The organism is Methylotuvimicrobium sp. KM1 (genome assembly GCF_044788715.1).
In the GTDB taxonomy this organism is placed as follows: Bacteria; Pseudomonadota; Gammaproteobacteria; order Methylococcales; family Methylomonadaceae; genus Methylotuvimicrobium.
On record NZ_CP173170.1, the window covers coordinates 2,594,495 to 2,652,165 of the forward strand.

At 45.8% G+C, this 57,671-nt stretch carries 47 protein-coding genes and 1 pseudogene (2 of these 48 running past the window's edge); 15 read left to right on the plus strand and 33 right to left on the minus strand.

What is annotated here, in order from left to right; genetic code table 11:
• Positions 1-83: the final stretch of a DUF2380 domain-containing protein gene (locus ACINK7_RS11105; RefSeq protein WP_404355119.1), read on the plus strand. It extends 877 nt beyond the left edge of the window; only the last 83 of its 960 coding nucleotides appear in the window; its start codon lies beyond the left edge, outside the window; the stop codon is at positions 81-83.
• Between the two features lie 11 nt (positions 84-94).
• A complete protein-coding gene (locus tag ACINK7_RS11110) occupies positions 95-757 on the plus strand; it encodes a nitroreductase (protein ID WP_404355123.1) in 663 nt (220 codons plus the stop codon).
• 845 nt (positions 758-1,602) lie between these two features.
• Here ACINK7_RS11110 and ACINK7_RS11115 read toward each other — a convergent pair.
• The 8 genes and pseudogenes from ACINK7_RS11115 to ACINK7_RS11150 all read right to left on the minus strand — a co-directional run bounded on the left by ACINK7_RS11115 (position 1,603) and on the right by ACINK7_RS11150 (position 10,237).
• Positions 1,603-3,099 (minus strand): SpoVR family protein, encoded by a 1,497-nt coding sequence (locus tag ACINK7_RS11115; RefSeq protein WP_404355125.1) that lies wholly within the window; start codon positions 3,097-3,099, stop codon positions 1,603-1,605.
• On the minus strand, positions 3,096-4,358 hold the full coding sequence (locus tag ACINK7_RS11120; protein ID WP_404355127.1) for a YeaH/YhbH family protein: 1,263 nt from the start codon (positions 4,356-4,358) through the stop codon (positions 3,096-3,098). The genes ACINK7_RS11115 and ACINK7_RS11120 overlap by 4 nt, the downstream gene beginning before the upstream one ends.
• Positions 4,359-4,375: 17 nt before the next feature.
• On the minus strand, positions 4,376-6,298 hold the full coding sequence (locus tag ACINK7_RS11125; protein ID WP_404361439.1) for a PrkA family serine protein kinase: 1,923 nt from the start codon (positions 6,296-6,298) through the stop codon (positions 4,376-4,378).
• A gap of 353 nt (positions 6,299-6,651) precedes the next feature.
• Positions 6,652-6,825 (minus strand): annotated as a pseudogene (locus ACINK7_RS11130) (pirin-like C-terminal cupin domain-containing protein); the annotation flags it as partial.
• 37 nt (positions 6,826-6,862) lie between these two features.
• Positions 6,863-8,203 carry a sigma 54-interacting transcriptional regulator gene (locus tag ACINK7_RS11135; protein ID WP_404355129.1) on the minus strand — a complete coding sequence of 447 codons (1,341 nt, stop codon included), beginning with the start codon at positions 8,201-8,203 and terminating at the stop codon, positions 6,863-6,865.
• Between the two features lie 124 nt (positions 8,204-8,327).
• Positions 8,328-9,281: a transglycosylase SLT domain-containing protein gene (locus ACINK7_RS11140; protein WP_404355131.1), complete on the minus strand. Its 954-nt coding sequence runs from the start codon at positions 9,279-9,281 to the stop codon at positions 8,328-8,330.
• Positions 9,282-9,441: 160 nt separating this feature from the next.
• The gene (locus ACINK7_RS11145) at positions 9,442-9,654 is read right to left on the minus strand and encodes a DUF2905 domain-containing protein (protein WP_404355133.1); all 213 of its coding nucleotides are present in this window, start codon (positions 9,652-9,654) and stop codon (positions 9,442-9,444) included.
• A 118-nt stretch (positions 9,655-9,772) separates the two neighbouring features.
• A complete protein-coding gene (locus tag ACINK7_RS11150; protein ID WP_404361440.1) occupies positions 9,773-10,237 on the minus strand; it encodes a Crp/Fnr family transcriptional regulator in 465 nt (154 codons plus the stop codon).
• A 466-nt stretch (positions 10,238-10,703) separates the two neighbouring features.
• On the opposite strand from ACINK7_RS11150, the gene ACINK7_RS11155 reads away from it, so the two are divergent.
• From ACINK7_RS11155 to ACINK7_RS11180, 6 genes are all read left to right on the plus strand, one after another.
• Entirely contained in the window at positions 10,704-14,153 is a 3,450-nt protein-coding gene (locus tag ACINK7_RS11155) for a hypothetical protein (protein WP_404355135.1), read from the plus strand.
• 409 nt (positions 14,154-14,562) lie between these two features.
• Complete coding sequence (locus ACINK7_RS11160; RefSeq protein ID WP_404355137.1) at positions 14,563-14,829, plus strand: hypothetical protein; 267 nt, start codon at positions 14,563-14,565, stop codon at positions 14,827-14,829.
• Positions 14,830-14,959: 130 nt separating this feature from the next.
• Positions 14,960-15,685 carry a UPF0149 family protein gene (locus ACINK7_RS11165; RefSeq protein WP_404355139.1) on the plus strand — a complete coding sequence of 242 codons (726 nt, stop codon included), beginning with the start codon at positions 14,960-14,962 and terminating at the stop codon, positions 15,683-15,685.
• 441 nt (positions 15,686-16,126) lie between these two features.
• A complete protein-coding gene (egtB, locus tag ACINK7_RS11170; RefSeq protein WP_404355140.1) occupies positions 16,127-17,404 on the plus strand; it encodes an ergothioneine biosynthesis protein EgtB in 1,278 nt (425 codons plus the stop codon).
• The gene (egtD, locus tag ACINK7_RS11175; protein ID WP_404355142.1) at positions 17,401-18,390 is read left to right on the plus strand and encodes an L-histidine N(alpha)-methyltransferase; all 990 of its coding nucleotides are present in this window, start codon (positions 17,401-17,403) and stop codon (positions 18,388-18,390) included. The genes egtB and egtD overlap by 4 nt, the downstream gene beginning before the upstream one ends.
• Before the next feature lie 11 nt (positions 18,391-18,401).
• The gene (locus ACINK7_RS11180; RefSeq protein ID WP_404355144.1) at positions 18,402-18,683 is read left to right on the plus strand and encodes a DUF427 domain-containing protein; all 282 of its coding nucleotides are present in this window, start codon (positions 18,402-18,404) and stop codon (positions 18,681-18,683) included.
• A 384-nt stretch (positions 18,684-19,067) separates the two neighbouring features.
• On the opposite strand, the gene ACINK7_RS11185 is transcribed toward ACINK7_RS11180, so the two are convergent.
• The 5 genes from ACINK7_RS11185 to ACINK7_RS11205 all read right to left on the minus strand — a co-directional run bounded on the left by ACINK7_RS11185 (position 19,068) and on the right by ACINK7_RS11205 (position 24,109).
• On the minus strand, positions 19,068-21,230 hold the full coding sequence (locus ACINK7_RS11185; protein ID WP_404355145.1) for a molybdopterin cofactor-binding domain-containing protein: 2,163 nt from the start codon (positions 21,228-21,230) through the stop codon (positions 19,068-19,070).
• A complete protein-coding gene (locus tag ACINK7_RS11190) occupies positions 21,227-21,691 on the minus strand; it encodes a (2Fe-2S)-binding protein (RefSeq protein ID WP_404355147.1) in 465 nt (154 codons plus the stop codon). The genes ACINK7_RS11185 and ACINK7_RS11190 overlap by 4 nt, the downstream gene beginning before the upstream one ends.
• 200 nt (positions 21,692-21,891) lie before the next feature.
• Positions 21,892-22,485 carry an NTP transferase domain-containing protein gene (locus ACINK7_RS11195; protein WP_404355149.1) on the minus strand — a complete coding sequence of 198 codons (594 nt, stop codon included), beginning with the start codon at positions 22,483-22,485 and terminating at the stop codon, positions 21,892-21,894.
• Positions 22,482-23,585 (minus strand): XdhC family protein, encoded by a 1,104-nt coding sequence (locus ACINK7_RS11200; protein ID WP_404355151.1) that lies wholly within the window; start codon positions 23,583-23,585, stop codon positions 22,482-22,484. The genes ACINK7_RS11195 and ACINK7_RS11200 overlap by 4 nt, the downstream gene beginning before the upstream one ends.
• Before the next feature lie 20 nt (positions 23,586-23,605).
• Positions 23,606-24,109 carry a transcriptional repressor gene (locus ACINK7_RS11205; RefSeq protein WP_404355153.1) on the minus strand — a complete coding sequence of 168 codons (504 nt, stop codon included), beginning with the start codon at positions 24,107-24,109 and terminating at the stop codon, positions 23,606-23,608.
• 412 nt (positions 24,110-24,521) lie between these two features.
• On the opposite strand from ACINK7_RS11205, the gene pap reads away from it, so the two are divergent.
• Positions 24,522-26,006, plus strand: coding sequence for a polyphosphate:AMP phosphotransferase (pap, locus tag ACINK7_RS11210; RefSeq protein ID WP_404355154.1), 1,485 nt, complete (start codon positions 24,522-24,524; stop codon positions 26,004-26,006).
• Here pap and ACINK7_RS11215 read toward each other — a convergent pair.
• Entirely contained in the window at positions 25,948-26,760 is an 813-nt protein-coding gene (locus ACINK7_RS11215; protein WP_404355156.1) for a lysophospholipid acyltransferase family protein, read from the minus strand. The genes pap and ACINK7_RS11215 overlap by 59 nt on opposite strands.
• Positions 26,732-27,523, minus strand: coding sequence for a GNAT family N-acetyltransferase (locus ACINK7_RS11220; protein ID WP_404355158.1), 792 nt, complete (start codon positions 27,521-27,523; stop codon positions 26,732-26,734). Before ACINK7_RS11220 ends, ACINK7_RS11215 begins: the two co-directional genes overlap by 29 nt.
• A gap of 632 nt (positions 27,524-28,155) precedes the next feature.
• Between ACINK7_RS11220 and ACINK7_RS11225 the strand changes: the two genes are divergently transcribed.
• The 3 genes from ACINK7_RS11225 (at position 28,156) to ACINK7_RS11235 (ending at position 33,045) form a co-directional block, all read left to right on the plus strand.
• Positions 28,156-30,126, plus strand: a complete 1,971-nt coding sequence (locus tag ACINK7_RS11225) for a diguanylate cyclase domain-containing protein (RefSeq protein WP_404355160.1) — start codon at positions 28,156-28,158, stop codon at positions 30,124-30,126.
• A gap of 38 nt (positions 30,127-30,164) precedes the next feature.
• Positions 30,165-30,926: a Mut7-C RNAse domain-containing protein gene (locus tag ACINK7_RS11230; protein ID WP_404355161.1), complete on the plus strand. Its 762-nt coding sequence runs from the start codon at positions 30,165-30,167 to the stop codon at positions 30,924-30,926.
• 550 nt (positions 30,927-31,476) lie between these two features.
• Complete coding sequence (locus tag ACINK7_RS11235) at positions 31,477-33,045, plus strand: sodium:solute symporter (RefSeq protein ID WP_404355163.1); 1,569 nt, start codon at positions 31,477-31,479, stop codon at positions 33,043-33,045.
• 96 nt (positions 33,046-33,141) lie between these two features.
• Here the strand turns inward: ACINK7_RS11235 and ACINK7_RS11240 are convergent, their stop codons facing one another.
• The 4 genes from ACINK7_RS11240 to ACINK7_RS11255 all read right to left on the minus strand — a co-directional run bounded on the left by ACINK7_RS11240 (position 33,142) and on the right by ACINK7_RS11255 (position 34,894).
• Entirely contained in the window at positions 33,142-33,801 is a 660-nt protein-coding gene (locus tag ACINK7_RS11240) for a DUF2459 domain-containing protein (RefSeq protein WP_404355165.1), read from the minus strand.
• 445 nt (positions 33,802-34,246) lie between these two features.
• Positions 34,247-34,624 (minus strand): transposase, encoded by a 378-nt coding sequence (locus ACINK7_RS11245; protein ID WP_404355167.1) that lies wholly within the window; start codon positions 34,622-34,624, stop codon positions 34,247-34,249.
• On the minus strand, positions 34,625-34,753 hold the full coding sequence (locus tag ACINK7_RS11250; RefSeq protein WP_404355169.1) for a hypothetical protein: 129 nt from the start codon (positions 34,751-34,753) through the stop codon (positions 34,625-34,627).
• A 6-nt stretch (positions 34,754-34,759) separates the two neighbouring features.
• Positions 34,760-34,894 carry a hypothetical protein gene (locus tag ACINK7_RS11255; RefSeq protein WP_404355171.1) on the minus strand — a complete coding sequence of 45 codons (135 nt, stop codon included), beginning with the start codon at positions 34,892-34,894 and terminating at the stop codon, positions 34,760-34,762.
• Positions 34,895-35,585: 691 nt separating this feature from the next.
• Between ACINK7_RS11255 and ACINK7_RS11260 the strand changes: the two genes are divergently transcribed.
• Positions 35,586-36,305 (plus strand): SIMPL domain-containing protein, encoded by a 720-nt coding sequence (locus ACINK7_RS11260; protein ID WP_404355173.1) that lies wholly within the window; start codon positions 35,586-35,588, stop codon positions 36,303-36,305.
• 309 nt (positions 36,306-36,614) lie between these two features.
• The gene (locus tag ACINK7_RS11265) at positions 36,615-37,328 is read left to right on the plus strand and encodes a DUF2490 domain-containing protein (RefSeq protein WP_404355174.1); all 714 of its coding nucleotides are present in this window, start codon (positions 36,615-36,617) and stop codon (positions 37,326-37,328) included.
• 315 nt (positions 37,329-37,643) lie between these two features.
• Here the strand turns inward: ACINK7_RS11265 and ACINK7_RS11270 are convergent, their stop codons facing one another.
• The 12 genes from ACINK7_RS11270 to ACINK7_RS11325 form a co-directional block, all read right to left on the minus strand.
• Complete coding sequence (locus ACINK7_RS11270) at positions 37,644-38,924, minus strand: L,D-transpeptidase family protein (protein ID WP_404355176.1); 1,281 nt, start codon at positions 38,922-38,924, stop codon at positions 37,644-37,646.
• 63 nt (positions 38,925-38,987) lie between these two features.
• Positions 38,988-39,836 (minus strand): serine hydrolase, encoded by an 849-nt coding sequence (locus ACINK7_RS11275; RefSeq protein WP_404355178.1) that lies wholly within the window; start codon positions 39,834-39,836, stop codon positions 38,988-38,990.
• A gap of 282 nt (positions 39,837-40,118) precedes the next feature.
• Entirely contained in the window at positions 40,119-41,141 is a 1,023-nt protein-coding gene (locus tag ACINK7_RS11280) for a hypothetical protein (protein ID WP_404355180.1), read from the minus strand.
• 3 nt (positions 41,142-41,144) lie between these two features.
• On the minus strand, positions 41,145-42,056 hold the full coding sequence (locus ACINK7_RS11285; protein WP_404355182.1) for a type III pantothenate kinase: 912 nt from the start codon (positions 42,054-42,056) through the stop codon (positions 41,145-41,147).
• A 4-nt stretch (positions 42,057-42,060) separates the two neighbouring features.
• Complete coding sequence (birA, locus tag ACINK7_RS11290; RefSeq protein ID WP_404355184.1) at positions 42,061-43,050, minus strand: bifunctional biotin--[acetyl-CoA-carboxylase] ligase/biotin operon repressor BirA; 990 nt, start codon at positions 43,048-43,050, stop codon at positions 42,061-42,063.
• A gap of 75 nt (positions 43,051-43,125) precedes the next feature.
• Positions 43,126-43,707 (minus strand): PilZ domain-containing protein, encoded by a 582-nt coding sequence (locus ACINK7_RS11295; RefSeq protein ID WP_404355186.1) that lies wholly within the window; start codon positions 43,705-43,707, stop codon positions 43,126-43,128.
• 59 nt (positions 43,708-43,766) lie between these two features.
• Positions 43,767-44,597 (minus strand): flagellar motor protein MotB, encoded by an 831-nt coding sequence (locus ACINK7_RS11300; RefSeq protein WP_404355188.1) that lies wholly within the window; start codon positions 44,595-44,597, stop codon positions 43,767-43,769.
• 7 nt (positions 44,598-44,604) lie between these two features.
• Positions 44,605-45,363 carry a MotA/TolQ/ExbB proton channel family protein gene (locus ACINK7_RS11305; RefSeq protein WP_125219425.1) on the minus strand — a complete coding sequence of 253 codons (759 nt, stop codon included), beginning with the start codon at positions 45,361-45,363 and terminating at the stop codon, positions 44,605-44,607.
• A gap of 150 nt (positions 45,364-45,513) precedes the next feature.
• Entirely contained in the window at positions 45,514-45,984 is a 471-nt protein-coding gene (gene ssb, locus ACINK7_RS11310; protein ID WP_404355190.1) for a single-stranded DNA-binding protein, read from the minus strand.
• Between the two features lie 381 nt (positions 45,985-46,365).
• Positions 46,366-47,745 carry an MFS transporter gene (locus tag ACINK7_RS11315; protein WP_404361441.1) on the minus strand — a complete coding sequence of 460 codons (1,380 nt, stop codon included), beginning with the start codon at positions 47,743-47,745 and terminating at the stop codon, positions 46,366-46,368.
• 625 nt (positions 47,746-48,370) lie between these two features.
• Positions 48,371-49,546, minus strand: coding sequence for a bifunctional 3-hexulose-6-phosphate synthase/6-phospho-3-hexuloisomerase (gene hxlAB / locus ACINK7_RS11320; protein WP_404355192.1), 1,176 nt, complete (start codon positions 49,544-49,546; stop codon positions 48,371-48,373).
• 797 nt (positions 49,547-50,343) lie between these two features.
• Positions 50,344-52,053, minus strand: coding sequence for a proline--tRNA ligase (locus ACINK7_RS11325; protein WP_404355194.1), 1,710 nt, complete (start codon positions 52,051-52,053; stop codon positions 50,344-50,346).
• Between the two features lie 143 nt (positions 52,054-52,196).
• On the opposite strand from ACINK7_RS11325, the gene ACINK7_RS11330 reads away from it, so the two are divergent.
• A complete protein-coding gene (locus tag ACINK7_RS11330; protein WP_404355196.1) occupies positions 52,197-55,391 on the plus strand; it encodes an EAL domain-containing protein in 3,195 nt (1,064 codons plus the stop codon).
• 110 nt (positions 55,392-55,501) lie between these two features.
• Here the strand turns inward: ACINK7_RS11330 and ACINK7_RS11335 are convergent, their stop codons facing one another.
• The gene (locus tag ACINK7_RS11335; RefSeq protein WP_404355198.1) at positions 55,502-56,296 is read right to left on the minus strand and encodes a c-type cytochrome; all 795 of its coding nucleotides are present in this window, start codon (positions 56,294-56,296) and stop codon (positions 55,502-55,504) included.
• Positions 56,289-57,671 carry the 3' portion of an ATP-binding protein gene (locus ACINK7_RS11340; RefSeq protein WP_404355200.1) on the minus strand. It continues 1,200 nt past the right edge of the window, so only the last 1,383 of its 2,583 coding nucleotides appear in the window; its start codon lies beyond the right edge, outside the window; its stop codon occupies positions 56,289-56,291. The genes ACINK7_RS11335 and ACINK7_RS11340 overlap by 8 nt, the downstream gene beginning before the upstream one ends.

The following is a 57,671-nucleotide window of genomic DNA, read 5'->3' on the forward strand; positions in this document are numbered from 1 at the left end:
GCACCAACTCGGGATCTTGCGTCCTTTTCATTGCATTCGAATCTCCCGTTGATGCCCACTTAGCCGAGGACTCTCAGAAGTGAAAAGGTAGCCTATGAAAGTCTCGGAAGCGTTAGCAAAGCGTAAATCCACTCGTGCTTTTCTAAACAAAACTGTCGATGTAGAGAAAATAAAACGTGTTCTAAATGCCGCCAAACAGGCTCCTTCCGGTGTAAATACCCAGCCTTGGCAAGTTGCCGTGGTTATGGGTGAAAAAAAGAAACTCTTGGAGCAACGTTTGGAAAATGCATATCGAAGCAGCATAAAGGGGCAAATGGATTATCAATATTATCCGTGTGAATGGCATGAGCCTTATAAGACAAGACGTAAAGCTTGCGGCCTCCAGCTTTATACTGCACTCGAAATCAATCGAGATGACAAAGAAAAACAGATAGAGCAATGGGTTGCAAATTACAGGGCATTTGATGCGCCTATCATGCTTCTTTTCTTTATGGATTCCGATATGGCAACAGGCTCATTTTTGGATTATGGCATGTTTTTGCAGTCAGTCATGCTGGCAGCCGTTGAAGAAGGGTTAGCAACTTGCCCGCAAGCGTCATTAGCCGAATACCCGAAGATCATCAAAGAAACATTGGGGTATCCTGACAAGGTTATTCTTATTTGCGGTATGGCAATGGGTTATGAAGATTCTCATGCCTCTGTTAATAACTATCGAACGTCGCGCGAGGAAGTTGACACGTTTTCCCGCTTCTTTTAAATATATTTGTGACCGGCAAAGTTGTAGCCATTCTCAGTTAATGTGGTTCTTGGTGGATGTTATCGGGCTGCTACATCTATAGAGCCAAGTAACCGTAAAGATTGACATTACTTTGACTTGATCGGGTGCGAGCAAAATTCCTTTTCCTTTAATGACGGCTTAAAAGCAACACCAGCGACTGGAATCGGACCAATATTGCTATTTTACTAATGGCGGGTATCAGGACGCTTAAATCCATAACCGTATGACAAAAATGGGTCGATAGCTACAACACTCCTCAAAAATTCTATGACCGCTTTTACCAAAATCAATTTATCCCATGATGGATTGACCTGCCTCTTTTAAAGATCCGTCGCCGTTTGACATACATATAAAGTGTTGTGGTTGTGAAACCATGATGGATGCGTTCCCGTTTGTCATTCAGAGCTTTCATTCGGATAACGGCGGAGTACATCACTCATCAGGTGGCGAAATGACTGGAAAAATTGCGCATCGTGCAGACCAAATCGCGCTCGAGAAGGCCCCACCATAATGTGTTGGAAGAGAGTAAGAATGCGTCGGCGGACGCCCTATGAAAAGCTCCAATCATTGCCCGAGGCTAATGGCTGTCTCAAGCCGTGAACCACTTTAGAAAAATTGGACGCATTTTCCTCCCAATTCAGAGATAATGATGCAGCCCAACACCTCAATAAGGCTAGGGTAGAACTCTTTCAATTAATCAACAAAGCGCCGCTTAAGCTATTTTCACAAACACCCTTCGCTCAGGCTCATGTCCGGATTGGAAAATACTCTGGCTTCGATGCACTCGTTATTTGCCGGTGAACGTAACGCAGTGCCGATGGAGGCTATAGTTTGCATTCCATTATCGTTTGTAGCGTACCGTCTTCATCCACTGTTTCAAGCCGCACATCGAAGCCCCAGAGTCTGGCGACATGCATTAAGACTTCGTCGGCACTTTGGGCTAAGAACCTTCGATGGTATTGAGTATGGCGTAGCGTCAGCGAACGGTCGCCTTTCCGGTCGACATGATAAACCTGAATATTCGGTTCATTACTGCCTAAATTGTACTGTTCCGACAAGGCTTGCCGGATATGCTGATAACCGTCTTCATCATGAATTGAGGTCACGGCGATCTCCCGCTCATTGGAATCATCCAAGATGGAAAACAGTTTAAGGTCGCGAATGACTTTAGGGGATAAAAACTGACTGATAAAGCTTTCGTCCTTGAAGTTTTGCATCGCGAAATGTAAGGTCTTGTTCCAATCGCTGCCGACTATTTCCGGAAACCAGCGTTCGTCTTCGGGCGTCGGCGTTTCGCAAATCCTGCGGATGTCGCTCATCATCGCGAAACCCAACGCATAGGGATTAATGCCCGAATAATAGGGGCTGTCGAAGGCCGGTTGGTAAACGACATTGGTATGCGATTGGAGAAATTCGATCATGAATCCATCGGTTACCAGGCCTTCCTGATACATCTGATGCAAGATCGTGTAATGCCAGAAAGTCGCCCAGCCTTCGTTCATTACTTGAGTCTGCCGTTGCGGATAAAAATATTGGGCTATCTTGCGCACGATGCGAATGATTTCGCGTTGCCAAGGCTCCAGGAAAGGCGCATTTTTTTCGATAAAATAAAGAATATTCTCTTGCGGCTCCTCGGGAAAGCGGACGACTTCGTCAGTGGCGTCATAGGCCGGCTCCTTGGTCGGTATGGTGCGCCATAACTCGTTGACTTGGGATTGCAGATAGGCTTCTCGATCCCGTTGCCGGGCTTGCTCTTGTTGTAGAGACAATCGGGAGGGGCGTTTATACCGGTCCACGCCGAAATTTCTCAAGGCATGGCAAGAGTCAAGAATGGCTTCGACCTGTTCCTCGCCGAAGCGCTCTTCGCACTCGGCAATATAGTTTTTAGCAAAGAGCAGATAATCGATAATCGAGTCCGCGCTGGTCCAGGTCGTGAATAAATAATTATTTTTGAAAAACGAATTGTGGCCGTAAGCGGCATGCGCGATGACCAGGGCCTGCATCGTCATGCTGTTTTCTTCCATTAAATAGGCGATGCAAGGATTGGAATTGATCACGATTTCATAAGCCAGACCCATTTGGCCTTTCTTATAACGTTTTTCATTCTTGACGAATTCCTTGCCGAACGACCAGTGACTATAGCCGATGGGCATGCCGACCGAGGCATAGGCGTCCATCATTTGTTCGGCAGTGATGATTTCCAACTGCACCGGATAGGTATCCAATCCGAAGTCGCCTGCGATACGCGCGATTTCCGTATGGTATTTTTTAATCAGCTCGAAGGTCCATTCCGATGTTTTCGATAAGGGTTTTCTAGTCATGCGTTTGATTTCTCGAAAAGTTTACGAAATACCGGATAGATATCGGCCACTGTAGCAATTCGTTGCATCGCAAAATTGCTCCAAGTGTCTTTCAGAGTCGAATATTCGTACCAGAGGTTTTGATGCCTGTCCTCGGTGATTTCGATATAGGCGTAATACTGCATATAGGGCATGATTTGTTCCGACAATATTTTTTTGCAGTCTATTGAATCGTTATCCCAATTGTCGCCGTCGGAGGCCTGCGCGGCATAAATATTCCATTCCGAAATCGGAAAGCGGTCCTCGATGATCTTTTTCATCAAGTTGAGAGCGCTCGAAACGACCGTACCGCCGGTTTCTCTCGAATAAAAAAAGGTTTCTTCATCGACTTCACTGGCTTCGGTGTGATGGGAGATGAATACGACTTGGGTTTTTTCATAGGTGCGCGTCAGGAAAAGGTACAGCAGCATGAAAAAACGTTTCGCCATGTCTTTTTCTTCAGGCCCCATCGAGCCCGAAACATCCATGATGCAAAACATCACTGCTTGGGTCGTCGGCTTGGGCTTGTCAATGCGGTTGTCGTAACGTAAATCGAAGGTGTCGATAAACGGGATGCGCTCGATTTTTTCCTTGAGGCGTTTAATTTCTTCACGCAATTCGATAACCACCGGATCGGTTTCGCTGTGGCGTTTAAGCAAGTCTTCCAGTTGCGCTTCGGCCTCGGCAATCCTGTTCCGATAAGGCGCGCGCAATGCGATGCGCCGCCCCATCGCGCCCCGAAGCGAACGAATGACATTGATATTGGTGGGTATACCGTCGCTGGTATGGCCCGCGCGTACTTTTTGAGTCTCCTCGAGAGTCGCTAGACGGGTTTTGACTAGGTTGGGCAATTCGAGATCTTCAAAAAAGAAGTGCAAAAATTCCTCGCGCGTCAACTCGAAGACGAACTCGTCCATGCCTTCGCCGGAGTCGGAGGCCTGATTACCTCGCCCGCCTCCGTCGCTTTCGGGCCGCTTTATTTTATCGCCTTGTCGAAACTCCTTGTTCCCCGGATGTATGGCTTCCCGATATCCGTCATTACTATGATGGAAAAACGGCTCCGAAATGTCTTTTGCCGGAATGGAAACCTTTTCGCCTTTATCCAAATCCTTCACGCTCCGTTCGTTTACCGCGTCGGTCACGGCCTTTTTAATTTGGCTGCGAAAACGGCGAATAAATTTCTGCCGATTGACGGCACTCTTATTCTTTCCGTTCAGACGTCTATCTACAATTTGAGTCACACATTTCTCCTCAAGCGTTAAGACGATTTACGCACCCTCAAGTACCATTCGCTGAGTAAGCGCACTTGTTTTTCCGTATAGCCTTTTTCAATCATCCGATCGATAAATTGTTCATGTTTTTTCTGGTCTTCGGGTGAAGCTTTGGCGTTGAAAGAAATCACCGGCAGCAGATCTTCGGTGGTCGAGAACATTTTCTTTTCGATCACAGTGCGCAGTTTCTCATAACTTGTCCAGGCCGGATATTTGCCGCCGTTTTTGGCGCGAGCTCGTAACACAAAGTTAACGATTTCGTTACGGAAATCTTTGGGATTGCTGATGCCGGCCGGCTTTTCGATTTTTTCCAGCTCATCGTTCAAGGAGCTCCGGTCGAACATTTCGCCGGTATCCGGATCGCGGTAATTAGTATCTTGTATCCAATAATCGGCATAAGTCACATAGCGGTCGAAGATATTTTGCCCGTATTCCGAATAAGATTGAAGATAAGCGGTTTGAATTTCCTTGCCGATAAAATCGATGTATTTTTGCGTCAAATGACCTTTCAGATAAGACAAGTACTTGTCTTCGACATCGGCCGGAAATTGCTCGCGTTCGATTTGCTGCTCAAGGACATACAAAAGATGAACCGGGTTGGCCGCAATTTCGGTATTGTCGAAGTTGAATACCTTAGACAGAATCTTAAAAGCGAACCGTGTGGAAAGACCGGTCATGCCTTCATCGACGCCGGCAAAATCGCGGTATTCTTGATAAGACTTCGCATGCGGATCGGTATCTTTGAGATTCTCGCCGTTATAAACTCGCATCTTGGAAAAGATATTGGAGTTTTCCGGCTCTTTCAAGCGGGATAACACTGCAAATTGTGCCATCATTTCCAAGGTGCCGGGTGCGCACGGCGCATCATGCAAGGAACTGTTTTCCAGCAGTTTATCGTAGATTTTGATTTCTTCCGAAACGCGCAAGCAATAAGGCACTTTGACAATATAAATCCGGTCGAGAAAGGCTTCATTGTTTTTATTGTTCCTGAACGCTTGCCACTCCGATTCGTTCGAGTGGGCCAGAATAATGCCCTGAAACGGTATCGCCGGAAACCCTTCCGTGCCTTTGTAATTACCTTCCTGCGTTGCGGTCAGCAGCGGGTGCAACACCTTGATCGGCGCCTTGAACATTTCCACGAATTCCAGCAAACCTTGGTTGGCACGGCACAAGCCCCCCGAGTAACTGTAGGCATCGGGATCGTCTTGAGAATACAGTTCCAGTTTACGGATGTCGACTTTGCCGACCAGCGATGAAATATCTTGATTGTTTTCATCGCCCGGCTCGGTTTTGGCGACGGCAATCTGTTTAAGAATAGAAGGACGGATCCGAACGACTCTAAATTGGCGTATATCACCGTTGAATTCATGAAGTCGTTTCGTCGCCCAAGGCGACATGATGGTATTGAGATAACGGCCGGGGATGCCGTAGTCTTTTTCAAGAATATCGCCGTCTTCATCGGCATTGAAAAGCCCCAATGGCGATTCGAATACCGGCGAACCTTTAATCGCATAAAACGGCGCTTTTTCCATCAATGCTTTTAGCCGTTCGGCCAGCGAAGATTTACCACCACCGACCGGACCGAGCAAATAAAGAATTTGTTTCTTTTCTTCCAGGCCCTGAGCCGCATGACGGAAGAATGCGACTATTTGCTCGATGACCTCTTCCATTCCGTAAAATTCGCGGAAGGCGGGATAAATTTTTATGACCTTATTGGAAAATATTCGGCTAAGTCTGGGATCATTATGCGTATCCAATAATTCAGGCTCGCCGATAGCAGCCAGCATCCGCTCGGCCGGGCTTGCATAGGTCAACGGGTCTTTTTTGCAAAGCTCCAAGTATTCCGGAAGAGTCAATTCTTCGTCCTTTAATTCCTCGTATTTTGCTGTATAACGCTCAAATATACTCATCACAACCCCACAATGATTGATTAGGTTAATTATCTACATTGGACCATGGATTCGCTTATTATTTCCAAAGCACACGAAGTAGATACGATCTTATGTTTTCATGTGTCTTTAGGTTTAAACAGTATTTTTTACTAGAAGTTTCGTTTGCTATGCCGTTGTCGCCTCATTATGCCAAATGTTTTTTGCATTGCTATCCTTACAACAATGACAATTCAATTGCCAGCGCCGGCTAAGTAAAATCAGAGGATTTTTTCTTTAGACAAGTTCTACGATAGGCAGGATTTACAGGGGTTGTGAATAAAGCCGAATGGGACAATTCGGCTCATATCGCCCCGCTCGTCGAATGATAGGGCTCAGCCGGATGCGGGAATCCTGCCGAATTTGCCCGCTCGGTAATCGGCCAAGGCCTGACGTATTTCGATCTCGCTGTTCATTACGAATGGCCCGTAGCCGACGACAGGCTCGTCGATCGGCTCTCCTGCCAGTAAAAGCGCCTTTGCGTCATCGTCGGTTTCGATGTAGAGGTAAGCGAGGGCAGATTTTGCTCCTCAGCAATTGCTGGTTTTAGAAGGCTTTTTTAGTTCTGATTCGGTGTTTTTCCATCTTTCGATAAAGCGTCATTCTCGAACATTGCAATTGTTCGGCGGCTTTGCTTTTATTCCAATTCGTAGCGTTTAAAGCGGCCAACAGGCTCTCGCGTTCGCGATCGCTTTGATCTGAAAATGCCTTAGCCATTTCGCGGCCACGAATCGGTTCCGGCAAATCGCTCCGGGAAATTCGTTCATAGGGAGAATCTATAAAAACGGTTTCCAAGACGTTTTTTAATTCGCGTATATTGCCCGGCCAATGGTAATCGAATAAAGCCTCTAAGGCTTCGATACTAAAGCCGACCAAACTTAATCCAAATTGCTGATTGAATTGTTTGAGATAAAAATTGAGTAGCTCCGGAATATCTTCTTTGCGCTCTCGTAACGGTGGCAAATGGACTCGGGCGATATTGAGACGAAAGTAAAGATCGTCCCTAAACTCTTTTGCCAGCATCATTTTTTCCAAATGCCGATTAGTCGCGGCGATTATTCGAATATCGAGAGCAACGCTTTGTTTAGCACCTAACGGATAAACCTCCTTGCTTTCCAGAACGCGGAGTATTTTGGCTTGCGCGTAAGGGCTCATATCCCCGATTTCGTCGAAAAAGACCGTGCCCCCATCCGCCATTTTCAATTTTCCTGCATAGGCGGTTTGCGCGCCGGTGAATGCCCCTTTTTCGTAACCGAATAATTCGCTTTCCAATAAACTATCGGGTAAGGCCGCGCAATTAATCGCGATAAAGGGTTTACGCGAGCGTTGACTATCACCGTGGATGAATTTTGCAACGAGCTCCTTTCCGGTTCCCGTCTCGCCGGTAATCAGCACATGACTATCGACATGAGCGACTTTTTGTAAATAGGTTTTTACCTTTTGCATCGAATGGCTACTTCCGATGAAAGGATGATGAAGGGCGGATTTTAAAGCCTCAGTGCTAGAAACCTTTGATGCCCGGGGGCTTAACAATTTAGTAACCGAATTAATCAAGTCTCGACCGGAAAATGGATATTCAAAATAATCCTTAATGCCCATGCGTAATGCCGAAATAGCAAGCCTTTCGGATCCTCGCGTCGTAACCAAGATAACCGGAAATCTCCGGTCTTTGTCATGAATGGATTCAACAATTGCAAGCGTATCGACACCGTCCTGACAAGGAGATTCGAGGATCAGCAATTGTGGCATCGTTGCTTGGAAGTATTTCAAAACTTCCTGACAAGTCATAGCTTCGACCAATTCGACTGTTTGATGATGTAAAACGGTCTGTATCGATTGCTTTAGCTCATGACTCTGAACAGCGAATAAAATAATTGGTTTATTCATCGAACTCCCCATTCTGATCGCAATTGATTTAAGAGCGGATGCACATCGAAGTCTTTTATAAAATCATCGCGAAATACTCGAACACTATTCGAAATAGTAGCTGAATTTACGAATATCGACAGACTCAAAAGTCGCTTGTTAGCCCTGGAATGCCGATGCGTTGAATTCGCACGGCATTGCTGCCTTCTTGATAAGCTGGAAGCGTGCCTTCCTGTCGCCAAAGTCTAAAAGCAAGCGCGTAAGATAATACTCGAATCGGATAATCCCTCGGCAAATGCTGAAGATACGGCTGAATTGTCGTAAAGTCGGTGACGCCGTATTTCTGCATGATAAAACGCAGACCGCCATTGGCCGGGCCTATGTTGTAGGCCAATAGCCCTAACAACAAATCGCCGTGCATTTCGTCCAAATAGTATTTAAAGGTTGCTGCCGCAAGGTAAGCATTATAACGATCGTCGATAATCGAGCGCTTTTGTCCGGAGAAATGTTTTTGCGCTTCGTTTTCGACGACTTTCGGCACCCGGGTAATTTGAAACAAACCACGACCGCCATCCGAACTATTCCGAGGGAGAAAAGATGATTCCGCCGCCGCAATGCCCAACAATAAATCGGGATCGATTTGGAAACGCCCCGCGGCATCCTCAACAAGGAGACTGTATTTTTCTCCTCGAGCCACCATTTGCCGCATAGCACCAACCCCTTGACGGCGATACGCGGCATAAACCTGATGCGCAAGCGTCACCCTTCGTACTTCTTGTTTTCCGCCGACCAGCATCCGGAAATGATTGAAAGCCAACGCAAATCGTTCATCCATGACCCATATGCCGGAACCGATCGCTAACATTACCGAAATCACGGGCATTAAAATCACGGTCCTGCCCTGTAAGCTGCGCCGAAGCTTCCACCAAAACAAGAACAAAAACGAAGCGAATAGAATTAAGACCAGTACCCCTATAGCAAATGGCAAGAGACTGGTAAGAAATCGAGTTCCACTGAAGCGTTCTGCCGAATAGCCTAGCAGCACGATAATCGCTGATACAAGCGTAATGCTTAAACCGGCCAATTCAATAGCCGCCAAGATTAATTTATGCTTGAAGCTATCCGGAAATGTAACGTTTTTTTTCTTAGCGGATCTAACGGAACGACGAACTTTTTGCTTGGGCTGTCGTCGCGTATTGTTTTTTGGCTTGTTACGCTTTGATTTTATAGTGGAAGTAGTCAACGATTAAAAAAACAAATCATTTTAACGATGAAAACAGATTGATTAGAAGGCTCAACACAAGGCTGACAACTATCATCGACGTGATGGGAATAAATATAGATCGCTTCTCATCAACGATTTTGATATCGCCCGGCAAATTACCGAACCAACTGATCAATCCGGGCGCGTAACTAATGAGCAAGCCTAATACCAATAAAAAACCACCTATCATTATCAATAATTTACCCATAACTTACCTCTACATGAGTCCTATCGAAATAATGTTGATTGTAACAAAAGAGATTAACTCGTAACCCGCATTTGGCGTCAAAGTTTTGTATCCTGACTTCTGACTTCTGAATTCAGGATTATAAATGCCGTTCGATATCATGGGCCCTTAACCCCCATGCCAAAAGGTTTTCAATGCGATGATTCGCACTTTTCATGCGTTCAGTCAAAATAACGAATAGCTTTTTATAAAACAAATAACCGAGATCAGGATGCTTTTCAAAATACTCATTTAATTTATCACCGACAATTTCCCAAGCACAACCTTCGGAAATCGCCGTAACGGTTGCGGTCCGCCTATGAATCTCATGAAGACAGCTTTCGCCGAAAATATCGCCTTCCTTAAGATCGCAAAATCCGGCCTGAAGCTGTTTTTTTTGCTCTAGGCCAACCAGTCCGGTTACCCGCAAGCTACCCTTTTCAATCACAAACAAGGTATTGCCGATATCGCTCTCTTTCACCAACACATCCTGTGCCTTGAATGCATGACGAAACCATGCTTCGCCTTCTTTAAATTCCGGGTCGGCTAATATTTCTTTTAACATTTGATTCACTGATGTACCTAAGAGTGTGTTGATTATCTGTTTATCATTATACCTAAAAAGAGCAGTTGAGAGCCTCAAACTACCGTTCGCCCTGAGCCCCCTTCGGCTGCGCTTAAGAGAGCTCTGTCGGGTGAAGGGTAGTTTGGGGCTTCACCAAGCCGGTGAAAGTGTTGTAGACCTTTAATGCTTCGACTTGGCTTAGGATTTGGTAATAAATGTTCTTGCTTAATTAATTTAGTCAAAATCGGCATCAATTCAATTCTTTTGTATTTTTCAATAATCGTATAACCTATTCTTCAAATACTCGAAACGGCCGAAACTTAATTTAGGAAACGATTGACCTCCGGTCTTATCGGATTCGTCGAAAAGCTAAACGGTTTATTAATTTTTATCCAAACCGTCAGCACTCGAGATTAAATCGTGCCGCCTAGAAAACAGCCAGACTGAAACCTTGCCGGAGTCGACCATGACCTTATCAACCGCACCCATCCAAAACAGTCCGAGTAGCACCGAAGCACACGAAGGGCTTCAGCATATCAACCTTAAACTAGCCGCCTTAAACCAACCCACTTGTGAAACTGAAGGCGATCGACAATATTTAAAAATCGCAGATAGCTTATTAAAGAATTATTCGCAGCAACGCCGTCTATTAGCCAATTACCGTTGCCCAGCGGATCAACGAATACAAGACTTTTTAAACGCTTACCTCCTCGAAAATAACGTCGACGTTTCAGTTCAATTACCCGGCGAAACATTCATTCTCGAGCGAAAAGGACAAGCCCGGGAATTATCGCTGCCTTATCGTCATAACGAGTTTCACTCAGCTTATGTCGACTCCTATCGTGTTTTACAAGGCGTCTTGCATAATCCACAAAACGATCGACGGACAACTAAAGGGGTCTTTCATATAGTTGCAGGCGGACTTCCCGTGCCGGGCGATAAAAGCGAAGTACCGGTCAACGCCTATGCCGCGTTATTACAACATGCATTGACTCCACCAAGCGATCTACTTCGCCTGCCTTTCACAAGCTTACAAAATAAGCCGGCCACGCTTTGGGTCTCGTTATTATTGAGACCGATCGTTCGTCCAGCAATCGAACCGATAAGCCCGGTTAAAACCATGGAAACCCGTTTTTTCGCACCGGGCGGATTGGTCGCTAACTTGGATTTCGTCGAATCGATCTTCGGCAATGCCGGCGATCCTTTCTTGCCGGAGAACGATGCGGCACTCGATATCGAACATTGGACCGGACATACCGGTTGCATTATTCTAGCCCCGCATTTAGTGCATTGCTGTAAAAAAGATATCGGCCTTCCCCATTATGATGATGCAAGCGAACGCCAACGCAAGGACGGTATGTTCTGGCAGCATGAAGACGAACTTTACAACGACGGCAAACCGTTTAAATTGGTTTGTCGCAATATGCAAGGCGTCGTCGTCACCTTAATCGCCGACAATTATTTCGGTTACAGCAAAAAAGAGATCAAATCTCAAATCAGCTATTCGGCTAATCTCTTCGGCGACTGCGAGGAAGAACATGCCGGCGGCGCATTGGCATTTCCCAGAATGAACCTTGGCGACATTTATCTACCGCATGGCAGCGATCTCGATAAACGCTATTCGTTCGATAAGTTATGCGAACAATTATCACCGATGATTGACAGAAAGAATGAAGGTTACGCCGTCGACAACAATTTTCCGGAGATCATATACATTCCGGCAGCAGCCGAGATCAATGTACAGCAGCAACAAATCAGTTGGCTGCAAAACGGCCGCCCGCAATCCCTCAAACTGCTCGCCAAACATACTTACATCTATCCAAACGGTTTCAAGGTTCATATGGAACGCCATCCTCATGCCCCGAGTTGGCGTTTGGTCGGCACTTTAGCGGAAGGAACATTCTGCCATAAACCCAGCACGGTTTCTGGCGGCGGTAAATCGGAAATTTCCAAATCCATAGCCGGCGCGGTCATTTCGGGCACTATTTTTGTCGAAGACTTCGAAAAAGACATGGATATCGTCGAGTCCATTTTTAAACACGATTATTCGACCCGTTTCCGAGATCCGGCCCGACACGGCAGCGATAAGCGCAGTCTGCTCAGCAACCAGCGCACCCTAGGTTCGGTCATCAAGCTGTTGACACCTTCAGTCACCGACTATTCCGATGCTTATAACGAATGGCTGGAGCAAATTCCTCAGCATATTTGGGCAATTGTGCTGATTATTAAACGCTTTTACCACGAGGAATGGGGTGATGATTGGCGCGATCATTTTTCAGTGGACGTGGTCAATAGCTACCCCGGCAATGAACTGAAATACCAAGGGCGCAAACTGATCGCGAGTTACCTGCGAGTTGGCTTCGATTCGAACGGTGCTTGGCGCGTTTTCAAACTACGCCAAGATTTTATCGCTTCGGCTAAAGTTCAGATGGAAGACGACATCAGTGCTTCGACGGTAGTGCCTTCTAAACGACTCACGGGGCTCGACCCCGATTATCGAAATCCTTCCGTAAAATTAGTCGACAATTGCGAGCAAAGTTTTTTCCAGCGCCCCGACGATGCCATCCATCGAGGCAGCGATTTACAAACCGAGCGTGATTTATCGGGAGGAAATAACTTTATCTCCAATTTCCAACCCCTAGCAACACAAGATGCACGCGATCTAATTGAAGATATCATTCACTTCGAAGAATTCAGCGAGCCGATGCGTAAATTGATCGAGCAAGCTGCCGAAGGACAGGAAGACGAATTTTTCGTCTCATCGGCACATCCGAGATTGGTCGACGGCAAACCCAGCCAAAATGTGCGTTATCTGCAAGTTCGTCCTGATATCGCCGATCCGAGAATGCGCTATATTGCCGAAATTTCGACTCGTTTGGCTCGAGGCCTCAAGACCGACCAAGCGGTTTACTTTCCGGTCAATGCGGTTCTTCCCGGGCGCCGCAATAATCCGCAAGACTTAGCCGCCGGCATCCGACCTTTGGCTGTTTACAACCCCATCCATTATCAAGAGTTACCGGAATTGTTCATGGATTTTGTATGCAGTCTAACCGGCAAATCTCCTTCCACGACGGGAGCCGGGTCGGAAGGCGCATTGACCAAAGGGCCGTTCAATGCCTTGAGCACGACCGCCGATCTAAATACTGCACTGGTCTCGTTTATTTTATGCGGCTACGACGGCTTTTCGACCGCTGCCGGTTACATCGGAACTCAGCGTAGAATCGATCACGATATCAGTCTGTTGATTCCGGAAATCTGGTCGCGTCTGCCTGTCGCCGAACGCGATGCGCGCTATCTGATCGAAAACGGCCATCTCGAAAAACTGGAAGATTTCGAATACGAAGGCAGAACCGTATACGCAAGCCGGCTCGGTTACCGAATAACCGAGCGTTTCGTGCATACCAACTTCGGTAAAGTCTTCGATTATCCGACAGCGGTTTTTGACGAAGCGATGCTAAAACCTGAAACCCAAGATCTTGCCGCTTTTGTCGACGGCATCGATAACGTCTATGAAACGCAGCAACGGGTGGCTCTGATTTATTTCCAGGACGGCACGATAAACGATGCCTGCCCACCTCTTAAAGCCCTATTACATGTCATGGCTTATGGACACTATGAAGGCAAAACTATCGACGACCCGGCGATTCGAGATTTATTTACACGAGAATCGCTACTAGCTAGCGATTGGTATCGTGAGCGACTCTCCATCAAGCACCAGCGTGATTTGGCCTTATGGCAACGTCATCGCGACATAATTACAGAACGATTAAACGAAACAGAAAACAGCGATCCATCCGAATATTCGAAACTGGAAGTGAAGCTTGAGAAAACTGAAGCCATGCTTGCCGAGTTATGCCAAGCAGGTTATTCGGAAAGTTTAATCGGCACGCTAGGCGCAGACTGGGTGCATCACTGAGTTTCAGTTCTTGGAGTTCAATTCTACTCCCTTTATACTCAAAAAATAGCTAACTTTGTTAAGGTATGGGGTGTGGCTAGAGAGGATGTCGGCAGCAGGGATCACTGCCGTCAAGCCCCCATGGATGGGTTTACCCAGCATCTAAATTCCATAAGTCATTGGCAATGATTTAAAATCATGGCAAATTTAGGTGATGGGTTCACGGCGTTCCTCGATAGACACATCCCATACCTTTTATTCTTAGACGGTTTTTCGATCAAAAGAGAGTGTCTGAGCGAAAAAACGTTTACATTTAGGGGCGTGGGGTTCCTCGAAAGGCAACTCCGTCGCCATAAAATTAGGGCGAACGATTTTTCAGTATGAATGGAGTAAGCATATCCATCATTCTGGATTAAAGAGAGGAAGGTTTATGATTGGTACTATTGTCGCGTTAGCAATTGCCTATTGGTATTATCGAGACGCCGAAGCTAAGGGTCGCAATCCTTTAAAAACGGCATGTTTGGGCTTTTTGTTCTATTTGATACCTGCCGTTTTGTGGACTTGGTTGGTAACACCGAGTCTTCGCGATGCCGCTACCCATAACCCCACAGGCTTATATGTTTTCGTATATAGCTACACCTACATTTTGGTCGGAATTGCTTGTGCCGCTTGGGTAAAATGGAAGCATTTCAATTAAACATAATTGATATTTCCTTGCATGATTAAGCGACACATCTTAAGCATGAGTTAAGCCTTTACTCTACACTGACCAAAACTCGGCCGGCTAAGTCCATAAGATATTCGGCTCAAAATCCGCATCATACAAAATGATCAAACCCAAGTTACTCGCTAAATTAATCGATGAATTAAACGGCATCGTACCGGAAGCCGATCATTTCAATCTCTACGAACTGCACGGATTTTTTTATGCAATGGCCATCACACCGCCATCGATCCTACCCGAACAATGGGAAAACTCCCTTTTTTACCATCGTACGCCCGATTTCGAGCTGAAGCACATCGAAAACCTAATGTCGGCTGCATTCGATGTATACGACGCTTACGTACAATTACGAGTCTCAGGACAACTTAAGTTTCCATTCGATATTGAAAATCTCAAAGGAAAACAATTCGATTGGGTCCAACAGTGGTGTATCGGTTTTTGGACCGGATTAGCGCTCTGCAAGGAGTTTTGGTTAGGCGATGATGGCGATACCGCTAATGCCGACGCTTATTGGGACGAAATTGCACGAAACGCGCGCCTGTTTGAAGTGTTGATCACCCGCGATTTTTCGAAGTTTCCGAATATCGAACAAACCAAAGCTCAAATCATCGAGGAAGGCATAGAACCGACCGATGACCATCTATTTGCCCGACTGTTCGAAATGCTCCCCTTCTCGGTTGAAAACTTGCAGCATGTCATCGATGACATAGAAGCCGAATTAGAGGAGAAAAAAACGTTGGGGCAGCCCTCCTCTAAACCGAAAATCAGCAGCAACGCCCCTTGTCCGTGCGGCAGCGGCAAAAAACTCAAGAATTGTTGCTTGTCTTGAAACGGAATCTTCCGCCAGAGTTAATCCTATAACTACTCGCAAAAAACATCCAAAAGAGGCACAAAAGGGGTCTAAAAGGGGTCAGGTTAGATTATTAATCTAACCTGACCCCTTTTTCTTTGTGGCTTCGAAATCGCGATCTGGGGATCGCTCCCACAGAACAGTCGCATACACTGCTGGTTGACAAAAAAAGATCGAGCAGTACATTAGCTCATGAAGTAACGGCTTTGACTGTTGTCTGTTCTTATCGCTTGTATACCTTTCGCACTTCAAATTTCGGCAGTGTCTAAGGAGGCGCCGGGGTGCTCGGCAAAGGCTTTGCCAGCATGGATGCTGGCATAGAACCTACATGGATGTATTCACGGCGTCCTTTGACGGGCCCCCGGTGCCGAATTTTGATCTACGATGAGTATAATTACTTACACTATTAACTGATTCCAAATGCCATCTTCATTAAAAAAAAATCACCAGGCTACAGCGGAAATTTCGCGGCAAAAATTAATCGCAGACTACATTCGTGTCCGGAATATCAGTCTTCAAATTTGTGCGCCGTTAATGGCCGATGATTATCAAATTCAAAGCGGCATTGAGATTAGTCCGCCAAAATGGCATTTAGCTCATGTGACCTGGTTCTTTGAAACCTTTCTATTGGAAGCATTCGAGTCGGAATATCGCCCTATCAACCCCCAATACTGTTATTTATTTAACTCTTATTATCAAACGGTTGGCGCTATGCATGCCCGGGCGAAACGCGGCTTATTGTCACGTCCGACGGTTGAACAAGTGTTTCATTACCGTTCTGAAATTGATAAGCGCATCGTAGATTTTATAGACAACCTCGACGAATCCCAGTGGAAACAAGCTGCTTTTCGTTTAACTCTGGGCTTACACCACGAACAGCAGCACCAGGAATTGCTGTTCATGGATATCAAGCACAATTTTTGGAATAATCCCTTAAAACCGCGTTATCTGGAGCGCTCCCAACCGACTATTAAAACGACCGAAAAATTGGATTGGGAACAAAGGCCAAGCGGCGTGGTAAAGATAGGAACAGATAATAATGATGACTTTACCTTTGATAACGAGAAGCCTTGTCACCAAGTTTGGCTAGAACCGCACCGTTTAAGTTCTCGGCTGATAACAAACAGCGAATTTCTGGACTTCATTGAAGACAGAGGCTACTCCAGACCTGAATTATGGCTATCAGATGGCTGGAGCCATATCCAGAATAACCAATGGAGCTCGCCGCTTTATTGGGAAAACCAGGATGGCCTATGGCTTGAATTCACCCTTTATGGACTTGAGACGCTGAATCCGTCCGCGCCGGTCGCACATATCAGTTATTACGAAGCAGATGCTTATGCACGTTGGGCCGGAAAACGACTGCCATCGGAAGCTGAAATTGAAACAAAATTGCTGGAAATACCGGTAAAAGGCCATTTCAGTGAAGGCGGCATTTTTCATCCGCAAACGGGTGAAGGTCAATTCTATGGCTCATTATGGGAATGGGCCGCCTCACCCTATCTTGCTTATCCTGGCTTTAAACCGCTAGAGGGCAGCATGGGTGAATACAACGGTAAATTCATGTGTAACCAGTGGGTATTGCGAGGTGGTTCTTGTGTCACACCGGTTGATCATATCCGCCCAACTTACCGTAATTTTTTCTATCCACAAGATCGCTGGCAATTTTCCGGTATCCGTTTAGCAGACGACTTATGAACTTACTAAGCCAAAAAATCAGTTTCCACGATTTCGAGCCTGAACTGGAAAGCTTTCGTGATGCAGTGCTTAAAGGTCTATCGCGCCCACAGAAACAAATACCTCCCAAGTTTTTTTATGATGAAACCGGATCTCAATTATTTGAAGCGATTTTGGAACAGCCGGAATATTACATTCCTAATGTTGAACGTGACCTACTACAAACATACGCGGATGAAATGAGTCGTCTGATTGAGCCGGGATCGGTATTGATCGAACCCGGAAGCGGTAGTTGCGAGAAAGTACAATTACTGCTGGAAAGCCTGCTTCCTTCCGCCTATGTACCAATGGATATTTCCCGTGAGTTTCTCAAGCAATCGGCCTGCGGTTTAAGTCATAAGTATCCCTGGTTACCTATTTATCCAGCCTGCCTCGATTTTACTCAACAGATGCTATTACCTCATGGTATCCCGCAGGGGAGGCGTGTCGTATTCATTCCGGGTTCTAGTTTGGGTAATTTTGACCCGCTAGAAGTTCAGCATTTTCTGACCGGTATACACCGGCTAACCGGCAAAGGCGGCGGTTTGCTGGTCGGACTTGATCGCAAAAAGGATCCATCGGTCTTGAATGCTGCCTACAACGATGCTGCCGGCATCACCGCAGAATTCAATCTCAATCTGCTCACCCGTATCAATAATGAACTGGACGGTAACTTTGACTTCGACCGCTTCGAACATCGTGCTTATTACAACGATCAGCGAGGTCGTATTGAAATGCACCTGGTCAGTAGCGAAGATCAGCAGGTTAGTATTTCAGGCCAAGACTTCCGTTTCATAAACGGCGAATACATTCATACCGAGAATTCCTACAAATACAGTCCTGATGAATTTATTACCTTGGCTAATGCCAGCGGCTTTAGGTTGCTCAAAATATGGTCTGATGACCAGCATCTTTTCAGTATTTACTTTCTTGAAGCCGTTTCAAAGCCTGAAAAATTAATACCATAGGGAGCAAAATCATGAAAGCCATCTGGAACAAAGTCATCGTTGCCGAAAGCAATGACACAGTAATGGTCGAGGGAAATCATTATTTTCCTGCCGATTCGGTTAAAGCCCAATTCCTTAGAGAAAGCAACACGCACACCTTTTGTGCGTGGAAAGGTAAAGCAAGCTATTACGACCTCTTCGTGGACGATGCGATTAATCGCGATGCTGCATGGTTCTATCCCGATCCAAAACCGGAAGCGTTAAACATTAAAAACCACATCGCTTTCTGGCGAGGAGTAGAAGTTATTCAATAATAAAGGTAATTATTCGCCCCCCCTATCGTTCCCACGCTCCGGCGCTCGTCTTTATACATAAGTATAAATATATCTAATTGTGCAAAAAGTAGCGACCGAGCGCTAAATGGTTGTGTTGTCCGGAAAGGCTATTGGTATTTGAGCGTTACTGGCTTCGATAGTCGCGACGCCTTCGTCGCGACCTCAAGGTCGAAAGTGTTAAGTAACAATAAATGGTATCGAGGTCTCATTGGTTAAGGTTGCAAAAGGGTTATTTTTGACTTATGTATAACGATGAGCGCTCCGGCGTGGGAACGATAAAAAAATGCGGAGAACGCTCTTCAAGATACGCCGACTATTTTATCGGAACCTGTTTTTGCTTTTTGGGTATGCCCCCTGCGGCGTTCAAAAAGTATATTGCGAAAGAGGTAAACTCCTTACCCGTTGCCCGGTCAACTTAAACAGGGCATTACAGACCGCCGGGGCGATAGGCGGGGTGCCGGGCTCTCCGATACCGCCGAGCGGCTCGCCGCTGTTGATAATTTCGACTTCGACATCGGGCATTTGATCAGGCCGCAAGATCGGATAGTCGTGAAAATTGCTTTGCATCACGCGGCCTTTCTCGAGAGTTATTTCCTCGCTCCAAGCTGCCGACAAGCCGTAAACAATACCGCTTTCCATTTGCATTTTAACGATGGCCGGATTCACCGCGAAACCGCAATCGACTGCACACCAGACACGGACAACCTGGATCTCACCATCGTCAAGCGCCACTTCGGCCACCTGCGCGACGATACTACCGAACGATTCATGCAATGCGACGCCCATTGCATGTTTGATACCGTTTTCGTCTTGCCATGCCTCGGATTTCCAGTTTGCCATGCCGACGGCGGTATCGAGCACTTTTTTGAATCGCGGTTGTTCAGTTAACAAGTTACGCCGAAATTCGACCGGGTCGGCACCTGCCGCATGGGCCATTTCATCGATGAACGATTCTTTGAAGAAGGCGTTCTGCGAATTCCCAACCGATCGCCAGTAGCCGATCGGCAACGGCTTGACCGGCACATTGACCACCTCGGCGCGCTTATTCGGCATTCCATAGGGTTGATGCGGGCCCCCTTCGAAGATGCTCTCGTCGATAGTAGGGTCTTTCAGAAACTCGGGATTGAGCCGGCCCGATGGTCCCTCGCCCGCCGTCGTAATTTGAATCGCGAGCGGATTACCTTGGGCGTCGAAACCAGCCCGGTATTTCGCTGCGGTCATCGGGCGGTAATGGTCGTGTTGCGTGTCTTCCTCGCGCGTCCAAATAACTTTGATCGGTCTGCCCGGATGTTTCTTGGCCAGCGTTACCGCCTGCGCCGTGTAATCCATGATGAAGCGCCGTCCGAAACCTCCGCCGAGGAAAGGGGTGGTTACTTCGATTGCATCCAGTTTCAGACCGGTGATTTCGGCTGCGACTTTGGCGACGAAATCGGCCCCTTGATTCGGCGCCCAAACCTTGCAATGATCCTTCGTGACCAACGCAGTGCAATTCATCGGCTCCATCGTTTGATGCGCAAGGAAAGGCGCATGATAGACCGCTTCGATAGTTTTAGCCGCTTCGGACAAGGCCTTATCGGCATCGCCGATATCTTCGACCCTGACTCCCGATTCGTTCAACGCGGCTTTAAGTTTTTCCAAATACGATTTCGATGAGAAATCGGCATTATCGCCTTCATCGAAAGTCACCGGTAATTGTTCTAAAGCCTTTTTGGCTCGCCAATATTGATCGGCAATCACGGCGACACCGTTCGGTATCTCCTCGACCGCAACGACGCCTGGCATTTTGAGCACTGCGTCTTGGTCGTAGGATTGGACCGAACCGCCGAATACCGGCGATTGTTTGACCGCGGCATACAGCAGTCCATCAGCCTTGATATCGATACCGAACTCGGCTTCTCCGGTGGCTTTAACCCGATTATCGGTTCGTTTGACCGGTTTACCGATCAGCCGGAAAGTGGCATCGTCTTTTAACGGCACGTCTGCGGGTATATCCAGTTTAGCCGCCAAGGGCGCCAATTCGCCGTATGTCAATTTTTTTCCGCTCTCGCGATGAATAACGACGCCCGGCTCTGTCGTACATTCGCCGGGAGCTACGTTCCAGGTGCCTGCGGCGGCTTCGATCAGCATCGCCCGAGCGGTCGCACCGGCTTTTCGCATGGTCATATAAGACGAACGTACGCTGAAACTGCCGCCGGTAAAGCGCGTCGTATTGTTGAACATGATTCGGTATTCCGGCCCATGCGGTGCCTGCACGACCTTGAGCATCGCCATGTCGGCATCCAGCTCTTCGGCCATGATGGCCGGTATCGAGGTGTAGGTCCCCTGCCCCATTTCGATGAAAGGATTTTGAAAAGTCACGACGCCATTTTCATCGATTCCGATGAAGGCATTGATCACGCCTTCGCCTTGTTCGTCAACCTTGGCGCAACCGGGCAAGGATATCCCTAACACGAATACGCCGGCACCGGCCGCGGCGGCCCCGAGAAATTGCCGGCGCGTCATCGATAGATTCGATAAAATGCTCATGCCTGTTCTCCTTGAAGTTGTGCCGCTTGTTTGACCGCTTCGAATATTTGCAAATAGGTTCCGCAGCGGCAATAGTTAGTCATTTTGGCTTTAATTTCGTCGTCGCTCGGATTCGGGTTCTCCCGCAGCAAAGCGGCAGCCGCCATGATTTGACCGGGTTGGCAGTATCCGCACTGTGATACTTCCTTGTCTATCCAGGCTTGCTGCAACGGATGTAGCCCTTCTTCCGACGCTAATCCTTCGATTGTCGTGATTGCTTTATCTTTGGCCGCACCGAACGGCATCATGCAGGATCGTACCAACTCGCCATCGAGATGGATGGAACAAGCGCCACACATCCCGATACCGCAACCGAATTTGGTTCCGGTTAAACCGGCAATATCGCGGATAACCCAAAGCAAGGGCATATCGTCTTCGGCGTCCAACTCGTATTGCTTACCGTTTATCATCAAGGTCGTCATCGTTCACTCCCCGGCATCGTAATAGCCGCTTAGGATTTTGTCGTAAATAACTTCACTATTTTATGGGGGTTCGGTTGCTCGATTGACAGGTGTCGGCGGCAGGGAAAGCCGCCGTCAAGCCTACATGGACGTATTCACGGCGCCCTGCCAAGCGAGTTACCGAACCCTCAACAAAACTCATAATTGCAGGACGTTATTTATCACGAAATCCTTAGGTGGTCGAAATCTTCCTTGGTATCGATATCGAGCTCCGCTTCGGGTAAAGAAATTTTCAGAAGTTTTTCTTCAAATTGCAACAACAGGCTCTTTGCGCCCCGGTCGCCCCGGAGGGAGCGCAACGCACCGAAAAAAGCCGACGGAAATAGCGCCGGAACGCCGACCGTATCATGATACTGACTTGCGGCAATACGAGACGGTTCCATTTGCCACTGTGTCAATAAGTTCTGCATCGCTCTGTAACCGACTAAAGGTTGATCGGATAATAACATTAATAACCCGTCGGCGCTTGTCGGCAGAGCGTTGATGCCGGCTCGAATCGATGAAGCAATACCTGTTTGCCAGTCCGGGTTAACAACTGCGACAACCCCGCCCAAATCGACCTTTTCTTGTATCGTCTCGGCTTGCGATCCCAGAACCACAATGACACGCTCATTCAGTAATGAACGAGCGTTTTCGATTGTATTGCCGAGTAAGGTTCGGCCGCGCCACTCGAGGAGTTGCTTAGGGCTACCCAGTCGGCGGGATGCGCCGGCGGCTAAAATTACTGCATATACATTCTCAAAATCAAGACTCATTGGGGATGACAATCTTTAATACCGAGTTGTCCGCCATCTCGTCCCTTCAACGCGGCGTGAATGCCGGCCATGATCGACAAGGCAATTTCCTCGGGCGTCTCGGCGCCGATGTCCAAACCGACCGGACCGAATACCTTAGCGGCAATATTCGGTGCGTCCGCGCCTAAACTATCGAGGAGTCTATCTCTGCGGTGAACAGGGCCAAGCAAACCAATGAAAGGGATTCGGCTAGCCGCTATGATTCTTAAATAGCGTTCATCATATTCGATACTATGAGTCATCAACACGAGCGCATCGAATCGATCCAATGGCAAACGCTCGTGCAAATCTTCGGGCATCGAATGGAGTAAAGCATCGATATTTGGAAATCGTTCGGGTTTAATATAACCTGGCCGATGATCGACGATCGTGACACGCCAACCGAGTGCTTTGGCGAATTGCACGACCGGAATCGCATCGACTCCTGCTCCCAGCACCAGCAGTTGCGCTTCTGGACGAATTAAGTCGAAAAACAATTTAACAGCATGACGGTCAATCAAACAGGTATCTAGAGTGGGTTTGCGCCGCCTCCAAGTTTGTTTGGCCGCCTCGGTGATCGATACGGGAGTATTGCCCTTTTGGCTAAGGTCGTCTAATTCGAATTCAGCCAGAAAAAAACTATTGCCGATTGAATAATCGGGATGTTCGGATTCATAAACGGTCGCCAAAATACCGGCCGTATGACTTTCGGATACCTCTACAATTCGGTTCAGCGGGTGAAAATCATTGTCGGCTTTCAATAATTGCAACAATACCCTTACTGCCCCATTGCAACCCAAACCCAGGCCCCAAACCGCATCGTCGGGAGAACGCATATCGTAGAATAGCGTTTTAGGATTTTCGGTTTCGAAAACCGTATGTGCCTGTTCGACCAAATCTCGCTCAAAACAACCGCCTCCCAACAGGCCGTTTAACTCGCCATTGTCGGCAATCAGCATTCTGGCACCGGCTTTTTGATAAGTTGAACCAAGGGTTTCTATAATCGTCGCCAAAACAACATTTTCCGTGTTATTCCGTAATCGCCAATAAGCGTTGATCAAATGGTGGGGATTACAAGTCATGGTAGCGATCCTAGCGGCTATTATGCTGCACCATCGGCGCAATGCTTGCAGATGCCGTGAATTTCAAGCGTTTTACGTCGTGCGGTAAATCCTGCTTGCTTCAGTTCATTCGCCAAACTGTCCATGACCGGTGTCGCCGGCCTCTCTTCGATCTGCCGGCAACCTTCGCAGATCAACAGCAATAAATCGTGCTTGCCTTCAACATGATTGCAGCCGATAAATGCATTCATGCTTTCGACGCGGTGAATTAATTTCTGTTCGATCAAAAAATCCAACGCGCGATAAACGGTCGCCGGTTTTGCCGAATCGTTGAACGGCTTGATGCGGTCCAATAAATCATAAGCCTTAACAGCCTCGTGACTGTCCCAAATCAACTCAAGAACCTTATGGCGTATCGGTGTCAATTGGGCCCCTCTTTCCAAACATAGTTTTTCCGCTTTCTCCAAGGCTTCCAGCTTACAGGCTTTATGATCATGGTTAAAGGTGTCGGCACAGGCCTGTTTTGAATCGTCGGTTTGAGACATGAATTAACTCCGATATTTTGGGGGAATTATACATTATCATTCCAGTCTTTGGGGCACCGCAGTGAGAACAACAGCAATTCCCAATTTGGGGATCAAACAGGGTGTGGGCTATGCTTGGCGAGGATGTCGGCAGCAGGGGCCGATTTTTGCTCCTCGGCAATTGCTCCTGCATTGCCCTAATACACGCCATCCTTGGCGCTTAGCTGCCGTCAAGCCCCCATGAATGAGTTCACGGCGTTCCTCGACAGGGATACCCCACCCCCTAAATCCAGTGAGAATGCTCAAACTGGGAATTGCTGGTGAGAACAAGCTTTAACGATAGTATCGATATGAACTATAGTAGTTCTAAAATGCCTCGACTCCTTAGATTGGCGCATAATATAAAAATCTAACTCCGATATGAGACTCATCCATGTTTGAAATTGCCGAGCTGGGGCATACCCTAAAAAAATCAGAATACAACGAACAAATTCCGGAACTCAGAACCCAGTTGTTGCTGCTGCAACAAGAACTCGGCGCTTGCGACTTTCCTGTCATTATTCTTATTTCCGGGGTAGACGGCGGCGGCAAAGGTCAAGTCATTAATTTACTGAACGAATGGCTGGATGCGCGCTACATGGAAACTTTCGCCTTCGACGAACCCAGCGATGAGGAAAAAGAGCGTCCTAAATATTGGCGCTATTGGCGTTCTCTGCCGCCTAAGGGAAGAATAGGCATCTATGTCGGGTCTTGGTATAGCGACCCGATATCGCACCGAGTCTACGGAGACATTGACGACAGTCAATTATCGGTGGAACTCAAGCACATCAACGAAATGGAACAGTTACTGATAGACGACGGCGCGCTAATCATTAAATGTTGGCTGCATTTGAAAAAAGAAACGCAAAAAAAACGTCTCAAAGAACTTGAAAAAGATCCGGAAACCAGTTGGCAAGTTACCGAGCGAGATAAAAAGCACTTGAAACTGTATGACGAGTTCGTAGAAATCGCCGAAAATGTATTGACAACAACCAGCACAGGAATCTCGCCTTGGCTAGTTGTCGAAGGGACCGATATTCGTTACAGCAGCTTGACAGTCGGGCAGCATGTTTTGCATAGAATTCGTCAACATATCGAAAGCCGCAATGGAAAATCGGAAAACATAAACGGCCTATCCTTCGTCAATATTAACCAACAAAGCTTACTCGACACGCTGGACTTATCGCTCGAACTCGACAAAAAAGACTACAACAATCAATTACTGCACTACCAGGCTAAATTGCATAAATTAGTCAGAATAGCACGAGAGCAAAAAAAATCCACAATCCTGCTATTCGAAGGCTGGGATGCCGCCGGTAAGGGCGGAGCCATTCGGCGCATTACATCGGCAATCGACGCGAGAAGCTACCGCGTTATTCAAACCGCCGCGCCGACTGACGAGGAAGCCGCGCATCATTATCTATGGCGATTCTGGCGACATATCCCTAGAGCCGGCAAGGTCACCATTTACGACAGAAGCTGGTACGGCCGCGTCTTGGTCGAACGCGTGGAAGGCTTTGCCGAAGAAAAAGAATGGATGCGCAGTTACTCAGAAATTGTTAATTTCGAGGAAGCATTGATCGAACATGGCATTCTATTACTGAAGTTTTGGCTGCACATCGATAAAGACGAGCAACTAGAGCGTTTCAAAGCCCGCGAGCAAATCAGTTACAAAAAACATAAAATCACCGAGGACGATTACCGTAACCGGGAAAAATGGGATGATTATAAAATCGCGGTCAACGAAATGATAGCAAGAACAAGCACCCGTGCCGCTCCTTGGCTAATGGTCGAAGCGAACGACAAACGCTATGCGCGCATCAAAATCTTGAAAACCGTTTGCGAGCAACTGGAAGCGATGCTGGAACCTGAGAAATAATCGGTTCTGTATGAAGCGCCTCAATGATGCCGGTGTACGCCTCATGACTTAAAGTCGACCGGCTTTTGTCGGCCATTTCGAGAACAGGCAATATTTTGATGCGGACCTCTATCTTTCCGAGTTTCAGCATTTTGAGTAAATGCGGAATAAAATCGTCGTCGCCGATAAATGGCGCTAAGACCTTAGCTTGACCTTGATAACGGAGCGCTACCGGCTGAATTGCCGAATGGGTCAATAAGGCCGGTTGCAGCAGTGATGGATGAAACGGTAAAACGGTTGAACCGTCCGAAGTTGTACCTTCTGGAAACACGAATACCTTGCTGTTTTGTATCAACAACCAGCTCATTTGTTCGGTCGCGGCATGAATCGCCTGCTTATCTCCTCGCCGAACGAATATTGTCCCAGCTTTTTTCGACAAATAACCGATGATGGGCCAATTGAGAATATCGTTTTTGGCGACAAAATATCCCGGCAAATGCTGCCCTAACACGATGATATCGAGCCATGAAACATGATTACTGACAACCAACGCCGGTCCATCCACCGCCTGTCCCTCGATAATGACATCGAGGTTTAAAATCCGCTTAAAGGCCTTGAGCCAAGCCAGTTTGATCCGGTTTACCTTTTCCCGGGCTTGAATCGGCCGGCATGACCGATTGATAATCGGAAACACGCTCAGAACGATCACGAAACCGGATAAAAACAGCAAAACAATCAGTTTTAATTTATAGAGTTGGCGAAGTGTGGCTATCATTGGTTAAGTAATTGGATTTTAAATAATGTTTCGAATAGCGGCCTTCCAATTGCTCCAATGGCAACAAGATAAACAAATCCATGACGTTAAAATCTTCGTCCCAAAACGGGCGGCCGCAAATTTGCACACCAAAGCGTAAATACGCTTTCAACAAAGGCGGAATCCCAGACTCGTCGCGTTCGCAACGTAAGTGCTCCGGTACTTCGATTAAGGGGGCTACCGCCAACGCGTCTGACGCCTTGTTTTTTGCATCGATCGCTCGATAGACCGCATCGACCGCATAACCACTCGGTCCCGGCGAAATACTCGCGCACCCAATCAAATAATGGTAACGGCCTAACTGAGCATACTTTACTAACCCCGACCAAAGGGTGGTTAATACCACGCTGCCCCGGTATTTCGGGTCGACACAGGTACGGCCTATTTCGAGAAAGCGTCCAGGTAAAGTCAGCACTCGATCCAGATTGAATTCTTTTTGCGAATAAAAATATCCCAATTTGAGGGCTTGTTCTTGATTTAGCAAGCGTGTATAGCCTACAATTTTCTCATTTGTCGTATCGACCACGACCAAATGATCGCAAAAATGGTCGATTTCGTCATAGTCTAAGCCTTCTTTGTCGGTTTTGAGTCTCGCCCCCATTTCCTTGGCAAAAACCTGATATCGCAGTCGCTGTGCTTGTTCGATCAAAGCCTGATCGTATGTGACAAAACAATCCAGTCGTCGTGCAGGACTAACCCTTATCTGTGTATCGATTAATTTCATAATGTTGGCCGCAAATGCTTTATTTATCGATAAGATAAATAAGTAATATTTCAATTTCGCGTCGTTTCGATGAAAAATTGGTGACAGAAAAGAATCCTTCGTTCAAGTAAGGCTCAAACAATCGCTTCACGGATCACACTAATAAACGCTGGCTAAAATCAAAATGCTTGTAGCTTGTTCAGCTAGGCATTGAGTCACAACAGCCATGAAATAATTGATACTTTTCGCGCATATTTCAGCATTGGCTTAGGAATTTGTCATAAACACCTTCACTATTTTTATGTAGAGCAAGCCGCTTCGGTTGCTTGATTGACAAGTGAGGGAGGCAAGGAAAGCCGTCGTCGCGACGCCTTGTGATGCGGGCATGAAGCCTACATGGATGTATTCACCCAGCACCTAAATTAGCCATAATATTAAATCATTGCCAATGACCTATGGAATTCATCCAGCACCTAAATTAGCCATGATATTAAACATAGCTAATGGGCTATGGAATTTAGGTGCTGGATTTAGGTGCTAGGTTCACGGCGTCCTTTGACAGGCACCCCGGTGCCGAATTTTGATCTCCGATGGGTATATTTTGAAACTATCAACTCAGCCGTTAGATACTTTGCAACTTTTTCCTGAAAATTATGGCAACCAATAAAGTTTACGATTTAAGAGCGCATGGATGGTCGACTAGAAAAAAAGTCGTTTTCATTATCGGCCTATTCGGACTTATTTCGGCATCCCTAGTCGGCATGATTTACTGGAACGGCAATGTCTTTGAGGGAGTTCGTTCTTATGTGAGAGGAGAAGGTCTCTGGGCCAAAGCGCAAAAAGATGCGGTTTTTTACTTGACTCAATATTCTTACAATCATGCCGAGGCGGATTACCTAGCTTATTTGGAAGCCCTAGAAATCATCAGCGGCGATAGCAAAGCTCGCACGGCTTTATTTCAATTGCCACCCGACAAGAAATCAGCAAGGGACGGTTTTCTTCAGGGACAAAACCACCCGGACGACATCGATGCGATGATCCATTTTTTTATAAAATTTCAACGCATTTCCTACATGCGCGAAGCGATCGATATATGGCAGTCTGCCGATAAAAAAATCGATGCATTAAAAATAATCGGCGAACAAATACGAGATGAAATTACCGGCTCGCGTCGCGACAACGAAAAAATCGCCGATTTAAGGCAGCGCATGCAACAGCTCAATAATGAGCTTCATGAGTTGGAAACCCTATTTTCGTTAAAATTAAGCGAAGGCGCCAGATGGGTTAAACTCACGGTATGGCAAATTAGTTTGCTGTTACTAGTTATCTTTGTCGGTATCGGACTCCTAGTCAGCCGGCAAATTATCAAGAGTATCGAAAAATCCGAAAAGCGATTGGCTCTCAGTGAGTCGCGTTTTCGAAGCCTGAAGGAATCCAATACAATCGGTATTATTTCATGGCGCCTCGATGGTATGATCGACGAAGCGAACGACCTTTTTTTAAACATGCTTGGTTTTGCCCAAGCCGATATTGAAAAAGGAGCGGTCAATTGGCTAGATATTACTCCAACTGATTTTTATGTTAAGGATCAACAGGCTATCGACGAGCTTTTAATGCAGGGCCGATGCGAGCCTTATGAGAAAGCGCTGATCCATAAACAAGGATATTGGGTACCTGTATATATCGGTGCGGCATTGATTAGCGGAAATCGTGAACAAGGTATTGCTTATGTCATGGATTTAAGCGAACGCAAGAAGGCCGAACAACAATTAAAACTTGCGGCTACGGTTTTTGACTTCAGTAGCGAAGGCATTATGATTACAGACCCATCGGTACGCATCGTATCGGTCAATCAAACATTGTGTAAAATGACCGGCTACGATCAAGAAGAATTATTGGGTAAGCCGCCTTCGATCTTGCAATCGGGCTATATATCGACCGAACAATACCAATATATGTGGGATTCTCTAAATCAAAACGGTCAATGGCAAGGCGACATTGTCGATCGTACTAAAAATGGTGCATTATTACCGATGCGAATCAGCATTAGCCAAGTTAAAGACAGTGACAATCAAATCACACATTATGTGGCAATACTGTCGGATATTTCGGAACGCAAGGCCGAAGAAGAGCATCTCCGTCATATCGCTCATCATGACCCATTGACCGATTTACCCAATCGAATTTTGTTTAACGACCGGTTAGAAAGGGCCATAAAGAAAGCCGCGCGAAACAATACCAAGTTGGGCATTTTGTTTTTGGATTTAGACAAATTCAAACCGGTTAACGATTTGTTCGGTCATAAGACCGGAGATCGCCTATTGCAGAGCGTGGCTCACCGAATCGTACGGAGTGTTCGAGAAACGGACACCGTCACTCGATTAGGTGGCGATGAATTCGCGATATTACTCGAGGATGTGACCGATTCGGAAATGGTCGATAAAATCCTTAGGCATACGGTCGATGTCATTAGCAAAACCTATCTTATCGATGACCGTATCATCGACATTGGCGTCAGTGCCGGAATGAGCCTTTATCCCGACGATGGCACCGACATTAAATCACTACTGGACCGCGCCGATAAAGCCATGTATGTAAATAAAAAAAACGGCAACGACAATTAATCTCAATCGCTAATACCTTGTCGTAGACATTAATCCCCGTGAATCAAGTTTATTTACGTTTTTACGAAGAATTAAACGATTTTTTACCCGTCGAGCGTCGTAAAGTCGAATTTGAACATGCGCTTAATCGTAGAACTTCGATCAAAGACTTGATCGAATCCTTAGGTGTTCCTCATACCGAGATCGAAATTATTTTGGCCAATGGCCGCTCGGTCGATTTTGATTATATTGTTCAAAAGAATGATCGAATTAGTGTCTATCCTATGTTCGAAAGTTTCGATATCACGCCACTACTGCGCCTGCGCTCTAAACCGATGCGAGCCCCTCGCTTCATTCTCGATACTAATCTTGGCAGGCTAGCGCGCTATTTACGATTATTGGGCTTTGATTGTTTGTACCGAAACGATTACGAGGATGGCGAAGTCGCCGAGATAGCGAGTCAGCAGCATCGAATCGTTTTGACTCGGGATCGCTTTTTATTAAGACGGAAAATAATTACTCACGGTTACTTCGTGCGCTCGGTTCATCCTAGAGAGCAAGTCAAAGAAGTCCTGCAACGTTTGGATTTATACCGGTCCATCGCACCTTTTACACGCTGTTCACGTTGCAACGGTACGTTGATAAAAACAAGCAAAGACGCTGTCATCGATCGACTAGAGCCTTTAACTAAGCTTTATTACAACGACTTTCGGATTTGCCTCAGTTGCAATCAAATTTATTGGTCCGGCAGCCACCAAGATCGTGCCAGGCAATTAATTAGCGAATTGACTTCTCAAAACGATCAAAGGACGAAAAATTGAGCTTAGGAACGAGCATGAAATGACTTCGACAACTGTTGGGAGGGGGCGATTGCGGTTACCCAAGTCCAGCTTGGGTAACTTGTTCAGGAAGCTGGAGCTTCCAGGGTGTCTTTCCCAAGCCGGAGCTCTCATCGTTATACATAAGTCAAAAATTAGCGTTTTGTAATCTTAGCTAATGAGGCCTCGATACCATTTATTGTTAATTAACACTTTCGACCTCGAGATCGCGATCAGGGGATCGCTCCCACAGAGCATCCGCCCCCTTGTGGGAGCGACGCCTTCGTCGCGATTTCGAAGCCACTGATGTTCAATATCCGCAGATTTATCAAACAACACCGTTCTCAGGTATACGATGACCTCTGTTTAGCAAGTTTACCGATACTTGTGTATAACGATGAGAGCCGGAGCTTGGGAAAGAGCGTGATGCCGGTTGACCGTTTTTAGCTTGATGCGCATGCCCCGGTGCTTTTTTAGGCGTTGCCGAAATTTGATTACAGACACATTCCAATCGCTTATAGAAGCGACATACTAATTCAATTTATCAGCAATTATGCCGCACTACACCTTAGCTCAAACGGATCTTATAATCATTTTGGTTTACTTCTGTATCGTACTGGCAATCGGTATCAAGGTAGGAACAGAAGCCAAAGGTACGGAAGATTATTTTCTAGCCGGACGATCAATGATCTGGCCTTTCGTCGGCATTTCATTGTTTGCGTCCAATATTTCCAGCACAACCTTGGTGGGATTGTCCGGCGATGCTTATGCAACCGGTATTTCAGTCTTCAACTATGAATGGATGGCTGCGGTGGTCTTGGTATTTTACGCGGTTTTCTTTTTGCCGATGGTGCTACAGGCAAAAGTCTACACGATGCCCGAGTTTTTGCAGCACCGCTACGACGCTCGATCACGTTATTTTTTTTCGGGCTTAACTTTAGTGGGCAATATTCTAATCGATACCGCCGGTGCCCTCTATGCCGGCGGTATTTTGCTAAAAATGATTTTCCCCGACATTCCTCTGTGGCAATCTATTTTAGTCTTGGCTTTATTGGCCGGAGCTTATACCGTAGCGGGCGGTTTAAAAGCGGTTATCTATACCGATGCAATACAAACAATACTAATTCTTATCGGCGCTATTGTCGTTTCAATGCTTGCTTATCGAAAAATCGACGGGTGGCAAGCAGTGACTGCCGTTACGCCGGAAAACATGCTCAGTTTGATACAGCCAGCCGATGACACTACTTTACCTTGGACAGGGTTGGTTTTAGGCGTGCCGATTCTCGGTTTTTATTTTTGGTGTACCAATCAATTCATGGCGCAAAGAATTCTTAGCGCCAAAAATATACAGCATGGCCGCTATGGGACATTGCTGGCTGCTTTATTGAAGTTACCGGTGTTGTTCATCATGGTATTACCGGGGAGTATGGCTCGCGTGCTTTACCCCGACCTTCCGAACCCCGATCAAGTTTATCCGACCTTGTTGTTCGACTTACTACCTACAGGACTCTTAGGGCTTGTTGTGGCTGGGACTCTCGCCGCACTGATGTCCAGTATAGACTCTACGCTCAACTCCGCATCCACCCTGGTAACCATGGACTTTATTCGCCAAATTCGTCCCCAGTGGTCCGATCGAACCCTAATGTGGACCGGGCGGCTAACTGCATTTATCTTCATGGTTTTAGCGGCGGCTTGGGCGCCTTATATTGAAAATTTCAGCTCATTATTCCAATATTTGCAAAACATCTTAGCCTATATCGCACCGCCCGTCGTCGCAGTCTTCATCTTGGGTATTTTCTGGCGCGGAGCAACGGCAACTGCAGCGTTTTATACTTTTATTGTCAGCCTAGGCATCTCGTTTTATTTAATAATTAGTCCAATCGATATGCATTTTCTTCATGTCGCTTTCATGCTCTTTGTCATCTGTCTGATTATCATGTTCACAATCAGCATGTTGACGGAAGCGCCAAAATTGCCGCGTATCGCACCTTATCTTTGGAAGATTCGCAGGTTCCAAGAAGAATCGGTCGAATTAAAGTTTCTGCCGTGGTATCAAAATTACCGGATACTCGCCGCTCTGTTATTAGTATTGACTATCACTTTGGTTATCGTGTGGCGGTAAGTTATGTTTTCGGCTTTTATAACAAAGCTATTTTATTCGACGCTTACGTGGAAGTAAGCGCTAGACTGCGCCAGGAACCAAAAGTCATGCATGCTTCTATAACTCGGCCTGACCGGATATAAGTTTTTTCTGATGTCGCCTGACCCGCCGCATGACTCCTCGCGCGGTAAGTGCCAGTGGACTATCCGTCGCGACATCGGCTTCGCTCAAAGCCTCCATGGTCCAAGTATTGCAGTTATTGAAAATATGATAGGAACCGGTTGCGCTGTAAAAACGGCTATAAGCATACAAGCCTCGCCCTAAATTGATTAAATCGCCCTGCCCGTCTCTTACGAACGACTGATTGATAAAACCCAACATTGCGACCAACTGGCTTTTTGACAACAAGATGCGTTCGATGTCACTGCGCCGAAAATAATGCTCCGGATGGTGCCGAAGCCCAGCGACATGCATGACTGACTCGGTCGGGAAAAACAACGCCTTTATAGCCAACCACAACGAAAACGACTCGGCCTGATAAAAAGCGCGATCGCCCCAACCGAACTCGATAAAACCGATTTCATTTAAATCGAACGCCAGTCCGGAAACGCTGTCTGCAGCCGTTCGAGCGTCAACCACGATACCGGTATGCAAACCGTGATCGATGACATGAACAATCATTTGTTCGGCGCCTTTTGCATAAAGCGCCGATGGCGAAGAACCGCAGCCGCTGCATAAAAAGCAGGCCATCCAAAAAACGATCGGTCTGATAAGCATCTCGGTACACTCGTCGATTCAACAAGGTATACCCATATATGGACTCCTCGTTTATTGCAAGCCAAGTTTTCAAAAATTGATGTCAAAACAGAGATCAAGATTGCTGCCATATATCCGGTCTCTCAACAGAGGCTTTATTGCCTCAGGACTCCTGATGAATCTATCCGCGCGCTTATTCCTCAACCATCGTAACGGGTTGTAAAAGCACCGGTCTGACCTGTTGTTGTCATCACTGATTGTCTACTTGCCTCCGCAATCTTGAGGACTCGGTTAAATCAATCTCACTCATCAGGGTTATCCACGCTTTGTCCACGGGCTCCTCTCTAGCTGGGAGCTGGTGGGCAAAGGGTAGATAACCCGGTCCGATGACCGCGTTATGCAGGCGCCCCTTGATAAGCTTCGTTTTTCGTGGTCATCGCCCACAGTGTCCGGGCATTTTTGTTGGCTAGGGAAACCGCAGCCTTGTTAAAGCCGCGCCGCTCGACCAACGCCTGCAGCCACCGGCTGAGTTGATCCGTTTTGCCAGCACAGTTTTTGACCACCGCTCGGGAACCAGGCCCAGACTCGCCGCATAATCCCGGCTACTGGCATAGCCTTTGCCGTCCCCGATATCAGATGCCACAATCGTGGCGGTGATCGGACCCACCCCGGGAACATCCAGCATGCGCCGGCTTAATGCATCGGCTTGACTGAGCCTGCCAAGCCGTTTGTCTTGCTCCTTAATCGCCTTATCCAATTCTCTCAACCGTTCAGCTTGCTCCGCAATCAGCTCTCGACACAGTGCTGTCAGTCCGTTCTCGGCATCTTCTAAAATATCAGGCAATTATTTTCTGACTTGATCGATCCCTTTGTGAATGGCAATGCCGCGCTCCAGCAAGGCTCCACGAATCTGATTCACTACAGCCGTTCGTCGTTTGACCAGATCCTGGCGTAGATTATGAAGCAGTTGCATATCTTGCTATATCTCGGCTTTGATCGCCACCACCCGCTTATTGGGCCGGCTGACCGCATCAAAAATCGCTTGGGTATCGATATAATCATTCTTATTGCTGACCACGAAGCTCATGACAAACTTCGCGTTCAATAACATCACTTCATGGTCCTGTTTAATTGGCCATTAACACTAGCCCAATAATGGCTACTGCCGCACGCCTCGATACCCGTAGATCAACATTTTCGGCACCGGGGTGCCCGTCAAAGGACGCCGTGAATACGTCCCTGTAGGCTCTATGCCAGCTCCATGCTGGCCCCTCCTAAGGCACTGCCAAAATTTGAAGTGCGAAAGGTATACATGACTTATTGAAAAAGCTTATAAACGATCTTAGGATTTGGTCGTAAATAACTTTCCTATTTTACGGAGGGTTCGGTTGCTCGATTGGCAGGTGTCGGCGGCAGGGAAAGCTGCCATCAAGCCTCCATGGATGAGTTGGTGTAATCCTAAAAAGAGAAGTTGGCATGAGTCGTAGACCGTTCGTGCTGAGTAAAGTCGAAGCATGAAGGGTCTGCAACACTTTCACCGGCTTGGTGAAGCCTAAAGCTACCGTTCACCTTCGACAGGGCTCTCCTGAGCGTAGCCGAAGGGCTCAGGGTGAACGGTAGCTTTAGGCTCTCAACTGCTATTTTTAGGATAATCCATTTGGAATCATTCGCCGTAATGTAATCTTTTCAGGAGCATGCAGGATACTTTGCATGATGTCGTGATTCGATTAAAGCTTGACTCGACTTGGCAAAATGCAATGCCTTAGGCATACTTTACCAATGAAGCGAGCAGCGAGGAACAAATAGTGGACGAAAAGAAACCGATCAGTGCCTTTATCATAGGGCTTTTTTTATTTTTAGGATTGTTCTCGTTGGGGTACTTACTGAGCCATGCCGCGATTAAATTCAAAGAATTTGAACGTAGCGTCACTGTTAAAGGATTGTCGGAACGAGAATTTCCTGCTGATATCGTGATATGGCCGATTCAATTTACGGTTGCGGATAACGAACTTAGCTTACTTTACGAGGCTCTTGAAAAAAACACAGAAACGATCAAAGCTTTTCTGAAAAAAACCGGTGTTGCTGAAGGTGAAGTCTCTGTCTCAACCCCCTCCATTACCGATAAGTCTGCGCAAAGTTATCAAAATAGCGGAAAAGTCGAATTCAGATACAGTGCGATACAAACCGTCACAGTTTACTCTACCAATGTGGATCAGGTACGTTCCGCTATGAACGGTTTACTGGAATTGGGTAAAAAAGGCATTGTCTTTACGGCGCAGGATTACCAAAATCGAACCGAGTTCTTATTTACGCAACTCAATCAAATAAAACCTGAGATGATTGAAGAGGCGACCACCAAAGCCCGTGAAGTCGCAGAAAAATTTGCCGAAGACTCCAGCAGCAAACTCGGCAAGATTAAACGAGCGTCACAAGGACAATTTTCTATCGAACCTCGCGATACGAACAATCCGCATATAAAAAAAATACGAGTCGTTTCAACGATTGAATATTATTTATCGGACTAAATTTTTTGCTTTATGCCTTCGCGCGATGTTCAATAAATGACTCTTAACAATATCCTTCGTAGATCAAAATTCGGCACCGGGGGCCCGCCAAAGGACGCCGTGAATACGTCCATGTAGGCTCTTTGCCAGCCCCTCCCTGTGCCTCCTTAGGCACTGGCGAAATTTGAAGTGCGAAAGGTATAATCAGAGCCAGATGGATGCGTATTAAGGCATTTTCTAGCGTGTCGCGCCGAAGTTCGACTCAAAAAGGGTATGAACTTTCATCATCGCCATAATATGGCGTCATCATCACTCACGGTAAATACAGGAATGTTAAAAAAATATTATTTAGGTTTATCTAGTTTATTATTAGTATTCTGTTTCTTTCATGGCAATGATCTGATTGCCGGCCCTAAGGAAGATTTTCAAACTTGGGGCACTGTTACGGCTATTGGAAGCCTAGATGCAATCGATCCCGATCTTTCAAAGTACCGATATTGGCTGGAGGGCCAGGGTCGATTCGGCAACGACACGTCGCAAGTTTCGCAAGGCATGCTGCGAACCGGTTTAGGCTATGCGCTCAGTGAAACACTGACTATGTGGCTTGGTTATGCGTTTATACCGACCGAAGAACCCTTTGTAAGTGAGCCCTTCGATGAACATCGTATTTGGCAGCAACTGTTATGGAATCAACCGTTTTCTTTCGGAACATTCAGCAGTCGTAGCCGATTAGAACAACGGTTTATGCAAATCGGTAACGATGTCGGATGGCGTTATCGTCAATTGTTTAAAGTATCACTGCCTTTGACTTTTGCACCAAACTTTAGCTTGGTCGCGACTAACGAAGTTTTTATCGACATTAATAAAACTGATTGGAAATCTGTGAACGGTTTCGATCAAAACCGAGCCTTCGCCGGCATTGGGTATAATTTTGATGAGCACATCAGAACCGAAATCGGCTATATGAATCAATATATCTATAAAGCCACTGCTCAAGATTTTATGAGTCACATTATTTCAATCAATTGGTATCTTAATTTCTAGCTTGATACCGATATTAACGTATATATGAGGAGTTGGTGGTGCTGGATTTCTCGACGAACCTACTTCTCATCCTCTAAGGATCTCGTAACAAATAGCTTCCTTCAGCTATGTGCTTTGTAGCGGGTTCGGCAACTCGCTTGACAGGACGCCGTGAATACATTCCGTGTAGGCTTGACGGCGGCTTTCCCTGCCGCCGACACCTGTCAATCGAGCTACCGAACCTGCCTGCCCTATATTAAAAATAGGGAAGTTATTTATAACCGAATCCTAAATATGGGGAAGAATGCTCAAAATGGGTGGATTAACCGACTGGTATCAATCGAAAAAAGTCAGTAGATTAGTAAAAAAAGTGTTTTCTTGAGATGCCTGAGGAATTTCGACCATTTTACCGGGCTCCATGACTTGCGAGGTAATTGAAAACTCCGATAGCAAGCGTTTTTTTGCCGAAGCCGCATCTTGAGAGCTAGAGAAAGGCCCTGCAATCACGTTTGTAGCAAAGGCATGCGCTGGAATTGGAGGACCTTGATGATTCAGCATGGCTGCGAATTGACGAGCTTGCTTCTCATTTGGCAATTTTGCCACGCTCAGTTTCCATGCATCGGCATCGATTGCCTTGGGAATCGGCCGATTAAACTTGGTCGATGGACGAGATATGGTCAAATAAAAATCATCTGTATCGTCATTTAAAATAGGTGTTAAAACGCCATCGGAACGCTCGATTGCCGCCTGAACTTTATCCCAATCGATCGGTCGACCGGATTCTTGTTCAATTTTTTGCAAGCGCGCCATCAAGTCCTGAACAAGTCGATTGACTTGTTTCGGATCTTTATCCGTAGGCGGATAAGCTTGCAAAAAAAGCGTGTCGCCATCCCATGCGGTTAAGAAAGGCTGATTAACAATCCTGACCTGTGAACCGACAGTGACATGCCGAAATAGCTTTGCAATATCTTCAGGATATAGCCGAACACAACCATGACTTACTTCCATGCCGACGCCATAGGGTTTATTGGTGCCATGGATCAGATAACCGGGAAAACCTAATCGTAAAGCATAGTCCCCAAGCGGATTGTTCGGGCCAGCGGGGACGACTCTAGGCAAAGGATCGCCTTTTTTGGCATGCTCGCGTCGAATCGATTCGGGAACCGTCCAACTAGGCTTCGCAGTTTTCGCAGTAATTCGGGTCAAGCCTTGTGGCGTTTCCCATCCTTCCCGGCCGATACCGACTGGGTAGGTCAGCACTTTATGACCGTTTTTTTTGTTGTATAAAAAAAGTCGCTTAGCCGCTAAATTCAACACAACACCTTTTCGAGGCGCTTCGGGAATAATGAATCTCAATGGCAAACGTACTGTACTGCCCGGCTCCGGTAACCATGGGTCTAGGTTAGAATTGGCTCGGGTTATTTCATCATACCCCAAACCGAAATGCCGACCGATTACCAGCAAAGAATCTTGTTCATCAGTTTCTATTTGCGCAGCAACACCAATAATTGCTTGACCATCGAATAAAGGAAATTCCCTAATCGGTGAAAATTCGAGTGAGGATATCGTATCCGGCCCGCGCAAAAGCTGACAAGAACACAATAAACAGAATGACATGCCTATAAAAAGGCGCTTGAATACGTTATTGTTTATCGACATATACAATTAGAAGCGGATGAATCACCCTCTTTTTTGTAACTCGGCCACCGAAATACCGCTCATCCATTCTTTGATTCGATTAGAATCGCCAACCGGCGTCAATTGCCCCCATGAATTGAGTAATACAACGATCGTTGGCCTGTTATTTATCCAGGTTTGCATGACGAGGCACTTGCCGGACTCATTGATAAAACCGGTTTTCGATAGACCGATTTTCCAATTAGGATTTTTAGTCAGAATGTTGGTATTGTTATATTTAAGCAATTGCTTGCCGACTTTTTGAGTATGACTTTCTGTGGTCGTCATCGTTCTAATCAATGGGTATTTAGTCGCGTAAGCGACAAGCTTGGCTAAATCCCTCGCTGTTGACTTATTCTCAGTATACAAACCGGTAGGATCGCGAAAACGAGTTTTTTTTAATCCGAGAGCTCGCGCCTTACGATTCATGGCCTTGACGAAAGCGGGTTTACCGCCGGGATAGGAGCGGGATAAAGCGGAAGCCGCACGGTTGTCGGACGACATCAGCGCCAACCTCATCATTTCCCTTAGTGTTAATTTTGTTCCGACAGGTAAACGCGAACGACTGTGGCGCAATGTGTCGATATCCTGTTTCGAAATCGTAATGGATTTATTTAAGTTAGGTTTGGAATCAAGCAACACCATTGCCGTCATCAACTTGGTAATAGAAGCGATCGGCATGACATTTTTCGATTTTTTTTCGTAAAGAATCATTCCCGTCTCTTGATCCATGACAATCGCTGCCGATGACTTCAAGGATAAACCTTTTCCTGCCGCGTTTACGGAAAATACCGTAAACATTAACGTAACAATGGCGATAACAGCGAACAAATTTTTAAACATTTTTTTCATGTGCAAGCGATAATTAATCAGGAGAATAAATCGGTACGATTTAATTATAGGTATTATTCGTAATGATTAAAGTCAATAAATTAATTTCTTAACTTTACCTTAACTATCACAATAATTTTAGAAGGGCCATTCTAACGCTGTATCAAGCTCAGTTAAAGCCCGATTGCTAACGAAACATGATCTCTTACCCTTTGCGGCTCTATGATTCTGCGCTTATCGCTAGAAGGAATGTTGAATCCTTTACAATTGTCCAAGGTAGAAGCAGAATCTAAAGCGCGTTTTTCAATTAAAGACACAGCTGTTATTGACCTTGATGGCAAAGTCTGGATGCGTTTTCTGCCATCGGTCGCGGATGATAATCAAATTGTCTTCGTATTCCTGCTTGATATGAATATGGGCGTAAATTCGTTGAGCTTTTTTATAGCGAGGTTTAATTAAAACGTCCAGATTTTTGGTTGCCAATTGTTTTTTATAAGTCTCCGCTCTAATTTCGCTAGAAAAAACACCTAATGAAATATCTCCTTTAACTTCGCCTTTCCGGAACAGCCAATAATCGGTAATTCCTTTTTGTTTCAAAAGTTCAACATTTGCCAATGATTGCTCATAAGTTTCACCTGCCGGCATGTACACCATGTAATCGCTAATCTTTTGCTCTTCCCGTCTCACCGATTTGATCGAAGCGGAATTGATGCCCGTCTGTTTTCGCCAGCTGTAAAATTGCTGCATCGTATCAAACGGCCCGGCCTCATAACACATACTAGAGTCGACCTTGTTTTTTTTGGGCACAATTTCTTGTTTTTTAACAAGCAGACCGTTTGCGGCGTCAATTTCTGTTCGCTCAATCACTTGGCTGGCATGACGATTAGTTTCATCCGAAATATTGGTTTTTGGGGGTGTTGGAGTTGCCTTAGTCAAGGCTATCGAGGCATCGTTGGAAGCGATAATGGAGGGTGATTCTTTTGGCCGCGTTGGAGACATTTGATGTGAAACGAAATGCACATCGAGCCATTCGGCCAGAAGCAAACTGGATCTTGCCCTCGAAGAAGGCGCTAAACTAAAATCTGAAACGAATATAGCACTGCGAATCGATTGTTCAATCGCCGTATCGGCGGCACACCATAAAAACCCGGATTGCGCTTGCTTAAGGCTCGATGAGTCGTTTAGTTCCGAAATTAAGGTAATTTGCTGTCCTGTGTCCGTTGTATCGATGAGAATATCACGCTCCAATGAAATAGCGCCGGAATGATATTGCCATAAAAAAAAAGTGATATTGAGTATTATTAGCAATAAGGCCAATAGTTTCATAGCTTATTCCGCGAGAATCAATGACAAGCCTTTTAAGACCAAGTCCGGTACAACACAAGATACATTATCAAGATGAGGGGCAATATCGCCCGCGTCTCCACCGGTTAAAACTAACTTAGGATTTCGTGATAAATAACATCCTGGAACTATGAGCTTTTTTGAGGGTTCGGCAACTCGCTTGACAGGACGCCGTGAATACGTCCGTATAGGCTTGACGGCAGCTTTCTCTGCCGCCGACACCAGCCAATCAAGCAACCGATCTCTCTGTAAAATGGGGGAGTTATTTACGGCTAAATCCTTAACAGGCTTGTTTAAATCTGCTATCACGCTCTTAATCAAGCCGATAACGGCATAAAGGGCGCCATTATCAATAGCATCACTCGTATTTCGAGCCAAGATCGGTAAACCGCTTTGTGCGGAAAGCTGCAAATTAGCCGTACCATTTAACAGCGAATGCTTCATTAAGGTTAAACCCGGACAGATAAGCCCTCCCAAATGACAACCGTTTCGGTCCATTACATCAATGGTAATGGCGGTCCCGCAATCAACGATACATACCGGTTCCGACCAATAATGCCTAGCCGCTATCAGGCACAACCAACGATCCACGCCCAGTTTTTCCGGATATTCATAAGCATTTCGAACACCATACGCTTCGGCTACGGAGTGAACTTGGATTATGGACAACGAGGGCCACAAGTCTAGAGCAATTGTCTTGACTTGATTTAATACAACCTTCGAAGCCACGCAGGAAATAGCCATACGCTGCGGCGATTTCGGCAAGGTTCGCCAAATCGAAAACAACCGGACTTCAAAATCACTATCTTGATGAATAACCGGCACTCCCGGTTCTAAACGATTATCGTTATGCCCCCACTTTACACGAGTGTTACCGATATCGACCAATAAATCCATTCGGTCACTTCTTGCTAAAACTTACTTCGCCGGATGCAAAACAACAGGCTTTGCCATCGGAAGACATTAAACGAAACAAGCCATTATCGTCGATTCCTCCAGCATTGCCTGTTATTGCAGACTCGCCTTGATAGATGACGACAGGATGCCCTACCAGGCAATCATAAGACCGCCATTCATCTAAATAAGGTGCTAAGCCATGGTTTTCGTAATCGGCAAGTATCGGCAATAATTCATTTAATAGCGTTCCGACTAAACGATTTCTCGAAATGAATACCCCTCCCATAATCCGAGTCAAATCGATCCAAGCTTGATCGATCATTGCCGCTTCACGATCCGGTATATAAATATTCAACCCGATACCGATCACAGCCGCGCAAGGCCCATGAGTCTCACCGGTCACTTCGATTAATATCCCGCCTAATTTATGTCCCTGCCAATAAATATCGTTTGGCCATTTTAAACCGATACCGGATAAATCTAAGGATGCCAAGGCCCTGATCACGGAAACGCCAACAGCAAGACTCAAGCCAGAAATAGCGGAGGGGCCGTTGTGAAAGTGCCACAAGAGCGACAAGTAAATATTTGAACCGAACGGCGATACCCAGGACCTGCCCCGCCGGCCTTTACCTGCAATTTGAAACTCAGCTAAACAAACCGTTCCGGATCGGGCTGCGCATTTAGCAAGATTGATCAAATGGTTATTCGTCGAATCAAGCCGGTCATGGATGTTTAAATCCGAAATGTTCAAGCGAACATTCTCCATTAACACGGATTCGATTTTTTCGCTGCTTAAAAATTCGATCGGCCGTTCCAGGCGGTAGCCCTTGCCGCTCACTGCTATGGGCTCCAAGCCTAATTCGGTTAAGCTGTGTAACTGTTTCCAAACCGCCGATCTGCTAACACCGAGAATATCGGCTAAAACGGGGCCTGAATGAAATTCGCCATCGGCAAGAAGCTCCAGGATTTTTTTTTGTTGATCGGTAATTGTCACTGCACAGTAAAAATAGAATTATTGTTTTATCCGCCAAAATAATTAAGGACTTTGTAAAAGTCCCTAAAATCAACACTACGGCTCTTTATTTTCGCGAAGTTTTTGCATTTGTCTTTTAACGACATGCCTAATCAACAGCTCCCGATCTTGCTCCTTCATATTGATATAATCGACACCGATAATATGAGAATAAATGCCTTCAGGATTTTTTTTGGGCTTGCAATAAATAACTCTTCCATAAGTGACAATGACAGCCATACATGAAACCAATAGCATTTTAATTTCCAGATAATCGCCGACCGCTAAGACCTCCGCACATTCGAAAGCCAATCCGGATGCGCTTAAATTAGCATTGCGAGTATCCTTCTCTTTAAAATCGGTGCCTTGCATCATGATCGCCTGAGAAATCAAATCAATTTTACTTTCAATTAATTTCAAATAATCGGCCACATCCGGCATAGTCCGATCAAGCCGATGCATCATGATACGAGATTCTTGTGAAATCAATTCCAAAGCGGCGGACAACGAACAGTTGCCCAGTACGTTATCGCTCATATGACTAGCTGGCGTGGCAGTCGCTTCATCTACTTTTTTATAGTAAAGATTAACCTGATCATCAATGCGAAAAAAACGCCGTCTATCTTTATCCCGATTCATTTAAATTTCCTGGAAATGAAATATATTTTTTGGATGCATCGCCTTCGCCACCCCCAATATTACTCGACAAACTCTTGGCCTGCTTCTTCGGCGCCTGGTTCTACTTGCACGATAACGATCTCGACTCTTCGATTAAGCGCCCGGTTTGCAGGGGAATCGTTAGGTACTAACGGACGGGTATCGGCATAACCTTGAATGACGAATCGTGACGGTTCTGTTCCCGGTTGGTCTAGCATGAAATGAGAAACGGTTACGGCACGAGAAGCAGACAATTCCCAATTCGATCGATACATCTGCGTTCTAATCGGCCTGTCGTCCGAATGCCCCGACACCAGAACTTTCCCGGGCGACTCGTTAACCGATGCGGTAATTTTAGTCAATACGGGCTCAAATCCGGTATTGAGCACCGCACTACCGGATGGAAACGATCCTTTTTCGCTAATGCGAATAATGATTTTCAGATTTTCCGTTTCCACCGAAACCAAACCCATCTTAATTTCCTCTTTTAAATCCTCTCTGATTTTTTCTGCCTGCTCCTCAATTTCAGCCTGTGTCAATTCCATTAACTGTTTTTTTGCCGCTTCCAAGTTCGGCGAGTCTTGCATAGTCGTCTGCTTGACTTCCTCTAGCGGAGTGGGCTCGGTCGGTGCCGGCGAAAAATGCTGGGCGATAATACTGGTCCCCATTGGAATATCGTATGCCGGAACATCCTTCTGTACGCCAAAAGCATTGATCATCGAATCGGCCATTTTTTTAAACTTGATGGTATCCATGGTCGCAAATGATAACAACAACACAAAGAAACACATCAGCAACGACATTAAGTCAGCAAAGGTCGCCAACCATGCGGGTGCTCCGACCGGCGGGCATTTAGGGCATTCATCAGCCATTTTTCACCTATTCATTGTCGGTTTTTCGCTTTTTATCGGAAATATAGGAATTCAATAAAGACTCTAGAACCTTAGGGTTCATGCCCTCTTGAATACCGGATATTGTTTCTAAAATAAGCTCTTTGTTGGTTTTTTCATAAAGCATAACCTTAGATAATTTGTCGACGATCGGAAGTGCGAAACAATTTGCTACTAATGCACCATAAAGTGTCGTCAGCAAGGCAACGGCCATCGCAGGACCGATACTCGACGGATCAGACATATTTGCAAGCATTTGCACCAAACCGACCAATGTTCCGATCATACCCATTGCCGGCGCTAAATCGCCGACGCCTTTCCACATATCTTGCCCTACTTCGTTGCGCGATATCATTTGGTTAATTTCTTGAGACAGCATTTTTTTTACGAAAGCAGGATCATGCCCGTCGACACAAAGATTGATACCCTTTCTCATAAATTCGTTCTCAATAGCCTCATTTTCCAAGGCTAGTAGACCGTTTTTTCGAGCAACATCGGAAAGCCTTACGGCTTCTTCGATCAACACAGCGGGGTCTTCCCTTTTATTTAAAAAAGCTTTCCCTAAAACACCGAAAGACCTTAAAAAATCGGATATCGGGATACGCATCAACGATACGCCGAAAGTACCGCCTATGACGATTAATATGGAGGGCAGATTTACAAACAACATAACATCGCCGCCGGTAGCAATGGCGGCCGTAATAATCCCTATGCCCAATAAAAAGCCGATTAACGACGCTATATCCACATTTAACCTCTTCGTGATAATGGATAATCAATCAGAACATTGAGCAAACTCATTTGAGTCGCCCTCTTTTATACCATCGCAGATCAAAATTCGACGCAGGGGCATCCGCGAAAGTCACGAGATTGAATACAAAAATTTGTCCTCAATGATTCAAAACGGGATATCGTCGTCAAAATCGTCGTAAGGCGGTGGCGCTGAGTTTGAGGGTGTAGATTGAGGTCTAGATTGAGCTGGAGCTGTGCTCTGTGAGGAATAAGCACCTTGATTGTCGGAATAATTAGCGGTGCCGCCGCTACGGCTTCCCAGCATGTGCATTTCGTTAGCGACGATTTCTGTCGTGTAACGGTCTTGTCCGTCTTGACCTTGCCATTTTCGCGTTTGCAAGCGGCCTTCAACATAGACCTGACTGCCTTTTTTTAAATATTCGCCGGCAACTTCGGCGAGTCTTCTAAAAAAAACCACGCGATGCCATTCGGTAGACTCTTTCCGCTCGCCGGTTTGTCTATCTTTCCAGCGCATCGTCGTGGCTAGACTGATATTTGTTACCGCTTCGCCACTAGGCATATAGCGAACTTCGGGGTCGGCCCCGAGGTTGCCGATTAATGTTACTTTGTTTAGCATGTTTTCTCCGAAAAACGATTGAGCAAAAAATATAGATTCTCAAGGGAAACTTTACATTTGGAACACCGATACCAGCCTGAGTATTTATCGCGAAATCCTTAAGGATTTCGTGAAAAATAACTTCCTGGAGCTATGGGTTTTGGCGGGTCCGCGCGTCCCATTTTATACCTTTCACGCTTCAAATTTCGGCAGTGCTTTAGTAGGCGCCGGGGTACTCGGTCCCTTACTAACACTAGGTGAGGGACCGGCATGGAACTCGCATAGAGCCTACATAGACGCATTCACGGCGTCCTTGCGGGCACCCCTGTGCCGAATTTTGATCTACGATGGGTACAAATTTAGATTAAAACTTAAAATAAATAGCAAAAATCAATTGGATTATCAGGAATCAAACTGTGTTATCGAATACTGTAAACGATCTTTATCCAATAAACGATTATCGACTTTAAGATAAACCACCCCTTCGCCGAAATGCAGCTTCACTTCCTCAACTCCGGTAACCTTGAGGATCTCTTCAGTGAGTTGCTCGGCTTGAACTCGGGTAAGATTGCTAATGGAAATCAGCATATTGGCAAGATAACGCGGCGGTTTCATTGTAAAAGATACTACCAACCAACTCGCTCCCGCTACAGCACTCATGATAAAAACAGCGCTACCTCCGAATTCGCCATAACTCCAGCCTCCAAGCGCACCGCCTAAAAATGCCCCTAAAAATTGAGAAGTTGAATAAAAACCCATAGCCGTTCCTTTCATGTCGCCCGGTGCGGTTTTAGAAACCAATGAAGGTAACGTGGCTTCGAGCAAATTGAAACCGCAAAAAAACAACCAAAGAAAAACAATGATCCCGGTCAAGCTTTGATGAAAGTACTGTAAACCTAATTCAGATACAACGATAACAGCAATCGCACCGATAAAAACGGGTTTCATTTTACGCTTTTTTTCAGCCAAAATAATAAAAGGTACTGCGGCCAATAAAGAAACGATAAACACAGGCAAATAGACTTGTCCATGTTGACTGCCGCCTAATCCGGCATCCCTCATCAATAGTGGAATGGCAATAAAACTGGCCGTTAATATCAAATGCAGAATAAAGATACCGTAATTGAATCTTAGCAGCTCGGCATTTTTTAACACATGCTTTATCTGGCCTGGAATCAGTTCGGCATCGCGGTGAACTTTTGATTGTATCGGGTTCGGAACGATATAAACGATGACGACTATTGCCGCTAACGAGAGCAGCGCCGTCAACCAGAAGATACCTTCAACACCGACATAACCGGCAAGGACAGGTCCTATAGAGATCGCGATGCCGAACGAAACGCCGATACTGATACCAATCAAGGCCATCGCTTTCGTCCTATGGACCTCCTGGGTCAAATCGGCGACCAAGGCCATAATGACTGCGGCGATGGCTCCTGAACCTTGCAATGCCCTGCCGAATAACACGCCGTAAATCGTCGTCGACATCGCCGAAAGCACGCTGCCGGCTGCAAACAGCAATAAGCCCAGGATAATTAATTTTTTTCGCCCAAAGCGGTCGGACATTAGCCCGAAAGGGATTTGCAATAATGCCTGACTTAATCCATAAATACTAACCGATAATCCGATTAAAAGCGGCGTGGATCCTTCCAAATGCTCGGCAAACAACGGTAACACCGGCATAATCATAAACAATCCCAACATCCTTAATGCGTAAATGCCCGCCAATGAACCGGTTGCTCGTTTTTCCAGCAATGTCATTGGGCTGGTAATATCCTGCATTTGTGCCAAAACACTTATCTCCTGAATAAAGTACGCTATCGAAAACTATAAAGAATGGATGGCTAATCGAAATTTAACAGCCTTACACTGCGAAGTACCGATCAACATCTTTAACCGACACACAATGCCGGCTATTATAACAACGGTTTCTTGAGCAGTCTGTTTGAAATTAGCCTTGAGAAATCAAAGCTAAGGAAGGGATGCGCTAAATCGCGTCTTAATAATATGGGATAAAAGGAATAGACGATTCCTAGACAATCGAAAAGCAGGGGGTTTGGAGCCATATCCATCAAGCTTAAGTACAGGTCCCCGCTGCTAAGGATTTCGTGATAAATAACGTCCTGGAACTATGAGCTTTGCTGAAGGTTCGTTAAGCCCAGCACCTAAATTCCATTGCCCATTGTCTATGGTTAATTATCTTGGATAATTCATCCAGCACCTAAATAAACCATGATTTTGAATCATTGCCAAAGACCTATGGAATTTAGGTGCTGGACCGTTGATGGTCACCCAGGTGCCGAATTTTGATCTACGATGAGCATATCTAATCGGAACCCCAAGTTCGGATATGCCACGATAGGCACTTCCGTATGCCGCAATCTCGGTAGCCGTTACTCGACGAAACTTATTCTAGGTTCGCATGTCTCGATCTCATTTCTTCCTCCGGAATGCCTTTTTCGTGGATGACATGAGAGATGGTCGCTTCCAAAAATGCCAAAGTTGAAAGTTCGAAAACCGTACCCATCGGCATACCGACAACCTTGCCATACTGTTCCGGGCTACCGACTCTAAACACGGCATCGGCCATGTCGCCGATTGTCGACTCGTTTTTCGCTGAAATCAGCACAATTTGTGCGCCGATATCCCGTGCCCGCTTAGTAAAGGCAACGAGTTGTTCGGTTTCGCCGGAGCCGGAAATAATAATCAGCAAATCGCCTTGCTTGATGCTGGGGGTAACGATTTCGCCGACCACACTGGTATCGTAACCGCTATGCATCAACCGCATGGCAAAAAAGCGGCCAATCAAGCCCGACCGTCCCGCACCTGAAACAAAAATTCGGCGCGCTTGATCGAGCATGCTCGTCAGTTTTCTATCATAAGAATCATCGGTTACATATAAGACATCCGAAATCTTATCGACGACAAATTCACGATGCGTGCCCTTGCTATTGACCAAGCGTTGAATTTTTCTAGCGGCATTGGCTGGAGATGGCGCGCCTGTAATTGCGCCGCCTACGACAATTATGTCAACTCCGGCTTTAACAACATCGCTTACAGTTTCGGGCTTGATACCGCCGGCAACAGATACTCGAGTATTGAGCCCTAAGCGCAATAAATCTTGTAAATCCGTAAAGGGTGTATGACCGGCCGCCTGGGCATCGATGCCGGTATGAATGCCGATAATTTGCACACCGGCCGCCACGGCTTCCGAAGCACAACTAGCTTTATCCTCGACATTGATCAAATCGACTTGAACTTCGGCATTATATTTTTTTGCCGCGTTAATAACGCCTTTAATAGTTGAAATTCCCGATGTTCCAAGTACCGTGCAGATATCCGCACCGGCTTCATAGAATGGACTGGCTTCGTATTCACCGGCATCCATCGTTTTAAGATCGACCAGTAACAACTTATCGGGGAATCTGCGTTTAATTTCCTTGACCAATTCAAGCCCGTTGAACTTGATACAGGGTGTACCGATTTCAATGATATCGACATAAGGTGCCGCTTGCGAAGCAAGTTCCAGGGTTTTGTCGAAATCCAAAGAATCTAGTGCCAATTGAATCAATGGTTTTGCCATTTTATGCGCTCCTGATTTCGTTATATTGATTATCACACAATAGCATTTGGTCAGAGCGGCACTCTAAAGCAGAAAAAGGATATCTGTCAATTTTCGAAAGACTCCGCCATCGAAAAAGCCCTAAGGGTTTCGCGATATACTCATCGTAGATGAAAATTCGGCCTCGAGGTGCCCGTCAAAGGACGCCGTAAATACGTCCGTGTAGGCTCTATGCCAGCTCCATGCTGGCAAAGCCTTTACGAGCGCCATGGATGGCGTGAATGTCGATTTTGCAGGAGCAAAAATCGACCTGGCACCCCGAGGACTCCTCCGGCACTGCCGAAATTTGAAGTGCGAAAGGTATAAATAACATCCTGGAGCTATTAGCGTTGTCGAGGATTTAGTTGCGATGATTAAGTAAGATTAAGTGAGGGGAACGCTTACTTTTGGTTTTTTGATGAATTTCGCTTGCCTCGATCATCATATGCCGGCACCAAGGACAAATGCAATCGTCGGGCCGGCATTGTTCCGATGGTAAAATCTCATCACCACAGCGTTCGCAAATGATCGGTCTTGGTAAAAATTTCATTTGAACTCATCCTTAAAAATGTTTAGCACAGACTAACCTGAGTCCATGCTGCTTTTTTGTGACGAATTCACACTTTGGATGCGATACTTACCAAAACCTTTAATTTATGTTGATTATTTCACATTTCAATTACTAGTACTGAGCGAAGATTTCTGCATTTAGTACGCCGCACGCTCTAAATGCAGCGATAATGCACAATTTTAGAATCACTGCTATTCGTAGCGAATCATCAACTCAATTGTTGCAACAAAAAAGGTATCAATTCAGTCATCGGCAATTCTTGGCTTTCATTAGCGGTTCGAGCCCGGTATTCGATCATGCCGGAGTCGAGACTGCGGTCGCCGATTACGACACGATGCGGAATACCGATCAATTCCATATCGGAAAACATGAAGCCGGCTCGGACTTTTCGATCGTCGAATAACACCTCGATTCCGGCGTCGAGCAGTTCTCGATACAATTTTTCGACTGCCGTACGCAAACGTTCCGATTTATGCATATTCATCGGACACAAGGCCACTTGGAACGGAGCCAATTGAGCCGGCCAGATGATGCCATTATCGTCATGGTTCTGCTCGATCGCCGCCGCAACAATCCGCGAAATACCGATGCCGTAACACCCCATGATCATCGTCTGATTCTTACCGCCTTCGTTGATGATGTCGGCTTTCATCGCTGAACTGTATTTCGTACCCAATTGAAAAATATGACCTACCTCGATACCTCGAGCAATCGTAATCGTGCCCTGCCCGTCCGGGCTCGGATCGCCTTCGACCACGAGGCGTAAATCCTCGATTTGTTCAGGCAAAGGAATATCCCGCTGCCAATTCACGCCGCGGTAATGCTTGCCGTCTTGATTGGCTCCGCATACAAAATCGGACATCAAGACGACACTACGATCCGCAATGATTTTAATTTTCAGACCGAAAGGACCGACCGAGCCAGGCTTTGCATTACAAACAGACATCACTTGCTCTTCGTCGGCTAATTGCAAGGGAGCTGCGATACCGGAAATTTTTTCGGCCTTGATCGCATTCAATTCATGATCGCCTCGTAATAACAAAGCAACTAACTCGTCTTCTTCGCCTTTGACGATCAAAGTTTTTAGGCAGCGGGATTTAGCAATCCCGAAAAAAGCACTGACTTCTTCTATCGAATGTTGATCCGGAGTGTCCACTAGATTTAGCGATTCGGTAGCCGGCCCCCTGTCGCCTGCGGGCATTAACGCCTCGGCTTTTTCGATGTTTGCGGCATAATCGCTTTTCGTCGAAAAGGCAATCGCATCCTCTCCGGATTCGGCCAATACATGAAATTCGTGCGAAACCGCACCGCCGATCGATCCTGAGTCGGCGATCACAGCCCTATATTGCAAACCGAAGCGGTTGAAGATATTGCTGTAGGCCTGGTACATGACTTGATAGGTTTCTTGAAGAGATTCCTGATCGAGATGAAAAGAATAAGCATCCTTCATGACGAATTCGCGTGAACGCATCACGCCGAAACGAGGACGAATTTCATCCCGGAATTTGGTTTGGATTTGATAATACGTGATCGGCAACTGCTTATAACTTTTGATCTCATGCCTCGCCAAATCGGTAATGATTTCCTCATGCGTGGGGCCAAGACAAAAATCGCGTTGATGGCGGTCTTGTAAACGGGCCAGTTCGGGGCCATACTGTTCCCAACGACCGGTCTCCTGCCACAACTCGGCGGGTTGCAAGGCCGGCATCAAGACTTCTAATGCGCCGGCTTTTTCCATCTCCTCGCGGGTAATTTTTTCGACTTTTCGCATGACTCTAAGCCCTAGCGGCAACCAGGTATAAAGACCGGCGGCTAATTTGCGAATTAAGCCTGCTCGAATCATGAGTTTATGACTGGCGATTTCGGCATCCGAAGGCGTTTCTTTGACGGTATTGAGAGGGAATTGAGAGGTGCGCATTGTCTATGATTAAAATGTTAAAATGCCTATTTTACCGATTAAACACCGCCAAAGTCATCACATCATCGACATCCGGTTTTCTGATATCATTCAGGCTGGATTGTTTACCGACGATCGAATAATAAAGCGAAGGACAACTCACCTTGAATCATAGAACCTCCGTTAACTCGACTTTGAGTCGGATTGCAGTAACGGCTTTACTGTTTTATTTTGCGGGACAATTGGCATTACCGCTGTCCTTGCCGCCCAGTTACGCGACAGCAATCTGGCCACCGGCCGGTATCGGCTTTGCGTCAACTTTACTCTGGGGAAACAAAGTATTACCGGCTATTTTTTTAGCTGAATTAGCTATCCATTATGAAGTCTACGATTTCATGACTTTATGGCAATCCCCCGGCCAGCTCTTAATTTTTCTCAGTTCACCGGTCAACAGCGTGCTTAGGGCTTGGACCGGAGCCTTTTTAGTAAAAAAAATCGTAGGCTACCCGAACCCTTTGATTTCCGCCAAAGAAATCATGCTGTTTTTTCTCTTATCCGGTCCGATCGCCACATTGATACCGGCGTTACTAAGCGTTTATGCATTGGTTGAAACCGGTGTCATCGTCGAATCGGATTTCGGATTCGGATTCTTAACCTGGTGGCTCGGAGATTGCATCGGTATCGTGGTTTTCACGCCTTTATTCTTGACGATTTTTGAACCTTCCTTACAAAGCCGTACGAAACGCTGGTTACCGTTATGCACAGCCTTGATACTAGGTTTAGCCCTAGTCGTAATTTCTTACTTATTGGCTCATCAACGAGAAGGCTTACGCCTACAGGAAATCATCGAAAGCAAGGCAGAAACGATACAATACGCTTTAGAAGACAATTACAAGGCCCATGCAAACACCTTGTCGCTTTACCACGCATTAATCGGTTCGAGCGATACGATTGACTATCCATCGTTACAAATTTTTTCGGACTGGGTTTTTAACACTTACCCAGGCGTTCCTTTTATTGAATGGCTAGAGGCTTCAAAAGCAAATCAAGATAAAACGGCATGGACGATCAAGTATTCGACCAAAAAGTATTTCGATGATATCCATCCTATCTCGGAAAAACGCCACCAAGAGATCGTGTTAGCACTGGAGCCTCAAGCAACAACCGATCGAAGCTCTAAAATATTGGCACTTGAAAACAATTCCAGGCAGTTTTTTATCTATACGCCTTTTTTCGAGAACAAACAGACCTTGAAAGGTTATGTCATTGAAGCTTTCGATATCGAACGTTTTATTGAAGACGCTTTACTTCGAAAAAGCATTGAATATATCGATATTAGGCTTTTCGAAAAAACATCCGACGGAGAACAACAATGGTTGTTTCCGTTAGAGCCTAAGCGCGCCATTCCGGATCCGTTTGCCATCACCACGTTAAAACCGCTTAATATCGGCGGGCAATCCTGGTTCATTCAAGTTTCGCCCGATTTAGGTTTTCTTGGAAATTATTATTCCTGGCCGGTTTGGGGTATTTTGGCCGGCGGTATGCTGCTGACAAGTTTAATGGGTATCGGTTTTTTGATTGTCACCGGACAAACCGAGCTAATCCTGGTCGAAGTCGAAAGGCGTACGCATGATCTTAACCAAAGCAATCGAAAACTACGACTCAACGAAGAACAATTACGCTTAGCCGCAACCGCCTTCCAAACCCAGGAAGGCATCATGATTACCGATAAAAAAGGCAGGATTTTAAGGGTCAATAACGCATACACTGAAATCACCGGTTATTCTAGCGAAGAAGTCATTGGCAAAATTCCCTCGGTTTTAAGATCCAGACACCATAATCGCGAATGTTTTGATGAGTTTTGGAAGCAATTAGCTTGCCAAGGACAGTACGAAGGCGAGATCTGGAATCGTCGAAAGAATGGAGAAGTTTATCCGGAATGGCAGACAGTTACCGCCGTTAAAAACGAAGCCGGCGAAATTAGCCATTTTGTGTCAATTTTTTCCGATATCACCGAAAAAAAAGAAAATGAATCACGCATCCACAATCTGGCCTTCTACGATCCCTTAACCAACTTGCCGAATCGTCGCTTGTTGATCAATCGTCTCGATAAAGAAATCGCTGTTGCCAAACGACATGGCCATTTCGGCGCAGTGATATTCATGGATCTGGACCATTTTAAATTTTTGAATGACTCGCTAGGCCATCATGTCGGCGACGAATTACTTATTCAGGTAGCCAACCGCTTGGAATCGGTTGTGCGAGATGAAGATACCGCTGCCCGCTTAGGCGGCGACGAATTTATCGTTCTAATCAACTGCAATGCTAAAAACTTATCGGAAGCAGCCGATCACGCACTAACGGTCGCCGAAAAAATTAATGCCAAAATCAACGAACCGTTTCTACTCGATGCATTCCAACATCAACTCTCGCCCAGCATCGGTATAACCTTGTTTCCGGATAATGACGATAATCCCGACCGGATTCTGCAACAAGCCGATACGGCAATGTATCGATCGAAAGCTTCCGGCCGTAACAGCATCAGCTTTTTTCATCCGAGCATGCAAGAAGCTGCCGATCTGCGCATTAAGATGGAAAACGAGCTTTTAGAAGCGATCGATCAAGGTCAATTTGTTTTGAATTATCAAGCCCAGTTTGATGCCAAAAACGAGATTATAGGAGCCGAAGCATTAATCAGATGGCAACATCCCCAAAAAGGCTTGATCTCACCCGTTGAGTTCATCAAAATTGCCGAAGAATCTCGCTTGATTTTACAGTTAGGGCGATGGGTAATCATGGAGGCATGCCTACAAATACAGTCATGGCAAGAAAGTGGTTTAATTGTGCCGCGTATTGCAGTCAATGTGAGTTCGAATCAATTCAGACAAAGCGACTTTGTCGATCAAATAGAACATTCTTTGAAGCTTAGCGGCATTACGCCCGATTGCTTGGAGATAGAATTAACCGAACACGTTGTTATCGATAATATCCAGGATACCATTGAAAAAATGAAAGCCTTGAAAGCGCTGGGCCTATCGATTTCGATTGACGACTTCGGCACCGGCTATTCCTCGCTTGCTTACTTGAAACAACTTCCGCTGAATCAATTGAAGATAGACAAAAGCTTTGTTCGCGACATTTCCTACGACCCGAACGATGCAATCATCGTCGAAACAATGATCGACATGGCTAAACATTTAGGCTTGACGATGATTGCCGAAGGTGTGGAAACAGCCGAGCAATTGGCATTTCTGAAGAGTAAGGGGTGTACAGGGTTTCAAGGCTACCACTTCCGTCATCCGGTAACGGCAGGCCAATTTGCCGAACTTTTGTCGCAACAATCTCCGCAAGTACTATGATAAAACTATGTCAACAAATATTCTTTTTATATTAAACACTTAGATAAACAGGAAAAACCATAAACAATGGTTTTTCCATGAAACTTGTGGTAAATAAATTTACCTATGACTCATTTTGTATCGGATTTTTCATTTTTCATTTGTTTTAGATAAGTAACGATAGCCTTTGCTTGTTGCCGATCAAGAATCTTTTCAAAAGACGGCATTTTAGTGCCCGACCGGTAAGCAGGCGCATTAAGAATAAAACCGGCCAACTCCGCCTCGATAAAATATTCGGTAATGTTTTTCGGAACATTGAGCTCCGGCCCGACTTGACCGCCGGACAAATTAACCGAATGGCAACGAATGCAATAAGTCGAAAACAAATTGAACCCGGTACCAATATCATCTGTTATTTTGGCCGGTGCCGCTGCACCGAAATAAGTCGATGCCGGTTGCAGCGAAATCGATGCCAATTGGAACGGCCATGGATAGCGCCATTTGTCTAGCCCTTGCTTAGGCCAAACTAAATAAAACGGCGCCGGCGTTGTGGTTTCTTTGCCGAATTTGAAAGTCAGCCATTTTTGCCCCGAAGGCGCTTCGGTATCTCGAAACGCAATAAAGCCTTGCTCCGACATTGCGTCCGCCAACCCCATAGAAACCGTGTAACCATCTTTGGCAGTAAACACGACCACCCTATCCTTAGCTGTTCGATCGGCTTCAGAAAAACGACTCAAAACTTGCGCTAACGGAATCGATTCGTATTCTTTAGCGGTTTTATAAACCGGATCTTCCTTGATTTGAATGCGTTTTACCGTAGTCAGGCCGATGCCGGAAAGATCGATTGTCGGCCACTCTTCAGCATATACCGAATGCGACTGAAAAATTGCGATCAGTAAAAATAAAAAAAACTTTAATCTAATCATAATCGAAACAGTGGATTATTTGGTTTAATTGGTTGGTATCGATAGGCTTCGTTAGATAATGATCGAAACCGGCATCGAGCGCTTCTCTGATTGTTCGTCGACCGGCATAAGCACTAATTGCAATCAGTTGAATATTATTGTTTTCTTGTCTGAGCAATCTTACCAGTTCGATTCCGTTCATGACAGGCATATTCAGATCAATAAAAGCGACTTTGTAATGATATTTGTGGATCATATTCAAGGCGTCGACTCCGTTGTCAACGCAGTCGATTGCACAATCTTGCCTCAACAGTAACTGTTTCAGCAGTATTAAATTAATTTCATTATCATCCGCGATTAAAATCTGTAATTTACCGAAATGTTTATTGTAAGGAACGACTAAACCGGAAGTTTTAGAAGCTTTTACAGAATCGGTTTTCAGCGGTAGATTCACTGTAAAAACACTGCCGCGCCCCTGCTCGCTTTGCACCGAAATACTGCCTTGCATGAGCTTGATCAACTCCTTGCATATAGCCAAACCAATGCCAATACCTTCCTTGTAAAGCCCCTTTCCTCTTAATTGAATAAAAGGGGAAAAAATCAAGTTGAGATGCTCATTAGCAATGCCGCATCCGGTATCCGTTACAGTAATAATCAATTGATCGCTCTGATATTCCGTTGTCAATGTAACGCGTCCACGATCGGTGTATTTAATTGCGTTATCCAATAAATTAGCAATTATTTGACGCAAGCGTTTTTGATCGCCATGAAGAAATTGCGGCAAATTATTTTGATTATGAACAAACGCTAATTGTTTTTCAGCGGCCTTTAACCTAAACAACTCGACAATGTCATTAATCAGACTTACAAAATCGAAGCGCTCTATTACAAACTTAGTTTTATTACTTTCAATTGCGGCAATATCAAGAATATCGTTAATCAGCGTTAATAAGTCTTCGCTACAATGACTGATGATATTGACTTGCTGTTTTTGTGCTTCAGGAATTTCTGGCGATTTTTGCAATAATTGTGCGAATCCCATGATACCGTTCAGCGGTGTGCGCAGTTCATGACTAATTTTAGCCAAAAACTGATTCTTAGCTTCATTAGCGGTTTCAGCTGCCTGTTTAGCACTCAATAACTCCGCAGTCCTTTCACTGACGACCAATTCTGTTTTGACATGCCGACCGGTTAGCATTAACAACCCAGCTCCAAGCAAACTGGTAAATAACAGACCACTTATCAAAAACCACCACATCGGCCAATGAAAATGTGCGTAAACCGAGCTATGGTCTTGATAAAAATAAAACTGCCATTCCTGGTTGCCCAATAACAACGAATATTTACGAAAGTTATTATGCAAATGATCCTTGGTATTGCTATAAATAATGCTGTA

Excerpts from the sequence above, each read along its gene's own strand:
- ACINK7_RS11110 (WP_404355123.1), top strand. The coding sequence starts at position 95 with ATGAAAGTCTCGGAAGCGTTAGCAAAGCGTAAATCCACTCGTGCTTTT.
- ACINK7_RS11115 (WP_404355125.1), bottom strand. The coding sequence starts at position 3,099 with ATGACTAGAAAACCCTTATCGAAAACATCGGAATGGACCTTCGAGCTG.
- ACINK7_RS11125 (WP_404361439.1), bottom strand. The coding sequence starts at position 6,298 with ATGAGTATATTTGAGCGTTATACAGCAAAATACGAGGAATTAAAGGAC.
- ACINK7_RS11135 (WP_404355129.1), bottom strand. The coding sequence starts at position 8,203 with ATGAATAAACCAATTATTTTATTCGCTGTTCAGAGTCATGAGCTAAAG.
- ACINK7_RS11145 (WP_404355133.1), bottom strand. The coding sequence starts at position 9,654 with ATGGGTAAATTATTGATAATGATAGGTGGTTTTTTATTGGTATTAGGC.
- ACINK7_RS11150 (WP_404361440.1), bottom strand. The coding sequence starts at position 10,237 with ATGTTAAAAGAAATATTAGCCGACCCGGAATTTAAAGAAGGCGAAGCA.
- ACINK7_RS11155 (WP_404355135.1), top strand. The coding sequence starts at position 10,704 with ATGACCTTATCAACCGCACCCATCCAAAACAGTCCGAGTAGCACCGAA.
- ACINK7_RS11160 (WP_404355137.1), top strand. The coding sequence starts at position 14,563 with ATGATTGGTACTATTGTCGCGTTAGCAATTGCCTATTGGTATTATCGA.
- ACINK7_RS11165 (WP_404355139.1), top strand. The coding sequence starts at position 14,960 with ATGATCAAACCCAAGTTACTCGCTAAATTAATCGATGAATTAAACGGC.
- egtB (WP_404355140.1), top strand. The coding sequence starts at position 16,127 with ATGCCATCTTCATTAAAAAAAAATCACCAGGCTACAGCGGAAATTTCG.
- egtD (WP_404355142.1), top strand. The coding sequence starts at position 17,401 with ATGAACTTACTAAGCCAAAAAATCAGTTTCCACGATTTCGAGCCTGAA.
- ACINK7_RS11180 (WP_404355144.1), top strand. The coding sequence starts at position 18,402 with ATGAAAGCCATCTGGAACAAAGTCATCGTTGCCGAAAGCAATGACACA.
- ACINK7_RS11185 (WP_404355145.1), bottom strand. The coding sequence starts at position 21,230 with ATGAGCATTTTATCGAATCTATCGATGACGCGCCGGCAATTTCTCGGG.
- ACINK7_RS11190 (WP_404355147.1), bottom strand. The coding sequence starts at position 21,691 with ATGACGACCTTGATGATAAACGGTAAGCAATACGAGTTGGACGCCGAA.
- ACINK7_RS11195 (WP_404355149.1), bottom strand. The coding sequence starts at position 22,485 with ATGAGTCTTGATTTTGAGAATGTATATGCAGTAATTTTAGCCGCCGGC.
- ACINK7_RS11200 (WP_404355151.1), bottom strand. The coding sequence starts at position 23,585 with ATGACTTGTAATCCCCACCATTTGATCAACGCTTATTGGCGATTACGG.
- ACINK7_RS11205 (WP_404355153.1), bottom strand. The coding sequence starts at position 24,109 with ATGTCTCAAACCGACGATTCAAAACAGGCCTGTGCCGACACCTTTAAC.
- pap (WP_404355154.1), top strand. The coding sequence starts at position 24,522 with ATGTTTGAAATTGCCGAGCTGGGGCATACCCTAAAAAAATCAGAATAC.
- ACINK7_RS11215 (WP_404355156.1), bottom strand. The coding sequence starts at position 26,760 with ATGATAGCCACACTTCGCCAACTCTATAAATTAAAACTGATTGTTTTG.
- ACINK7_RS11220 (WP_404355158.1), bottom strand. The coding sequence starts at position 27,523 with ATGAAATTAATCGATACACAGATAAGGGTTAGTCCTGCACGACGACTG.
- ACINK7_RS11225 (WP_404355160.1), top strand. The coding sequence starts at position 28,156 with ATGGCAACCAATAAAGTTTACGATTTAAGAGCGCATGGATGGTCGACT.
- ACINK7_RS11235 (WP_404355163.1), top strand. The coding sequence starts at position 31,477 with ATGCCGCACTACACCTTAGCTCAAACGGATCTTATAATCATTTTGGTT.
- ACINK7_RS11240 (WP_404355165.1), bottom strand. The coding sequence starts at position 33,801 with ATGCTTATCAGACCGATCGTTTTTTGGATGGCCTGCTTTTTATGCAGC.
- ACINK7_RS11250 (WP_404355169.1), bottom strand. The coding sequence starts at position 34,753 with ATGCAACTGCTTCATAATCTACGCCAGGATCTGGTCAAACGACGAACG.
- ACINK7_RS11265 (WP_404355174.1), top strand. The coding sequence starts at position 36,615 with ATGTTAAAAAAATATTATTTAGGTTTATCTAGTTTATTATTAGTATTC.
- ACINK7_RS11270 (WP_404355176.1), bottom strand. The coding sequence starts at position 38,924 with ATGTCATTCTGTTTATTGTGTTCTTGTCAGCTTTTGCGCGGGCCGGAT.
- ACINK7_RS11275 (WP_404355178.1), bottom strand. The coding sequence starts at position 39,836 with ATGAAAAAAATGTTTAAAAATTTGTTCGCTGTTATCGCCATTGTTACG.
- ACINK7_RS11280 (WP_404355180.1), bottom strand. The coding sequence starts at position 41,141 with ATGAAACTATTGGCCTTATTGCTAATAATACTCAATATCACTTTTTTT.
- ACINK7_RS11285 (WP_404355182.1), bottom strand. The coding sequence starts at position 42,056 with ATGGATTTATTGGTCGATATCGGTAACACTCGTGTAAAGTGGGGGCAT.
- ACINK7_RS11295 (WP_404355186.1), bottom strand. The coding sequence starts at position 43,707 with ATGAATCGGGATAAAGATAGACGGCGTTTTTTTCGCATTGATGATCAG.
- ACINK7_RS11300 (WP_404355188.1), bottom strand. The coding sequence starts at position 44,597 with ATGGCTGATGAATGCCCTAAATGCCCGCCGGTCGGAGCACCCGCATGG.
- ssb (WP_404355190.1), bottom strand. The coding sequence starts at position 45,984 with ATGCTAAACAAAGTAACATTAATCGGCAACCTCGGGGCCGACCCCGAA.
- ACINK7_RS11315 (WP_404361441.1), bottom strand. The coding sequence starts at position 47,745 with ATGCAGGATATTACCAGCCCAATGACATTGCTGGAAAAACGAGCAACC.
- hxlAB (WP_404355192.1), bottom strand. The coding sequence starts at position 49,546 with ATGGCAAAACCATTGATTCAATTGGCACTAGATTCTTTGGATTTCGAC.
- ACINK7_RS11325 (WP_404355194.1), bottom strand. The coding sequence starts at position 52,053 with ATGCGCACCTCTCAATTCCCTCTCAATACCGTCAAAGAAACGCCTTCG.
- ACINK7_RS11335 (WP_404355198.1), bottom strand. The coding sequence starts at position 56,296 with ATGATTAGATTAAAGTTTTTTTTATTTTTACTGATCGCAATTTTTCAG.